The 56,752-nt window shown below is 66.2% G+C and carries 47 protein-coding genes, 1 pseudogene and 1 riboswitch (1 of these 49 only partly in view); of the genes and pseudogenes, 26 read left to right on the forward strand and 22 right to left on the reverse strand.

The window, feature by feature from the left end:
* On the forward strand, positions 1–792 hold the 3' portion of the coding sequence (locus FCE95_RS11900; RefSeq protein WP_137267225.1) for a sensor histidine kinase. Its footprint begins 555 nt before the window's first position; 792 of the gene's 1,347 nt are visible here — the last part of the coding sequence; its start codon lies off the left edge, out of view; the stop codon is at positions 790–792.
* Positions 793–936: 144 nt separating this feature from the next.
* On the opposite strand, the gene FCE95_RS11905 is transcribed toward FCE95_RS11900, so the two are convergent.
* The 4 genes from FCE95_RS11905 to ahcY form a co-directional block, all read right to left on the reverse strand.
* Positions 937–1,851 carry a branched-chain amino acid transaminase gene (locus FCE95_RS11905; protein ID WP_137267226.1) on the reverse strand — a complete coding sequence of 305 codons (915 nt, stop codon included), beginning with the start codon at positions 1,849–1,851 and terminating at the stop codon, positions 937–939.
* A 75-nt stretch (positions 1,852–1,926) separates the two neighbouring features.
* Complete coding sequence (locus FCE95_RS11910; RefSeq protein WP_137267227.1) at positions 1,927–2,592, reverse strand: hypothetical protein; 666 nt, start codon at positions 2,590–2,592, stop codon at positions 1,927–1,929.
* Positions 2,593–2,801: 209 nt separating this feature from the next.
* On the reverse strand, positions 2,802–3,629 hold the full coding sequence (gene metF / locus FCE95_RS11915; RefSeq protein WP_137267228.1) for a methylenetetrahydrofolate reductase [NAD(P)H]: 828 nt from the start codon (positions 3,627–3,629) through the stop codon (positions 2,802–2,804).
* 171 nt (positions 3,630–3,800) lie between these two features.
* A complete protein-coding gene (ahcY, locus tag FCE95_RS11920; protein WP_137267229.1) occupies positions 3,801–5,231 on the reverse strand; it encodes an adenosylhomocysteinase in 1,431 nt (476 codons plus the stop codon).
* Positions 5,232–5,269: 38 nt separating this feature from the next.
* A riboswitch (S-adenosyl-L-homocysteine riboswitch) is annotated at positions 5,270–5,393 on the reverse strand.
* Positions 5,394–5,571: 178 nt separating this feature from the next.
* Here ahcY and FCE95_RS11925 point away from each other — a divergent pair.
* Both FCE95_RS11925 and FCE95_RS11930 read left to right on the forward strand, forming a co-directional pair.
* A complete protein-coding gene (locus FCE95_RS11925) occupies positions 5,572–7,581 on the forward strand; it encodes a hypothetical protein (protein ID WP_137267230.1) in 2,010 nt (669 codons plus the stop codon).
* Positions 7,582–7,907: 326 nt separating this feature from the next.
* Entirely contained in the window at positions 7,908–9,695 is a 1,788-nt protein-coding gene (locus FCE95_RS11930; protein ID WP_137267231.1) for a LysM peptidoglycan-binding domain-containing protein, read from the forward strand.
* A 245-nt stretch (positions 9,696–9,940) separates the two neighbouring features.
* Here the strand turns inward: FCE95_RS11930 and metK are convergent, their stop codons facing one another.
* The gene (metK, locus tag FCE95_RS11935; protein ID WP_137267232.1) at positions 9,941–11,152 is read right to left on the reverse strand and encodes a methionine adenosyltransferase; all 1,212 of its coding nucleotides are present in this window, start codon (positions 11,150–11,152) and stop codon (positions 9,941–9,943) included.
* A 217-nt stretch (positions 11,153–11,369) separates the two neighbouring features.
* Between metK and olsF the strand changes: the two genes are divergently transcribed.
* The 3 genes and pseudogenes from olsF (at position 11,370) to FCE95_RS11950 (ending at position 15,064) form a co-directional block, all read left to right on the forward strand.
* A complete protein-coding gene (gene olsF, locus FCE95_RS11940) occupies positions 11,370–13,067 on the forward strand; it encodes a bifunctional ornithine lipid synthase OlsF (RefSeq protein WP_137267233.1) in 1,698 nt (565 codons plus the stop codon).
* Positions 13,064–13,894: a UDP-2,3-diacylglucosamine diphosphatase gene (locus FCE95_RS11945; RefSeq protein WP_137267234.1), complete on the forward strand. Its 831-nt coding sequence runs from the start codon at positions 13,064–13,066 to the stop codon at positions 13,892–13,894. The genes olsF and FCE95_RS11945 overlap by 4 nt, the downstream gene beginning before the upstream one ends.
* A gap of 134 nt (positions 13,895–14,028) precedes the next feature.
* A pseudogene (locus tag FCE95_RS11950) lies at positions 14,029–15,064 on the forward strand (metal-dependent hydrolase).
* A 116-nt stretch (positions 15,065–15,180) separates the two neighbouring features.
* On the opposite strand, the gene FCE95_RS11955 reads toward FCE95_RS11950, so the two are convergent.
* The 9 genes from FCE95_RS11955 to FCE95_RS11995 all read right to left on the reverse strand — a co-directional run bounded on the left by FCE95_RS11955 (position 15,181) and on the right by FCE95_RS11995 (position 25,802).
* Positions 15,181–16,089, reverse strand: coding sequence for a phosphatidate cytidylyltransferase (locus FCE95_RS11955; RefSeq protein WP_137267589.1), 909 nt, complete (start codon positions 16,087–16,089; stop codon positions 15,181–15,183).
* Between the two features lie 26 nt (positions 16,090–16,115).
* A complete protein-coding gene (locus FCE95_RS11960; protein ID WP_137267235.1) occupies positions 16,116–16,721 on the reverse strand; it encodes a lysophospholipid acyltransferase family protein in 606 nt (201 codons plus the stop codon).
* Positions 16,718–17,371 (reverse strand): CDP-alcohol phosphatidyltransferase family protein, encoded by a 654-nt coding sequence (locus FCE95_RS11965; protein WP_137267236.1) that lies wholly within the window; start codon positions 17,369–17,371, stop codon positions 16,718–16,720. The genes FCE95_RS11960 and FCE95_RS11965 overlap by 4 nt, the downstream gene beginning before the upstream one ends.
* Before the next feature lie 167 nt (positions 17,372–17,538).
* On the reverse strand, positions 17,539–18,531 hold the full coding sequence (gene dusB, locus FCE95_RS11970; RefSeq protein ID WP_137267237.1) for a tRNA dihydrouridine synthase DusB: 993 nt from the start codon (positions 18,529–18,531) through the stop codon (positions 17,539–17,541).
* 164 nt (positions 18,532–18,695) lie between these two features.
* Positions 18,696–21,548 carry a LysM peptidoglycan-binding domain-containing protein gene (locus FCE95_RS11975; RefSeq protein WP_137267238.1) on the reverse strand — a complete coding sequence of 951 codons (2,853 nt, stop codon included), beginning with the start codon at positions 21,546–21,548 and terminating at the stop codon, positions 18,696–18,698.
* A 163-nt stretch (positions 21,549–21,711) separates the two neighbouring features.
* On the reverse strand, positions 21,712–22,680 hold the full coding sequence (locus FCE95_RS11980) for a ribokinase (RefSeq protein ID WP_137267239.1): 969 nt from the start codon (positions 22,678–22,680) through the stop codon (positions 21,712–21,714).
* Position 22,681: 1 nt separating this feature from the next.
* Positions 22,682–23,980, reverse strand: a complete 1,299-nt coding sequence (locus tag FCE95_RS11985) for a NupC/NupG family nucleoside CNT transporter (protein WP_137267240.1) — start codon at positions 23,978–23,980, stop codon at positions 22,682–22,684.
* 67 nt (positions 23,981–24,047) lie between these two features.
* Entirely contained in the window at positions 24,048–25,184 is a 1,137-nt protein-coding gene (locus FCE95_RS11990; RefSeq protein ID WP_137267241.1) for a GGDEF domain-containing protein, read from the reverse strand.
* 51 nt (positions 25,185–25,235) lie between these two features.
* Positions 25,236–25,802, reverse strand: a complete 567-nt coding sequence (locus tag FCE95_RS11995; RefSeq protein ID WP_137267242.1) for a TMEM165/GDT1 family protein — start codon at positions 25,800–25,802, stop codon at positions 25,236–25,238.
* Between the two features lie 412 nt (positions 25,803–26,214).
* On the opposite strand from FCE95_RS11995, the gene FCE95_RS12000 reads away from it, so the two are divergent.
* From FCE95_RS12000 to FCE95_RS12020, 5 genes are all read left to right on the forward strand, one after another.
* Positions 26,215–27,186 carry a potassium channel beta subunit family protein gene (locus tag FCE95_RS12000; RefSeq protein WP_137267243.1) on the forward strand — a complete coding sequence of 324 codons (972 nt, stop codon included), beginning with the start codon at positions 26,215–26,217 and terminating at the stop codon, positions 27,184–27,186.
* Between the two features lie 69 nt (positions 27,187–27,255).
* Complete coding sequence (locus tag FCE95_RS12005) at positions 27,256–27,471, forward strand: hemin uptake protein HemP (protein WP_137267244.1); 216 nt, start codon at positions 27,256–27,258, stop codon at positions 27,469–27,471.
* Between the two features lie 117 nt (positions 27,472–27,588).
* Entirely contained in the window at positions 27,589–29,823 is a 2,235-nt protein-coding gene (locus FCE95_RS12010; protein ID WP_137267245.1) for a TonB-dependent hemoglobin/transferrin/lactoferrin family receptor, read from the forward strand.
* Between the two features lie 165 nt (positions 29,824–29,988).
* The gene (locus FCE95_RS12015; RefSeq protein ID WP_137267246.1) at positions 29,989–30,966 is read left to right on the forward strand and encodes a DUF6607 family protein; all 978 of its coding nucleotides are present in this window, start codon (positions 29,989–29,991) and stop codon (positions 30,964–30,966) included.
* A gap of 23 nt (positions 30,967–30,989) precedes the next feature.
* The gene (locus FCE95_RS12020) at positions 30,990–31,250 is read left to right on the forward strand and encodes a hypothetical protein (protein ID WP_137267247.1); all 261 of its coding nucleotides are present in this window, start codon (positions 30,990–30,992) and stop codon (positions 31,248–31,250) included.
* Positions 31,251–31,466: 216 nt separating this feature from the next.
* Here FCE95_RS12020 and FCE95_RS17390 read toward each other — a convergent pair whose 3' ends face one another.
* From FCE95_RS17390 to FCE95_RS12035, 3 genes are read right to left on the reverse strand one after another with little or no spacing between them, the layout of a single operon-like run.
* Entirely contained in the window at positions 31,467–32,858 is a 1,392-nt protein-coding gene (locus FCE95_RS17390; RefSeq protein WP_189644736.1) for a PDZ domain-containing protein, read from the reverse strand.
* A gap of 26 nt (positions 32,859–32,884) precedes the next feature.
* Complete coding sequence (locus FCE95_RS12030; protein WP_137267249.1) at positions 32,885–33,463, reverse strand: hypothetical protein; 579 nt, start codon at positions 33,461–33,463, stop codon at positions 32,885–32,887.
* Complete coding sequence (locus FCE95_RS12035; RefSeq protein ID WP_137267250.1) at positions 33,456–34,049, reverse strand: RNA polymerase sigma factor; 594 nt, start codon at positions 34,047–34,049, stop codon at positions 33,456–33,458. Before FCE95_RS12035 ends, FCE95_RS12030 begins: the two co-directional genes overlap by 8 nt.
* A 99-nt stretch (positions 34,050–34,148) precedes the next feature.
* Between FCE95_RS12035 and FCE95_RS12040 the strand changes: the two genes are divergently transcribed.
* The 6 genes from FCE95_RS12040 to FCE95_RS12065 all read left to right on the forward strand — a co-directional run bounded on the left by FCE95_RS12040 (position 34,149) and on the right by FCE95_RS12065 (position 39,194).
* Positions 34,149–35,105 carry an SPFH domain-containing protein gene (locus tag FCE95_RS12040; RefSeq protein ID WP_137267251.1) on the forward strand — a complete coding sequence of 319 codons (957 nt, stop codon included), beginning with the start codon at positions 34,149–34,151 and terminating at the stop codon, positions 35,103–35,105.
* A 3-nt stretch (positions 35,106–35,108) separates the two neighbouring features.
* A complete protein-coding gene (locus tag FCE95_RS12045) occupies positions 35,109–35,540 on the forward strand; it encodes an NfeD family protein (RefSeq protein ID WP_137267252.1) in 432 nt (143 codons plus the stop codon).
* A 163-nt stretch (positions 35,541–35,703) separates the two neighbouring features.
* Positions 35,704–36,804, forward strand: coding sequence for a glycine cleavage system aminomethyltransferase GcvT (gene gcvT / locus FCE95_RS12050; protein WP_137267253.1), 1,101 nt, complete (start codon positions 35,704–35,706; stop codon positions 36,802–36,804).
* A 19-nt stretch (positions 36,805–36,823) separates the two neighbouring features.
* Positions 36,824–37,453 carry a 2-hydroxychromene-2-carboxylate isomerase gene (locus FCE95_RS12055; RefSeq protein ID WP_137267254.1) on the forward strand — a complete coding sequence of 210 codons (630 nt, stop codon included), beginning with the start codon at positions 36,824–36,826 and terminating at the stop codon, positions 37,451–37,453.
* 59 nt (positions 37,454–37,512) lie between these two features.
* Positions 37,513–37,908: a glycine cleavage system protein GcvH gene (gene gcvH, locus FCE95_RS12060; protein WP_137267255.1), complete on the forward strand. Its 396-nt coding sequence runs from the start codon at positions 37,513–37,515 to the stop codon at positions 37,906–37,908.
* A gap of 914 nt (positions 37,909–38,822) precedes the next feature.
* Positions 38,823–39,194, forward strand: a complete 372-nt coding sequence (locus FCE95_RS12065) for a hypothetical protein (RefSeq protein WP_137267256.1) — start codon at positions 38,823–38,825, stop codon at positions 39,192–39,194.
* Between the two features lie 152 nt (positions 39,195–39,346).
* On the opposite strand, the gene FCE95_RS12070 is transcribed toward FCE95_RS12065, so the two are convergent.
* The gene (locus FCE95_RS12070) at positions 39,347–40,741 is read right to left on the reverse strand and encodes a serine hydrolase domain-containing protein (RefSeq protein WP_137267257.1); all 1,395 of its coding nucleotides are present in this window, start codon (positions 40,739–40,741) and stop codon (positions 39,347–39,349) included.
* Positions 40,742–40,835: 94 nt separating this feature from the next.
* On the opposite strand from FCE95_RS12070, the gene FCE95_RS12075 reads away from it, so the two are divergent.
* Both FCE95_RS12075 and FCE95_RS12080 read left to right on the forward strand, forming a co-directional pair.
* Entirely contained in the window at positions 40,836–41,432 is a 597-nt protein-coding gene (locus tag FCE95_RS12075; RefSeq protein ID WP_137267258.1) for a LemA family protein, read from the forward strand.
* A gap of 157 nt (positions 41,433–41,589) precedes the next feature.
* Positions 41,590–43,500 (forward strand): M48 family metallopeptidase, encoded by a 1,911-nt coding sequence (locus FCE95_RS12080; RefSeq protein WP_137267259.1) that lies wholly within the window; start codon positions 41,590–41,592, stop codon positions 43,498–43,500.
* 120 nt (positions 43,501–43,620) lie between these two features.
* Here FCE95_RS12080 and FCE95_RS12085 read toward each other — a convergent pair whose 3' ends face one another.
* Positions 43,621–44,487 carry a LysR family transcriptional regulator gene (locus FCE95_RS12085; RefSeq protein WP_137267260.1) on the reverse strand — a complete coding sequence of 289 codons (867 nt, stop codon included), beginning with the start codon at positions 44,485–44,487 and terminating at the stop codon, positions 43,621–43,623.
* Between the two features lie 100 nt (positions 44,488–44,587).
* Between FCE95_RS12085 and FCE95_RS12090 the strand changes: the two genes are divergently transcribed.
* Positions 44,588–45,331 (forward strand): hypothetical protein, encoded by a 744-nt coding sequence (locus tag FCE95_RS12090; protein WP_137267261.1) that lies wholly within the window; start codon positions 44,588–44,590, stop codon positions 45,329–45,331.
* A gap of 172 nt (positions 45,332–45,503) precedes the next feature.
* On the opposite strand, the gene FCE95_RS12095 is transcribed toward FCE95_RS12090, so the two are convergent.
* Positions 45,504–47,111: a GMC family oxidoreductase gene (locus tag FCE95_RS12095; RefSeq protein WP_137267262.1), complete on the reverse strand. Its 1,608-nt coding sequence runs from the start codon at positions 47,109–47,111 to the stop codon at positions 45,504–45,506.
* A 120-nt stretch (positions 47,112–47,231) separates the two neighbouring features.
* Between FCE95_RS12095 and FCE95_RS12100 the strand changes: the two genes are divergently transcribed.
* The 4 genes from FCE95_RS12100 to FCE95_RS12115 all read left to right on the forward strand — a co-directional run bounded on the left by FCE95_RS12100 (position 47,232) and on the right by FCE95_RS12115 (position 50,492).
* Positions 47,232–48,581, forward strand: a complete 1,350-nt coding sequence (locus FCE95_RS12100; RefSeq protein ID WP_189644737.1) for an NTP/NDP exchange transporter — start codon at positions 47,232–47,234, stop codon at positions 48,579–48,581.
* Between the two features lie 61 nt (positions 48,582–48,642).
* Positions 48,643–49,524 carry a metallophosphoesterase gene (locus tag FCE95_RS12105; protein WP_137267263.1) on the forward strand — a complete coding sequence of 294 codons (882 nt, stop codon included), beginning with the start codon at positions 48,643–48,645 and terminating at the stop codon, positions 49,522–49,524.
* Positions 49,521–50,096, forward strand: coding sequence for a DUF922 domain-containing protein (locus tag FCE95_RS12110; protein ID WP_137267264.1), 576 nt, complete (start codon positions 49,521–49,523; stop codon positions 50,094–50,096). Before FCE95_RS12105 ends, FCE95_RS12110 begins: the two co-directional genes overlap by 4 nt.
* 42 nt (positions 50,097–50,138) lie before the next feature.
* Entirely contained in the window at positions 50,139–50,492 is a 354-nt protein-coding gene (locus FCE95_RS12115) for a DUF1304 domain-containing protein (RefSeq protein ID WP_137267265.1), read from the forward strand.
* Positions 50,493–50,602: 110 nt separating this feature from the next.
* On the opposite strand, the gene FCE95_RS12120 is transcribed toward FCE95_RS12115, so the two are convergent.
* Both FCE95_RS12120 and FCE95_RS12125 read right to left on the reverse strand, forming a co-directional pair.
* Complete coding sequence (locus tag FCE95_RS12120; RefSeq protein WP_137267266.1) at positions 50,603–51,070, reverse strand: hotdog fold domain-containing protein; 468 nt, start codon at positions 51,068–51,070, stop codon at positions 50,603–50,605.
* 112 nt (positions 51,071–51,182) lie between these two features.
* Positions 51,183–53,657 (reverse strand): acyl-CoA dehydrogenase, encoded by a 2,475-nt coding sequence (locus tag FCE95_RS12125; RefSeq protein ID WP_137267267.1) that lies wholly within the window; start codon positions 53,655–53,657, stop codon positions 51,183–51,185.
* A gap of 198 nt (positions 53,658–53,855) precedes the next feature.
* On the opposite strand from FCE95_RS12125, the gene FCE95_RS12130 reads away from it, so the two are divergent.
* Positions 53,856–54,443, forward strand: a complete 588-nt coding sequence (locus tag FCE95_RS12130; RefSeq protein ID WP_137267268.1) for a TetR/AcrR family transcriptional regulator — start codon at positions 53,856–53,858, stop codon at positions 54,441–54,443.
* Positions 54,444–54,545: 102 nt separating this feature from the next.
* Positions 54,546–56,345, forward strand: coding sequence for a phosphoenolpyruvate carboxykinase (GTP) (locus FCE95_RS12135; protein WP_137267269.1), 1,800 nt, complete (start codon positions 54,546–54,548; stop codon positions 56,343–56,345).
* The last annotated feature ends 407 nt before the right edge of the window (positions 56,346–56,752 follow it).

The raw sequence follows: 56,752 nt of genomic DNA on the forward strand, positions 1-56,752 counted from the left end.
GAACTGGCGCGGCGCTTGCAGGCCTCCGGCAGCGAAGCGCAGCCCGAGGCGCTGGCCGCGCATTTCCCGGACGACGAAGTGGGCCAGTTGGCCGAGGCCTTGGACGATTACGCCACGCGCCTGACCGAAGTCGTGCAACGCGACCGCGAGTTCAACGCCGACGTCAGCCACGAACTGCGCACGCCGCTGGCGGTGATCAAAGGCGCGGTCGAATTGCTGTTGTCCAAGCCGGAACTGGACGAGAAGACCCGCGCCCGCCTGCAGCGCATCCAGCGCGCCGAGCAGCAATGCACCGACCTGATCAGCGCCTTGCTGCTGCTGTCGCGGAACGAACGCGGCCACGGCGCCACCGACGTCGCCAAACTATCGGAACAACTGCTCGACGCGCACCGCAGCCAGCTCGGCGGCAAGCCGCTGGAACTGCGCGTGGAAGGCGAACGCGGCTTGGTGGTCGACGCGCCGGAATCGGCGGTGAACGTGGCGCTGGGTAATCTGATCGGCAACGCGGTCAAGTACACGACTTCGGGCGAGGTGATCGTACGCCTGCATCCGGAGGACAAGTCGGTGGAAGTGGTCGATTCCGGCCCCGGCCTCAGCGCCGAAGACGCGGCGCGGCTGTTCGAACGCGGCTACCGCGGCACCCACGCCGAACATTCGCAGGGCGGCGGCATCGGTTTGTCGATCGTGCGCCGCTTGTGCGCATTGTACGGATGGCAGGTGCGCGTGGTGCCGGGCGAAGAGCGCGGGGTGGTGGCGACACTGACTTTCGCGGCGGCGCGATCGGTCGCGTAGGGTGGGCTTTAGCCCACCATTGCCATCATGCCGCTCGCCGCAATCCCCGGCGAAGCGTGCCGATGAATTTTGTTTTCGCCGATTGTTCGTCGCGACCTGTCGAATGGCAATGGTGGGCTAAAGCCCACCCTACGCGCCGTGCGATCAGGCCGGCTCGAGCCAGCCGTATTTGTCCGGCGTCTTGCCGTCGAACAGGCCGAAGAACAGTTCCTGCATCTTCTTCGTGATCGGACCGGGCTTGCCGCTGCCGACCTGGCGTCCGTCGACCGAGCGGATCGGGGTGATTTCCGCGGCGGTGCCGCACATGAACAATTCGTCGCATAGGTACAGGTATTCGCGCGGCAGATCGCGCTCGACCACGGCGATGCCGGCTTCGCGCGCCAGCGTGATCAGCGTGTTGCGGGTGATGCCGTTGAGCAGCGCGGCGCTGACCGGCGTGGTGTGCAGCGCGCCGTCGAAGACCAAGAACAGATTCTCGCCCGCGCCTTCGCTGAGCAAACCGGTGGAAGCCAGCGCGATGCCTTCGCCGAAACCGAGCCGGCGCGCTTCGCGCGCGACCAACTGGCCGGACAGATAATTGCCGCCGGCCTTCGCGCCGGCCGGGATCGTGTTCGGCGCGAAACGCTGCCAGCTGGAGACGCAAGCGTCGATGCCCTCTTCGAGCACGCTCGCGCCCAAGTATTGGCCCATCTTCCAAGTCGCCACCGCGACATCGGTGGGCGTGTCCGCCGACAGGCCGAAACCGCCCAGGCCCCGATAGGCGACCGGACGCAGATAGTCGGTGGTGTTGTCGTTGGCTTTGATGACTTCGCGGCACGCCTGATTGATCTGTTCGAGCGTGTACGGCACGGCCATGTCGTAGATCTTGGCCGAAGCGAACAAGCGGGCGTTGTGATCCGTCAGGCGGAAGATGGCCGGGCCGTTATGGGTCTGGTAGCAGCGGATGCCTTCGAACACCGACGAGCCGTAGTGCACGACATGCGACATCACATGGGTGGTCGCTTCCGCCCAAGGCTTGATCTTGCCGTTGTGCCAGATCCATTCGGGGTAAGCGGCCATGCCAGGCTCCGAAAAAAGCGCGATTGCGAGCCCGATATTGTGCCCGAAGCGGCCGGGCTACGCCGCTCCCACAAATCAGAGGCGGATCCACCAGCAGCCCATATGCCGCTGCAGGCCGAACACGCTGCGCGACGGCGTGGCGCCATCGCCTGAGGTCTGTTCGATGCGCAGGGCGACCGGCGGGCCGCGACGCACCGCTTGCTGCGGGTAGTAGTCGGGATCGGGCGGCGGCGCGGGCGCTTCGTCGCCCGCAACGTCCTGGCCATGGCCTTCGAGGCTGAAAGGCACGGAGACGCCGCCTGCGGCCGCGTCGGGGGCGAGCGTAGGTTCGGGTTCGTAGACCCGCGCATAGACCGGGACGATATCGATCAGCGGCCGTTTCGCCAGCGCATCCAGCCGTCCCATCAATCCGTAGGCGGTGCGCGTGGACATGCCCGCCCAGTGCACCACGCCGGCCAGGCGATTGGCGTCGCGGGCGTCGAAGGCTGAGGTCATTTCGTACACCAGGTCGCGGATGTTGCGCGCGCAGCCGCCGTAGCGGCGCGAGTTCATGGCCTGTCCGGCCTGCGCATGCGGCACGCGTTCGACCGCGCCGATATATTCGCAAGGCCGGTCGGTATAGACGGCATTGCCGTCCGGACCGGTACAGCGCCGCACCTGCGCCGCCGCGTGCGTAGGCCACCAGGCCGCCGCTGCGGGTAGCAGCGCCAGGATCAGGCAGCGGGAGAAGAGGGCGGGCATCGCGGCAGACTAGCGTTCGCTCCGCTCGGCGGGAAGTGCGGCCGTCAGGCTTTGCCTTCGGTTTTGTGTAGAGGCGTAGCCCGGGTAAGCGAAGCGCACCCGGGACGCCATGTCGGAGTTTGCGACGAAAGCCCGGGTTGCGCTTCGCTTACCCGGGCTACGCCGCTGCGAAAAGCTCGCGGCTGAAGCCGCTCCCACAAGAGCGAGGTTCAGCCGAGGCGGGACAGGACGCTCAGGGTGGGCTTGGAAAGGTTCAGCGTGTAGAAGTGCAATGCGGGCGCGCCGCCATCGACCAGGCGCCGGCACAAGTCCGCGACGAAGTCCGCGGCGAAGTCGCGGATCGCCTCCACGTCGTCGCCGTAGGCCAGCATGCGCTTGCCGATCCAGCGCGGGATCTCCGCGCCGCAGGTTTCCGAGAAGCGGCGCAGCTGGGAAAAATTGGAGATCGGCATGATCCCCGGCACGATCGGCACCGTCACGCCGAGCTTGCGCGCGTCGTCCACGAAGCGGAAATAGGCGTCGGCGTTGTAGAAGTACTGGGTGATCGCGCCGTCCGCGCCGGCATCGATCTTGGCCTTGAAGTGTTTCAGGTCGGCCATCGCGTGTTCGGATTGCGGGTGCGTCTCCGGATAGCAGCCCACTTCGATATGGAAGAAACCGTCGTGCTCGCGGCGGATGAATTCGACCAGGTCGGTGGCGTAGCGGAAGTCGCCGGTATGGCCCATGCCCGAAGGCAGGTCGCCGCGCAACGCGACGATGCGGCGGCAACCCATGTCCTTGTAGCGCTGCAGCAGCGCGCCCAGCTCGGCGCGGGTGCCGCCGACGCAGGAGATGTGCGGCGCGGCGTCCAGGCCGTGGGTGTGGTGCAGGCGCTGCACCGTTTCGGGCGTGTAGTCGAGCGTGGATCCGCCGGCGCCGAAGGTGCACGAAACGTATTCCGGGGAAAGCTTCTTCAGGCGCAACGCGACTTTATCGAGCTGCTCGCGCTGCTCGTCGGTTTTCGGCGGGAAGAACTCGAAGCTGATCGGGGTCTGCATCGCTTGCTCCGGAGCGACCCGGCCGTAGCCGGGTCTTTTTTGCTTAGCTGTCATCCCCGCGAAGGCGGGGATCCAGTGACTTTTGCTTCACCAGCCGGTGACGACGCGACTATGCGAGTCCGCGCGCCCTCACCCAATCCTCTCCCGCATGCGGGAGAGGGCTTGAGCGGATCAGTAGCGGTAGTGGTCCGGCTTGTACGGGCCTTCCACCGCCACGCCGAGATAGTCGGCCTGTTCCTTGGTGAGCTTGGTCAGCTTCACGCCGATCTTTTCCAGGTGCAGGCGCGCGACTTCCTCGTCGAGCTCCTTCGGCAGGCGGTACACGGTCTTCTCGTACTTGTCCTTGTTCGCCCACAGGTCGATCTGGGCGAGGGTCTGGTTCGAGAACGAGTTGGACATGACGAAGCTCGGATGGCCGGTGGCGCAGCCCAGGTTCACCAGGCGGCCTTCGGCCAGCAGGAAGATCTCCTGGCCCGGCTTGATCACGTACTTGTCCACCTGCGGCTTGATGTTGATCTTCTTGGCGCCCGAAGCGTTCAGCGCGTCGACCTGGATCTCGTTGTCGAAGTGGCCGATGTTGCAGACGATGGCTTGGTTCTTCATCGACTGCATGTGCTTGAGCGTCAGCACGTCCTTGTTGCCGGTGGTGGTGACGTAGATGTCGGCGGTGCCGAGGGTGTCCTCGACGGTGGCGACCTCGTAGCCTTCCATCGCAGCCTGCAGCGCGCAGATCGGGTCGATCTCGGTGACGATCACGCGCGCGCCGTAAGCGCGCAGCGAATGCGCCGAACCTTTGCCGACGTCGCCGTAGCCGCACACGACCGCGACCTTGCCGGCCAGCATCACGTCCATCGCGCGCTTCAAGCCGTCGGCCAGCGATTCGCGGCAGCCGTACAGATTGTCGAACTTGGACTTGGTGACCGAGTCGTTGACGTTGATCGCCGGCACCAGCAGCTTGCCCTGTTCGGCGATCTGGTAGAGGCGGTGCACGCCGGTGGTGGTCTCTTCCGACACGCCCTTCCAGTCCTTGACCACATTGGTCCAGAAACCGGGGCGCTCCTTGGCGACGCGCTTGAGCAGGTTCTTGATGACGCCTTCCTCATGCGAGGAAGCCGGTTCGTCGACCCACTTCGAACCTTGTTCCAACTCGTAGCCCTTGTGGATCAGAAGGGTCACGTCGCCGCCGTCGTCGACGACCAGTTCCGGACCCTTGCCGCCCGGGAAAGTCACCGCATCGAGCGTGCAGTCCCAATACTCTTCCAGCGACTCGCCCTTCCACGCGAACACCGGCGTGCCGGACGCGGCGATCGCGGCCGCGGCGTGGTCCTGGGTGGAGAAGATGTTGCACGAGGCCCAGCGCACGTCGGCGCCGATGTCCTTCAGCGTCTCGATCAGCACCGCGGTCTGGATGGTCATGTGCAACGAACCGGTCACGCGCACCCCCTTCAGCGGCTTGGCGGCGGCGTGCTTCTTGCGGATCGACATCAGGCCCGGCATCTCGTGCTCGGCGATATCGATTTCCTTGCGGCCCCAATCGGCCAGAGAGATGTCGGCGACTTTGTAATCGCCTTCGGTCGAGAAGGTTTTGACGACAGCGTTCATGTGTAGCTCCGTTGTTGGGAATCCGGGTGGCGGATTCGCATTAACGGGCGCCGTTGTTGCAGAAACCCACGCCGAGCCTGGCCGTACTTTTGAATCCCTGCACAAGGGTGTGCAGGCTCTTGCGGAAGGATCCGCGTACAGGTCGCAGCGCCCCTCGGCGGGGCAGGTCGCCATTTTATCGCTTCCTCGCGATGAAAGGATATGTCCACCCATCCGGCCGGGTGGTCTGTTTCGCCTATTCAGCCTTCTGCAACAATGGCTTACGAGGGTTTGCCCTAGCTAATCGCGGCGCAAGGGCGGACCTACCATCGGGCCATCCTCCCGGTCGAGGCCCGCTGCCATGCCCGAACTGAACCCCAATATCGACGTCTTCCAGCGCAATTTCGACGTGTTCGATACCGCCGCCAAGGGGGGCAGCAAGGACGGCAACGTCAGCCGCGACGACGTGCAAGCGGTCGCCGACGGTTCGCAATACACCGCCGAACAGCGCGCCGCCGCGCAGTACCTGCTCGACCATCCCGACCAGTACGCGCTGCTCGACACCGGCAAGAACGGCGGCGGCCTGTACGCGGCCGACGGCGACATCACCCGCGGCGATGTGGATGCGGTGATCGCGAACGAACCGCTGTTCTCCGATACCGGCACCTTCGTCAGCGATGCGCCGGCGATCCCGGAGAACATCTCGGGCGATTTCGAGGATCCGGCCTCGGCCGCGGCCCAGACCGAGCGTCAGGCCGAAACCAGCATGGGCGACCGGGAAGCGGTGGCCACCAGCTATTTCATGAATATGGTGCGCGAGCACCAGAACGATCCGCAGTGGCTGCAGCGCTATTTCGCCGCGTTGGGCGCCGACAAGACCGCGCAATACCTCAATAACGTCGCCGATCCGAACCGCTACAGCAACACGTCGGCCGAATACGCCAACGGCGAGATCGCTACGGTGCGCACCGCCTTGCAAGGCATGTACGAAAGCGGCGCGCTGAAGGACGCCGACATCGCGCGCCTGGTCGAACATTGGGCGATGGAAGGCGGCGACTTCAACGCCGGCGTGGCGCAACTGTTCGGCGGCATGGAAGGCCGCCGCGCGCAGGACATGCAGAACGCGTTCTTCCGCGCGACCAGCGAATTGGCGCTGGCCGGGCAGGACGTGGCCAATCGCCAATTCCATTTCTCCGACGGCGCCATCGGCCGGCTCAGCGACGGCGACCGCGAAAGCCTGGCGGCCGCGGGCGCTTACGTGCTCAGCCAAACCGGCACCGAGAACCAAGTCGGCCGCCTGATCGACCTGCAAGCCGACGGCGGCGCGGAAGGCGGCACGATCGATCGCTTCATCACCTTGGCGATGGCCAACCCGACCCAGGTCGCCGCGTTCGATTCCTACACCTACGACGCGCAGGACGCGCGCATGCGCGATCCGGATTCGCGCGGGCCGGTGGGCGGCGAAGTCGCGTACGACGGCGTGGCGCGCCTGGTCAACACGCTCAGCGTGGACAGCACCTACCGCGGCGGCCCGGATCGTTTGCTGCCGCCGGCGCCGTACAGCTATTCGGCGCTGCAATCGGTGCGCGACGACGTGTTCTACGCCGCGTCCAACGGCCTGGACGCCAACCGCGACCAGTGGCAGGACAACACCACGCTCAAGGACGGCCTGTCGCGGATCCTGATGTCGGACTTCGACCGCATGGTGAGCGATGCGACCGCCGCCAACGGCGCCGGTTTCGACGACGAGCATCCGTTCCCGAAAGCGCTGGAGAATTTCGCCCAGAACGTGCTGTTCACCGATCCCACCGGGGGTTCGCGCGACGCGACCAGCCAATTCCTGGTGGACAAGCTCAGCACGATGATCAACGACGTCAACACGCTCAACGACGCCGACTTCGCCGCCAAATACGACGGCAGCAACCAGGCGCAGATCACGCATTTGGCCGGCGCGATCCTCGGCCACATCGACAACGGCCTGGAGCAGGCGACGCAGGTATCCAGCGACAAGTACGAATCGGAGAAGAAAGGCCTGGAATTCGGCCTGGATCTGGCCTGGGCGCTGGGCCAGGACGGCTTGAAATTGCTGCCGGGCGGCAACGTGATCTCGACCATCCTGCCCGATTCGGTCACCGGCTCGGAAACCTTCGGCGCGATCAAGGGCGAGCTGATCTCGAAGATGCGCGAAGGCTTGGGCGATCAGGCGGCCGAGTTGCTGCTGGAGAAATTCCCCGATCTGCACGCCGACGGCGCGCTGTCCGGATTGACCCAGGAATTGTCGGAAGTGGTGTCGGTCGGCAACGAGCGCGACTTCCTGTCTTCGCTGCTGAGCAGCTACGAATACGTCGACAGCAATCCCGCCGCGCAATAAGCGCCGGCGGGATGCCCGCGCGCCGGGTGGAGGCCCGGCGCGTTTTTTTCATGCGTCCGGCTTTTTGTGGGAGCGGCTTCAGCCGCGAGCTTTTTGCTGGCCGGGAACCCGCGGGAAAGCTCGCGGCTGAAGCCGCTCCCACAAAGGCATGCAGAGCCATTGCCCGGGAGTGGATGGGGCCAATCGCCTTAACCCGCTCGTTTCGTCACTTCCCGCGGTGCGTCGGTCGCCGACCTGGGGTTTTCCCTAGCCTCATTCAGGCGCGCTGCGACGTTAGGCTATCGGCCGACATGAGGCTGTAACTTTTAAGAAGGAAGGATCCCTCCATGGCTAATATGGCTTACGTCGACGGCGGCGGTAGCGGCCCGATCGGTTCGCCGCAAGACCAACCGCAGACGCATACCGTCGCGACCGGCGAAACCTTGCGCGAGATCGCGGACCGATACGGCGTGCAGCCGCAGGCGATCCGCGACGCCAATCCGCAGATCTTCAAGAGCGGCGACGCCGACCGGCGCCACAACGCCATGGAGACCGGCGAAACGATCTGGTCGGGCGACCAGCTCAACATCCCGGCGGCGCCGCAGAGCGTCACCAACGAGCAGCCGCTGAGCAGCGATTTCAATCCGGCCTATCCTTCGCCCAACAGCGAATACACGGTCAACGGCCAGGGCCAGAACAACGGCGGCGCGATCACCTGGAACCCGGGCGACGGCACGGTGAAAGTCACCGCCTCGCACCAGCAGAGCGCCGAGTACGACACCACGCCGGCGCCGTTCGGCATTCCCGATGCGCGCCAACCGGGCGTCACCCTGGAAGCCAAGGTGCGCGGCGAACACGCCGAGACCGCCGGCTTCACCAACAAGGACGGCAACACCGAAGTGACGCTGGAGTGGGACACCTCCATCGTCGCCAGCGTGTCGGCCGAAGCGCAGGGCAAAGGCGTCAACCAGGCGGCGATCGAAGCCAGCGCCGGCGGCGGTTTCCGCGCGCGCTACAAGGTCGTGCTGCCGGGCGAGAACCGCAATCCGCTGGATGCGGCCAAGATCAATCCTTTCGATCCGACCACGATCCCGGTCGGCGTGACGGTGACGATGGATTCGCAGACCTACACGCAGACCGGTTTGGCGGGCTCGTTCCGCCACATCGGCACCGAGACCAACATCAAGGACGCCTCCGGCACCAGCTATTCGGTGACCCGCGTCGACGACAAGAACATCCGCGTGATCATGGGCCCGAACCAGGTGGTCGAGGCCTACAACGGCGTCGGCGTGAAGACCGACATCGCCACGGCGATGCTCGGCCGCCAGGACAATCTGGGCCAGTCGACGGTGCGCACCGCGACCTTCGACCTGTCGAACAAGGACGGGCAGGCGGCGTACTCGCATTTCGTCGCCACCGGCGAAGTCGCGCACCAGACGCCGGGCGTGAAGGACGTGGCCACCATCGAACGCATCGACTATTCCTCGCAGACCCGCGTCAAGCTGGGCCTGGGGCCGGAGTCCTTGAACGTGCAGGCGGATTTGGCCGGCGCGCAGAACACCGGCGCGTTCGTGAAGACGACCTATCCGGACGGCTCGTACGCGTACACGACCAATCTGCAGTACTCGGGCAACGTACCGTTGCAGGTCGTGCAGCGTTTCGACACGCAGGGCAACGAGATCCTGTCCGAGCGCACGTACCAGTTCACCATCAACGGCGACCGTCCGAGCTACAACTGGTTCGAACGTTTCATGGGTTCGAACGAAGGCGCGGAAGAGCGCAACATCGCGCAGAACCTCAACATCGCCCTGACCGGCAATCCCGACGGCAACGGCCCCGCGCAAGCCGGCAAGAAGACCACCATCACCTTCACCGAAAGCCAGCTGCAAGGTTTGATGTCGCAAACCCGCAGCGCCGGCCAGGCCAGCCATCCCAGCAGCCCGCTGAACCTGCTGGTGGGCGGCAACAACGGCCAGCCGGTGGCGACCAGCATGGACTTCGCGGTGGCGATGGCGCGCAACCTGGGCGGCGACCCTTACGGCTTCGCAGAACGCCTGTTGCAGGTGTCGCAGATGGCCGATGGCGACGTGCGCAACGGTTGGAACCGCATCGACGCGGACGTCAAGAGCAGCTGACCGCAACGCTTTAGCCCTCTCCCGCTCGCGGGAGAGGGTTGGCTGAGGGCGCGGAAATGCGAGATCGCGTCAACCAATTGTTTCCCGAGATGGGATTAACCTTCATCCGCGCCTTTCGATGCGTCGGGCTACTCCGCGCGCCCTCACCCTAGCTCTCTCCCGCAAGCGGGAGAGGGGGCCAAGCCAAGCAACAAAAAAAGCCGCGCATTGCGCGGCTTTTTTTGTTCATGCAACCTAAGCAGGCTTTACTTCAACCCAGCCGCCTTGCGCAGTTCCTCGGCCTTGTCCGTCTTCTCCCACGAGAACGACGTCGCCGTGTGCTTCTTGCCGGCCGAATCGACGTAGCTGATTTCCTTCGGCTTGCGGCCGAAGTGGCCGTAGGCGGCGGTGTCCTGGTACATCGGATGGATCAGGTCCAGCATCTTGATGATGCCGTACGGACGCAGGTCGAAATGCTTGCGGATCAGCTTCTCGATCTTGTCGTCGCCGATCTTGCCGGTGCCGAAGGTGGTGACGGAGATCGAAGTCGGCTCGGCCACGCCGATCGCGTAGCTGACCTGCACTTCGCAGCGGTCGGCCAGGCCGGCGGCCACGACGTTCTTGGCGACGTAGCGCGCGGCGTAGGCGGCCGAACGGTCGACCTTGGACGGATCCTTGCCGGAGAACGCGCCGCCGCCGTGGCGGGCCCAGCCGCCGTAGGTGTCGACGATGATCTTGCGGCCGGTCAGGCCGCAGTCGCCCACCGGGCCGCCGATCACGAACTTGCCGGTCGGATTGATGTGGAACTTGGTGCCCTTGTGCAGCCACTTGGCCGGCAGCACGGGCTTGAGGATCTCTTCGCGCACGGCTTCGATCAGATCCTTCTGCTTGACGTCCGGATCGTGCTGGGTCGACAGCACCACGGCGTCGATCGCCGAAGCCTTGCCGTCTTCGTAACGCAGCGTGACCTGGCTCTTCGCGTCCGGGCGCAGCCACGGCAGCGGCGACTTCTTCGCCTTGCGCACCTTGGCCTGCTGTTCGACCAGGCGGTGCGACAGGTGGATAGCGGCCGGCATGTAGCTGTCGGTCTCGTTGGTGGCGTAGCCGAACATCAGGCCCTGGTCGCCGGCGCCTTGCTCTTCGGGCTTCTTGCGGTCCACGCCCTGGTTGATGTCGGGCGATTGCTTGCCGATCAGGTTCAGCACGCCGCAGGTGGCGCCGTCGAAGCCGACGTCGCTGCTGTTGTAACCGATGTCCAGGATCACCTTGCGGGTCAGCGCCTCCAGGTCGATCCATGCGCTGGTGGTGATCTCGCCGGCGACGATCGCCACGCCGGTCTTGACCATGGTTTCGCAAGCCACGCGGGCGCGCTTGTCCTGGGCCAGGATCGCATCGAGCACGGCATCGGAAATCTGGTCGGCGACCTTGTCCGGATGGCCTTCGGAGACCGATTCGGAGGTGAAGAGGTAGCTGGACATCGTTACAGGCTCCTGGAAGGGATTTATCCCTTTATTCGGATGAAAAGATGGGCGCGCATGATACACGGCCGCGGCGGGCCGTGCATTGTGCCGCGAACCGGCTTGGCTTGCCGTTAAGCCGCGGCCGCCCGGCTTGTCATACCGCTGCCGCAAATCCGCCATTTCGCTGTCGCCGGACGCGCGCAGGCTGCCGGCGAAACCGGCCGTCCACACCCCTATGCTCGAGCTAGAACAGCGACTGCAGCAGCGATTCCCCACCTGGTTCCGCGGGCGCCGGGCCGGCATCGCGCGGCCGCTGCTGCGCACCCTCGGCCGCTGGTCGCGGTTCGACACCATCGAAGGCTTCCTGGCCGAAAGCGGCCATCTGCGCGACTTCGAATTCGTCGACGCCGCGATCGATCACGTGCAGGCGCGCTACACGGTGGAGGCTCCCGGGGGCGGCATCCCGGCGAAAGGGCGCCTGCTGATCGTGGCCAACCACCCGTCCGGCGCGCTGGATGCGCTGGCGCTGCTGCAACTCGTCGGCAGCGTGCGCCGGGACGTGCGGATCATCGCCAACGATCTGCTGTCCGCCATCCAGCCGCTGGGCGGGTTGTTGCTGCCGATCCGCATCCTGGGCGGACGCCCCGGCGCGGACAGCTTGCGCGCGGTGCGCCAGGCCTTGGAACAGGAACAGTGCGTGATCGTATTCCCGGCCGGCGAAGTGTCGCGCTTGGGATTGCGCGGCGTGCGCGACGGACGCTGGCAGCGCGGCTTCGTCGGCTTCGCCCGCAAGACCGGCGCGCCGGTGCTGCCGGTGCGGATCCAGGCGCGCAATTCGGCGCTGTTCTACGGCGCCTCGGCGCTGTTCAAGCCGGCGGGCACCGCGCTGCTCGCGCGCGAAATGTACGCGCGCGGCAACAAGCCGCTGAGCCTGCGTATCGGCCAGCCGCTGACGATCGCGCCGGAGACCGATTCGACGACCGCCCTGCGCACGGTGCGCAAGGCCTTGTACGCGCTTGGCAAGCGCAAGCCGCTCCCGATCGGCCCGGAACCGCTGGCGGCCCCCGAATCCGCCGAGGCCGTGCGCCTGGCATTGCAAACGACCGAGCTGCTGGGCGAAACGCTGGACGGCAAGCAGATCCGCTGTGCGACGCTGTCCGCCGATTCGCCATTGCTGTGCGAATTGGGCCGCTTGCGCGAACTCACTTTCCGCGAAGTCGGCGAAGGCACCGGCCGCAGCCGCGACCTGGACGCCTACGACGCGCACTACGAACAGATCGTGCTGTGGGACGCGCAGGCGCAACGCATCGCCGGCGGCTACCGGGTGATGCGCGGCGCGCGCGCGCTGGCCGAGCGCGGCCTGGGCGGGCTATATACCGCTTCGCTATTCCGTTATGCCGAACAGGCCGTGCCGCATCTGGCCGAAGGCATGGAACTAGGCCGCAGCTTCGTCGTGCCGGAGTATTGGGGCAGCCGCAGCCTGGACTATCTGTGGCAGGGCATCGGCGCGTATCTGCGTTGCCATCCGCAAGTGCGCTACCTGTTCGGCCCGGTCTCGATCAGCGCCGCGCTGCCGCTGCCCGCACGCGAGCAGCTGGTGGCCTATTACCAGCGCTATTACGGCGCGCAGGAAGGCTTGGCCGCTTCGAACCGCCCGTTCCAGTATTTCGCCGCGCCGCCGTCGTTCGGCGAAATGGACGCGGACACCGCCTTCAACGTGCTGAAGGGCAATCTGGCCGCGCACGGCGCGTCCGTGCCGACGCTGTACAAGCAGTACACCGACCTGTGCGAACCGGGCGGCGCGCGTTTCCTGGCGTTCGGCGTGGATCCGTCGTTCAGCGATTCGATCGACGGCCTGATCGAAGTCGACATGCACCTGCTGCGGCCGAAGAAGCGCAAACGCTATCTGCAAACGGACGGGGTGGCGGCATGAGCCCCGCGATCGCCTCCGGCGGGCGTCGGCGGGCGGTCTTCCTTTCCGACGTCCACCTCGGCTCCAAGCATTGCCATGCGGACGATCTGGCGAGTTTCCTGTCGACGCTGGAATGCGCGCGGCTGTATCTGGTCGGCGACATCGTCGATCTGTGGTGGATGGCGCAGCGGCGCGCGTCCTGGGGCCATTCGCACAACCGCGTGGTCGAGATGCTGCACAAGCTGCGCCGCGCCGGGACCGAAATCGTCTACATCCCGGGCAACCACGACCGCCCGATCCGCCGCTTCTGCGGTTTGGCGCTGCCGGCGATGCAGGTGCGCCGCCGCACCATCCACGTCACCGCCGACGGCCGGCGCCTGCTGGTGACGCACGGCGACGATTACGACAGCGTCACCCACTTCGGCGGATTGCAGGAAAAGTTCGGCGACTGGCTGTACTACCGCATCCTGACCGGCAACCAGATGCTCAACCGGATCCGGCGCCGCCTCGGCCGCCGTTACTGGTCGCTGTCCGAATACCTGAAGCGCCAGAGCGGCACCGCCGAACGCTTCATCGCGCGCTTCGTGCAAGCCGGTTTGGACGATGCGCGCCGGCGCGGGCTGGACGGCATCGTTTGCGGCCACATCCATCGCGCCGGCCTGATCCAGCGCGACGGCTTGATCTACGCCAACGACGGCGATTGGGTCGAGAGCCTGACCGCGTTGGCCGAAGACATGGACGGCACTTTGCGTCTGCTGTCGCATACCGGCGAGACGCTGGCCATGCTGCCGCCGCGGCTGCGGTTGGTGTGCGAAAACGAAGAGAAAATGCTTCCACGCGCCGCTTGAGCTTTTGCCTTTCGTAGGAGCGGCTTTAGCCGCGAGCTCTTCTCTTCAAATCGCGACATAGTAGCGATTTGAGGGAAAAAGCTCGCGGCTAAAGCCGCTCCTACGAAAAGCGGCCGCTATCGTAGTATCCGTGGATGGACTCCATCACCCATCTGTTCTACGGCGCCGCCATCGCCGCCGCGATCGCCCCGGCGAAGCATCGCCGCGCGGCCTTGCTGGCCGGCGCGGCGCTGAACACGCTGCCGGACCTGGACGTGATTCCGCTGCGCTTCGCCGATCCGGTCGCGGAAATGACCTGCCATCGCGGCCTGACCCATTCCTGGTTCGTATTGCCGTTCGTGGCCTGGGCCATTTGGGCTTTCTTCCGCCGACGCGGCGGGCGCGTCGCGCAGGAACCGAAGCGCTGGTTCTGGGCGATCTTCGTCTGCTTGATGGCGCATCCGCTGATCGACGCGTACACCGTCTACGGCACGCAATTGCTATGGCCGCTGCCGATGCGGCCTTTGATGTGGTCGAGTTTGTTCATCATCGACCCCTTGTTCACGCTGCCCTGGTTCGCCGCCTGCGCCGTGGCCTGGTTCGCGCTGGAACGGCCGCTCGCCGGCAAGGCCTTGTACGCCGGCGCCGCGCTCGGCGTGGCTTATGTCGGCTGGTCGCTGGTCGCTGGTCGCCAAGACGCTCGTGGATCGCCGGGCCGAACGCGATTTGGCGGCGATGGGTTTGGATCAAGCGCCGCGCTTTTCGGTGCCGATGCCGTTCAATACGCTGCTATGGCGGGTGGTGGCGATGACGCCGGAGGGTTATGTCGAAGGTTTCCGTTCGCTGGCCGCCGATCGCGGGCCGATGGTCTTCAAGGCTTATCCGTCGAACGTGCAGGCGCTGCGCGAAGCCGAAGGCATCGAGGCCGTCGACCGGTTGACCTGGTTCAACCACGGCTTCATGCAGGCGCGCGAAGCGGACGGCCGCTTGGTGCTAGCCGATCTGCGGATGGGCGCCGAACCGGATTATTTCTTCCGTTTCGCGGTCGCCGAGCGCGCGCGAGGCGAGTGGCGGGCCATCGAACCCGAACAGATCGCGATGCGGCGCGACATACGCATGGCTTTGTCCGTCACCTGGCGGCGGATCTGGCATTCGGACGATGGCGGCCTATCGACGGGCGCGGGACCGTGAATCTGCAGAAGATTTTTGTAGGAGCGGCTTCAGCCGCGAGCTTTTTCCTCCAGATCACGGCATTGCAGCGATTGATGGGAAGAGCTCGCGGCTAAAGCCGCTCCTACAAAAGCCGGTCAGGAAAAGTAATAGCGGGTCAGGTGGAAGAAGATCGGTGCGGCGAAGCTCACCGAATCCATCCGGTCCAGCATGCCGCCGTGGCCCTGGATCATGCTGCCCCAATCCTTGGCGCCCAGGCTGCGCTTCACCGCCGACAGCACCAAGCCGCCGACAGCGCCGGCGATCACGATCGCGGTCGACATCAGCGCCGACTGCAGCGGCGTGAACGGCGTGATCCACCATAGCGCCGTGCCGATGCCGATCGCGGCCAAGCCGCCGCCGATCAGGCCTTCGACGGTCTTCGACGGACTCACCTTCGGCGCGAGCTTATGTTTGCCGAACAGCTTGCCGAATACGTACTGCATCACGTCGCTGATCTGCACCACCAGCATCAGATAAAGCAACAGCAGCGCGCCCTGGCCCGAGAAATCGCGCAGATTCAAGATCATCAGCGCGGGCGCGTGGCTGATGCAGTACACCGTGATCATCACGCCCCATTGGATCTTGGTGGTGCGCTCCAGGAAATCGTCGGTGTCGCCGCCCAGCACGGCCAAGGCCGGCAGCGCCAGGAAGGCATAGACCGGAATGAAGATCGCGAACAGCCCGTACCAGGCGTCGCCGATCAGCCAGTACTGCACCGGGATCAGTACGTAGAACGCCACCGCCAGCGGCTTGTGGTCGCCCGCGCGGGTCGGGGTGAGGGTGATGAACTCGCGCAGCGCGAAGAACGAGATGAAAGCGAAGATCACCAGCGTGGCGATCGGGCCGAGCAGGAAGCTCGCGGTCAGCACCGCGACCATGCTCCACCAAGCGCGGGTGCGGGCGTTGAGATTGCGTACCGTGTCTCCGCCGCCGTCCGGGCCGCGCCGCGACAGCCACCATCCGATCAGCGAAGCGACCACGAGCAGGGCGACGATGCCGCCCATCACCGCCAGCAATTTCTGCTGCGCCGTCACGACAGCGCCACCACGGCGCCGCGGGCGCGGTCCAGGAAATCTTCGCGCGGTTCGCCGGCTTTGCGTTCCAACGCCGCGCCGAAGCGCACCGTGCAATACAGCGGCAAGGGGATGTGGCTGCCCTTGGGCATGCTGCGGTGGAGCGTATCGAGATAGGCCGGAACGAGGTTCAGATCCGGAAACGTTTCCGCCAGCCTGAACAGGCCGCCGCGGAACGGCTGCGGCAATCTCTCCGCGGTGCGGGTGCCTTCGGGAAACAGGATCAGCGAATCGCCGCCAGTCAGCGCTTCGAAGACCGGTGCCAGCGGATCCGCATCGCGTTGCTCGCGGCGGCGGTCGATCAGCACCGCGCGCAACACGTTCTTGGCCAGATAGCCGCGCACGTCGGGCTTCTCCCAGTAGTCGCGCGCCGCCACCGGCCGCGTGCGCATGCGCAGCGACGGCGTCAGCGCGGTCCAGATCGCGAGCGTGTCGAGGTGGCTGGTGTGGTTGGCGAAATACAGCGTTTGCCCCGGCGAGGGCTGCGCCCGCCAGTCGGCGCGCGCGCCGACCAGCAGGCGGGTGAAACCGGTCAGCGCGGCGGCCGCGGCGCGTTCGATCATGCCGGCTTCAATCGTTGCGCGATCGCGCGCAACCGGGTCCAGCAGGTCAGCGCCGAACCCGCGGCGACGAAGATCGCCGCGACCAACAGCGCATAGCGGGTGCCGGACCAGGCGAGCTCGATCGGCGCGAGCACGCAGGCGACGGTCATCGTCGCCATCCGCTGCTGCTTGGCCATCGGTCCGCGGAAATCCTGCGCCTGGCCGAGCGCGCCGCCGAGCGTGCGGATGTAGGCCGTCGCCGCCGCGAGCAGGGCCGCCAACCAGCCCAGCCAGCCGTGGCCGGCGGCGTAACCGAGCGCGATAAGGAAAACGCTGTCGGCGATGCGGTCGGGCACTTCGTTGTAGAGCGCGCCGGCCGGCGTGCCTTTGCCGCCTTCCACCGCGACCATGCCGTCGAACAAGTTGCACAGCAGCCGCGCCTGGATGCCGACCGCGCAGAGCAGCGGGCCCCATGGCGAAGGCATCCACGATAACGCGGCCGCGCCGGCGAGGGCGAAGACGATGCTGAGCAGGGAGATCGCATTCGGCGATATTCCGCTGTTCGCCAGCCAGGCCGCGGCATGCCGGGCGAAAGCGCTGCTGCGCGCGGCGATAGGACGCCGGCTGTCGAGGGCATTGCCGCCCGGATCGCGTTGGTGCGATTCGCTCATTCCCGCTCCTGCTCCCCGAGGCGATTAGATAGCCGGCCCGCCCAGCCGCGTCAAGCGAGGCGAATTTCTTTTGTGGGAGCGGCTTCAGCCGCGAGCTCTTCCTGTCAGATCGCATCGACCCTGCTCGAAGAGCTCGCGGCTGAAGCCGCTCCCACAAAAAAGCGAATTCAGGCCGCCATCGACAAAGGCTCGCCGGCGATCAACGCATCGAAATACTCGGCCGTCAACGCGATCTGCGCCGCAGCGCTTTCGGCGCGATTGACCACGGCGCGGAACGCCGTGTTTTCCGGCCGATCCTTCGCGTACCAGCCCAGATGCTTGCGCGCGATGCGCACGCCGGCCGGTTCGCCGTAGAACTCGTGCAAATGCCGCAAGTGGCCGAGCAGCACGTCGCGGACTTCCTGCAGCGACGGTTCCGGCAGCGATTCGCCGGTGGCCAGGAAATGCGCGCTCTCGCGGAAGATCCAAGGCCGGCCTTGGGCGGCGCGGCCGATCATCACCGCGTCGCAACCGGTCTGCGCGAGCACTTCGGCGGCCTTGCGCGGCGAATCGATGTCGCCGTTGACGATCACCGGGATCGACAAGTCGGCCTTGATCGCGGCGATCGTGCCGTACTCGGCCTGTCCGGTGTATTGCTGGTCGCGCGTGCGACCGTGCACGGCCAGCGCGGCGACGCCCGCGTCCTGCGCGATGCGTGCGATGACCGGCGCGTTCTTGTGGCACGCGTCCCAACCGGTGCGGATCTTCAAGGTGACCGGCACGTCTACTGCTCGGACGACGGCGGCAAGGATGCGCGCCACCAAGGCTTCGTCGCGCATCAGCGCCGAGCCGGCCCAAGCGTTGCAGACTTTCTTCGCCGGGCAGCCCATGTTGATGTCGACGATCTGCGCGCCGTGATCGACGTTGTAGCGCGCCGCGTCGGCCAGCAGTTCCGGCACGGTGCCGGCGATCTGCACGCTGATCGGGTCCGGTTCGCCGAGGTGGTCCATGCGCCGCAGCGATTTCTCGGTCTTCCAGAAGCGCGGATCGGAAATCGTCATCTCGGACACGGCCAAGCCCGCGCCCAGCCGCTTGCACAGCTGGCGGAACGGCTTGTCGGTGACGCCCGCCATCGGAGCGAGGATCACCGGCGGGTCGATGCGATGGCGGCCGATCTGCATGGCCGCATTGTATCGCGCGGCCGGCGGGCGCCGGCCCTAACGTAGGTTTTTTGCGGGACGTTACGAATTGTGAGAGGGGCTTCAGCCCCGACAAAGATCGCTGCGATCTCTGTCGGGGCTGAAGCCCCTCCCACAAGACCTGGCTTCGGTATTGTTCGGCCCGATCAGGCCGTCGGCAACGGCGTAGCGCCGTATTTGGCGATCAACGCGTCGATCTGGCCGACGGTGCGGGGCATGTCCATCACTGTCACCGGGCCGGTCGTGGTGTTCACGGTGCCGGTGGATTCGACCACGCGAGTGTCCGTGCCCAGCTTGGTCACGTCGCCGTCGAACTCGTCGAGCGTGTGGTGCGCCCAATCGCGCACATGCTCCAATTGGTCCAGCGGCATATCGTTCAGCCACTTCGCGAATTGCGCCTGCTGGGCCGGATTGGACAGATCGTAGCCTTTGTTCTGCGCGTACTGCGCCAGCAGCGTGACCGGGCTCCAGCCTTCGCCGCTCTGATCGACCAGCGCTTTTGCGGTATCGGGATCGAGATTCGCGTTCTGCAGGAACTTCGCCGACGTGTCGTTCATGTGCAGGTTCGAATGATCGACGCGATCCTTGACCGTCAGCCCCAGCGTCGCGACGGCGACCAGGCCGATGCCGACCGGGCCCGCCCACGCGCCGATGCCGAGCGATGCGGCGAAACTCGTTCCCGACAACGCCGCCAGCGTGCCGCCGGCCGCACTGGTGGCGTACAGGCCGCCCTTGATCGGATCCGCCGCCGCGCCGTTCGCGCCGCGGAAACTGTCGACCGCGGCCCAAGCATCGAAGCCGGCGGAGAGCAATCCGAACACGCGGTCGGCGCGGGTCAGGCGGCCCTGATCCAACGCGGAACCGTCGTAGGCGCGGTTGCCCGCACCGAAATGGCCGAGCGTGGAATTCTCCGCGACGAGCCCCATGCCCAAGGCCAGTTCCGCGCCTTTCTGGCCCAGGCCGGCGGCGCTGACGATGGCGTTGAGATCGTTGCGGTCGGTAACGCTGAACTGGCCGTCGTTCGCTTTGCCGAGCGTGTTGAGGAAGCCGACGGTGGCGAAGCCCAATCCGACCGTGCGCAAGATCTGTCCGGCAGGTTGATTCTTGTCGAAGGCGGGTTTTGCGCCTTCGTGGGTCAGCCTGTCGTTCAAATTGTTCATCGCGTCGGCGTGAAGCTTCAGCTTCTGCACGATGTCCTGGGTGGTGTCGCCCGCCGCCGGCAGCGTTTTCTTCAGGTTGTCGACCAGGTCGGTGTAGGTCTTGAACTTGCCGCCTTCCAGGTCGATGCCGATCAATCTGGCGAAGGTGGGATCCTTCAAGCGCTCGATCGCCGCCTCGGCCTTGGCGATGCTGGCCGGATTGCGCACGTCGTAGCCTTGCGCCGCGCTCAGCACGTTGTTGCGGACGTAGGCGTTGGCGAATTCCTTGCCCAGCTTGAGGAATTGCTCGCCGCCCTTGGCCCCGTAGGCCAAGTTCTGCATCAGCCGCTTGCCGGCTTGGGTGTCGACGTATTCGGGATGCTTGTTCAGCGCCAGGCTCACCGCGTAACGGCTGGACTGGTCGCCGAGAATCTTGTCGATGGTGCCGTTGGCGGCATCCATGCGTCCGGAAAGGCGCAGCGTGTCGAACTGATCGAGCAGCTTCAGGCCGTCCGCGGCGATCTTGTCTTCCATGCCCTGGACTTTCTTCTCCCAGTCCGGGCCCTTGTCGGCGATGTATTGCTTGATCGCCTGGTCGAGCTGCTGCGGCGTCATCGAAGCGCCGGCGTTGTTGATCAGCCAATTCAGCTCTTCGGTTTCCTTGGCCAGCTTGTCGACGTCGCCCTTCAGGCCATTGGCGTACATCCGCACGCCTTCCAGCGTGGATTGCAGGACGCGGTTCTGGCTGTCGGGACCGCCGATGCGCGCGGCGATCGCCAGCGGCAGGTCGGGCGAAGCGCCTTGCGCGACGGCCATGTGGATCTGGGTGGTGTCCAGCTTCAGTTCGGCCATGCGGTCGATCAGCAGGCTGCCGCGTTCGCTACTGCTGTCCAGCGAGCCGGCCAGGCGCACCAGCGCATTGGTGCCTTCGATGCCGATGTGGCCTTGGCCGTAGCCGTCGTCCTTGTAGCCGGCTTTTTCCAGCGCGGCGATTTCGCGTTCGGCCAAGGCTTGAGTGATGCGCGGGTCGGCGCCGGCCGATATTTTTTCCAAGCGGGTGAGGCTGTCCAAAGCTTCGGCGGCGCCGTTGTAACTGCTTTCCGGCACGCCGTCCTTGATCGGCGCGATGAACTCCGGCGCCACGCGCGTATCGATCAAGTTGGCGAATTCCGCGCTGTCCAACAGCTTGGTCTGCGCTTCCGGGGACAGCTTGGACAAGGAGCCGTTAAGCGATTCGATCACGCCGCGCGCGTCGGGCTTGGCGCTCGCATCGGCCAGCGCGGTTTTCACTTCCTGGTCGGTCTGGGTTTCGGCGACGGCCGCCTTCACCGCGGCTTGCGCGGCGGGATCGTTGGCGTAGCGCTGCGCCAGCGCATCGCCGTATTGTTGGATGTTGGCCGCATCGATCGGCTTTCCGTCGGCCTGCAAGCCGGCGCGGATGGCGTCGCCGACGGCGGTTTCCACTTTGTCGCCCGTACTGGCGACCAATTGCTGCTGCGCCGCGATCTGGTCGGCGGGCCAGGACGCGTTGCCGTTCTGGCCGGAAGTCGCCTGCATCGCCGCCAAGTTGTCCTGCGCCAGCAGGTGGTCTTTCAGCGCCGTGTCGACTTTCGCCTGTTCCGGCGTCGCCGGCACGGTTGGCTCGGGATGCTGTTTGATCGTCGGCAGGATCAGCGTGTCGCCGGGACTGATCTGGTCCGGCTTGTCGAGTTTGTTGCGTTCGGCGATTTGCCGCGCGTCCAGGCCGTAGGGCTGGCCGATCTCGGTCAGCGTCTCGTTCGCTTCGACTTCGTGGACGGTTTCCTGCGGCTGCGGCGGCGGAACGTTGACGGGCGGCTTAACGCCATCGGGATAGGACATGGCGTGATCCTCGAAGGAAAGCGCAAGTACAACAGCGCGCTAGAGGAGCGGCCAGATGGGGGACGCCCCAGTGCGTTTTGTCATCGCCTTGAAACGTCGGCATGCGTCCGGCACTGCGTCGCAAAAAAGCGCGATGCGCGATCGGAGGAATGCCGATCCGGGATCAGGCCGCGCCGAAACGCTCGGCCAGATCGCTGCGCCGCGGCATCGCCGCGGCCGCGCCGTGGCGTTCGGTGGACAGCGCGGCGTAACGCGTCGCGAAGCGGACGCGGGTCGCGAAAGGAGCGTCGCCGCCTTCGGCCAGCGAAGCGGCCAAGGCGCCGTTGAAGGCGTCTCCGGCGCCGGTGGTGTCGACCGCGCGCACTTGCTCGGCGGGGATGCGGTAGTACGCGCTTTCGTCGCCGCGCAGCGCGCCGGCCGGATGCGAGACGAAACAGCCGCTCGCGCCCAGCGTCACGACGACGCTGGCCTCGGGCGCCAGTTCGCGGCAGAAAGCGTGCAGGCGCGCCTGGTCCAGCGCGGCGATCGCATCGCCGTCGACGCGCTCGCCGACGTGGCGCGCGAGCAGCGCGGCGAATTCGGTTTCGTTCGGCGTGAGGATGTCGACCGCGGCCTTCAATTCGGCAGTCACCGTCGCATTGGCCGGCGCCGGATTCAGCAGCGCGACCGCGCCGCCGGCGCGCGCGGCGCGCATCGCCGCGAGCACGGCGTCGGGGGGCGATTCCAACTGCGCCAGCACCACCGCCGCGGTCGCGAGCGTATCGCGCTGGGCTTGGATGAAATCCTCGGACAACTCGGCGTTGGCGCCGGCGCCGATCACGATGCTGTTGCGGCCTTCGCCGTCGACGTAGATGCCGGCGGTGCCGGTCGGCCGCACGCTGCGCTGGTCGCGCAAGTCGATGCCGTCGGCCGCGGCCAGCGAACGCGCGAGCTGGCCGCCGAGGTCGTCGCCGAGCGCGCAGACGAAAGCCGTGTCCGCACCGGCGCGCCGCGCGGCGACGGCCTGGTTGAAGCCTTTGCCGCCCGGGCCGGTGGCGTATTCGCCGCTCAGCGTTTCGCCGGCGCGGGGCAGGGCCGGCGTGGTCCAGACGTGATCGACGTTGAACGAACCTACGACTACGACTTTCCCCATATCAGGTGCCGACCCACGTCAGCACGCCGGCGATGGTCGCGGTCATGAAGGTCGCGATCGAACCGCCCAGCACCGCACGCAAGCCGAACTTGGCCAGGTCGTGCCGGCGTTCGGGCGCCAGTCCGCCGATGCCGCCGATCTGGATCGCGATCGAACTGAAATTGGCGAAGCCGCACAGCGCGTACGTGGCGATCAAGCGGCCTTGATCGCTCAGCGCGACGCCCGGCACCTGCCCGGCGATGATCTTGCTCAGCTCGCTGTAGGCGATGAATTCGTTGAGCACGATCTTCTGGCCGATCAGGCCGCCGACGGTGACCGAGTCCTGCCACGGCACGCCGATCACCCAAGCGATCGGGGCCATGATCCACCCCAGGATCACGCCCAAATCGAGTGGACGGCCGATCGCGCCGGCGATGCCGGTGGCGTCGCCGATCGCCTGGATCGGCCAGTTCAACAGCGCGATCAGCGCGGTGAAGGCCAGCAGCATCGCGCCGACGTTCAAGGCCAGCTTGAGGCCGTCGCCGGCGCCGGCCGCGGCCGCGTCGATCACGTTGGTGGTGGTCTTTTCGACCTCCATTTTCACCGTGCCGCGGGTCAGCGGCTCGCCGACTTCCGGTACCAGGATCTTGGAGATCACCAGCGTCGCCGGCGCAGCCATGATCGAGGCGGTCAACAGATGCTTGGCGAAGAACGCCTGTTGCACGGGATCGCCGCCGCCCAGCATCAATACGTAGGCGCCGAGCACGCCGCCGGCGATGTGCGCCATGCCGCCGACCATCACCGTCAGCAGTTCGGATTGGGTCATCTTCGGCAGATACGGCCGGATGGTCAGCGGCGCCTCGGTCTGGCCGATGAAGATGCTGGCGCAGACGCTGGTGGTTTCCGCGCCGGAGACGCGCATCACCTTGGTGATCGCCCAGGCCATGCCGCGCACGAACATCTGCATCACGCCCAAGTGGTAGAGCACGCCCATCAGCGCGGCGAAGAAAATGATGGTCGGCAACACCTGGAACGCGAACACGAAGCCGAACTTGGCCGGATCCGACAGGCCGCCGAAAATCAGGCCGGTGCCGGCGGCGGTGAAGCTGAGGATTTTGACGAAGCCTTGCGAGAGGCCGTCGAAGATCGCCGCGCCCCACGGCGTGAGCAGCACGAAAGCGGCGAACAGGATCTGCAGGATCACGCCGGTGCCGACCAGGCGCCAATCCACGCGCTTCTTGTTGTCCGAGAACAGCCATGCGATGCCGATGAGCACCGCGAGTCCGAACAGGCCGAAACCGACCCGCGCCAATCCTTCCATTCAGAATTCCCCACCTGCGTGCGTCGGCGCAGCGTAGAGCACGGCTCCGAGCCCGGCAACCGCCGGTTCAGTCGTCGCGCGCCACTACCCGGTTGCGGCCTTCGCGCTTGGCTTGCTGCAGGCGGCGGTCGGCGCGCTTGAGCAGGCCGGAGATGTCGCTGCCGTCGGCCGGAAAGCCGGCCAGTCCGGCGCTGAAGGTGATCCGCTGCGGCTCGGCGCCGCGCTCGGCCAGGAACCGCGATTCGGCCACCGCGCGGCGCAGGCTGTCGACCCGTTCCCAGGCGTTGCCGATCGGCTTGCGCAGCACCAGCACGAATTCCTCGCCGCCCAGCCGGATCAGCCATTCGTCCGATCCGGTCATGTCGGCGATGACGCCGACCACATGGCGCAGCGCGCGATCGCCCGCCAAGTGGCCGATCTCGTCGTTGATCCGCTTGAAATAGTCGATGTCGATCAACGCCAGGGTGAGCGTGGCGCCGTCGTGGCGGGCAGCGTCGAACAAGCGCGGCATCCGGTGCAGCAGCCAGGTGCGGTTCGGCAGCTGAGTCAGGCCGTCGGTGCCGGACATCTCCACCAGCCGCTGCATCCGGTAGACCACAGTGGAGACGATGATCGTCATCAGCGCCAGCAGCATCAGCCGCTGGATCTGGTTGGCCATCGTCACCGCGCCGTATTCGACCGAAAGCAAGTGTTCGGGGCTTTGCGCGGCGGCCAGCACGGCCCAGATCAGCGATCCGTATTGCACGATCGACAGCAAGCCCACGTACAGCACCAGGCGGCCGTCGTTGCGCAGCGCGGTCATGACGATGCCGATCGGGTAGAAGCCCCACACCACCATGCTGTTCAAGCCGGCCGGCAATTCGCCCATCGACAACAGCGCCAATACCAGCGTGGTGCTGGTGATGTCGTAAGTGCCGGTGGCGTAGGGCAGCCACGGATAGCGCTTGCGGCTGCGCGCCAGCGCCAACCAGACCTGCGAGACGATGATGACGAACACCGCCGCGCCGAAACCGATCAGGGTTTCGTCGAGCGGGCTGCCGACCAGCATGCCGGCCAGCGGCATGATCAGGATCAGCAGCGACAGCACGGCGCGCAGCCGCGCGACCAGCAACTCGCCGCCGGCGCCGACCTCGAGCATGATCTCGTCCGGCCGCGCCAGCAGCGTCTTCATGAATTCGGCCAGTTTCGGGCCCAGTTCGCGCATCCCATTCCCCTGCGGCCGGAGACCGCCGGCGCAGGATAGCCGCAACCGGCCTCAGCTGCCGATGCCGCGCCAGGCGACCCAGCCGGCCAGGGCCAGGAACAGCAGCGCCGCCGCGATCCGCGCCGCGCGCAGCGGGAGCCGGTCGGCGAAACGGCTGCCCAGCGCCACCACCGGCACGTTGGCTAACAGCATGCCGATCGTGGTGCCGGAGATGACTTCCCACAGCGGCGAATATTTCGCCGCCAGCAGCACCGTCGCGACCTGGGTCTTGTCGCCGATCTCGGCCACGAAGAAGGCGACGCACGTCGCCAGGAACGCGCCGTGCGCAGGCAAGCGCTGTTCGTCCTCTTCCAGCTTGTCCGGCTTCAGCGTCCACAGCGCGACCGCGAGGAAGCTGGCCACCACGATCCAGCGCAGCGCTTGCGGCGACAGCCATTGCGACACGGCCGCGCCGAACCAAGCCGCGAAGGCGTGGTTGAGCAAGGTGGCGGCGAGGATGCCGAGCACGATCGGCACCGGCTTGCGGTAGCGCGCGGACAGCAGCAGGGCGAGCAATTGCGTTTTGTCGCCGATTTCGGCGAGCGCGACCGTCAAGGTCGAAACCAACAGCGAATCCATCGAAGCTCCGGGCCGGGCGATTCGCGGCGAACGCGAAGGCCGACGCGACGCGGCCCGGCCTGGGTGCGCGTGCGCCTGCCTTCGGTCTTGCCCGTGCGCGGCCGTGCCGTCGCATCGCGCGCCATGGCCTGCCGGCCAAGTGTGTTGACGCGCGTCCCCCGCATCGATGCCGCGGGTGGGCTACTCCCCGGAGGAGGAAGTGATCGCATTCTAGCGGGGCTCGGTATGCGGTGGCGCAATGAGAACCATTCCTGCACCGCAGTCCTTTTGTGGGAGCGGCTTTAGCCGCGAGCTTTTCCTTCAAATCGCCGAGACTGTTGAAAAGCTCGCGGCTAAAGCCGCTCCCACATAAAAGCGGTGGCGCGGGCCGAGGGGTAAGATGCGGAAATCCTCCGTTTATGGTTCGAAAGCCATGCAATACCGCCGCCTAGGATCTTCGGGACTGCAGATATCGGCGCTCTCGTTCGGCGCCTGGGTCACCTTCGGCACCCAGGTCGGTCGCGGCGAGGCGCGCGAGCTGATCGCCGCGGCTTGGGACCACGGCGTCAATTTCTTCGACAACGCGGAGACCTACGCCCAAGGCGAAGCCGAACGGGTGATGGGCGACGTCATCGCCGACTTGCGCCTGCCGCGCGACGGCTACGCGGTGTCCAGCAAAGTCTTCTTCGGCTCGGCCGCCGATCCGCGGCCGATGCAGAAAGGCCTGTCGCGCAAGCACGTGCACGACGCTTGCCACGCCGCGCTCAAGCGCTTGCGCGTCGATTTCCTCGACTTGTACTACTGCCATCGCCCCGATCCGGACACGCCCATCGCCGAAACCGTGGCCGCGATGGACGCGCTGATCCGGCAAGGCAAGGTGCTGTACTGGGGCACGTCGGAATGGCCCGCGGCGGCGATCCGCGAAGCGCACAAGATCGCCCGCGCGCAGCACATGCACGCGCCGACGATGGAACAGCCGCAATACAACCTGCTGCACCGCGAACGGGTGGAATTGGAGTACGCCGCGCTGTACGCGGAATTCGGATTGGGCACGACGATTTGGTCGCCGCTGGCTTCGGGCTTGCTCACCGGCAAGTACAACGACGGCGTGCCTGCCGATTCGCGCTTGGCGCAGCCCGGATACACCTGGCTGCAGCGCGGCGCGTTCGGCGACGCCGCATCGCGGCGGGTGGAGCGGGCCCGCGCATTCACCCAGATGGCGGCCGAACTCGGCGCGGCGCCGGCGCCGCTGGCGATCGCTTGGTGCCTGCGCAATCCGCACGTGTCCTCGGTGATCTTGGGCGCAAGCCGAGTCGAGCAATTGCTGCAGAACCTGGAAGCGTTGGCGCTGGCCGAGCGCTACGACGAAGCGGTGTGGGCGCGGATCGAGGCCGCCACGGCGTAGCTGGGATTAGGTATTGACAGGCAAATGAGAATCATTACTATTTGCCTGGACGCCGCCAGGGAAACTCCCATGCCCACGCTCAGTCCCGCTCCGTTGCAAGCCGTGCCGTTGCAAGCCGTGTCCAAGCCGCAGAACGGCCTCGCCGCCGCCGCGCAAAGCGTGTCTTCGCAGGAAGTCGACAGCGACCGCCTGCTGCAGGGCCGCCGCGAAGTGCTGATCCGTCACGGCAACGAGTGCTATCGCTTGCGCCACACGCGCAACGACAAGCTGATCCTCACCAAATAACCCCACGTGTGCGCAGCACCGGTCCATCGCGGCCGGTGCTCGCGCATGCGTTCTTTCAGCCAGCCGACGGCACGCTGCCGGACGCCAGCCCGCCACATTCCTCTATCGCGAGCCGACATGCGTCCCTCCTTGCTCTCGTTCGCCCTGTGGTTGGCCCTGCCGGGCCTGGCCGCAGCCCAAACCGCGCCTTCCGGTCCCGCCGACGGCGGCGATAAAGCCATCGATCTCGATCCGGTCGTGGTGACGGCGACCCGCACCGCGCGTCCGTTGTCGAACGTGCCCAACACCGTCGACGTGATCGGCCGCGAACGCATGGACGACACCTTGGTCCGCGATCTGCGCGACCTGGTCCGCTACGAACCCGGCGTGTCGGTCACATCCGGCATCGGCCGCTTCGGCCTGGGCGACATCCGCATCCGCGGCTTGGGCGGCAATCGCGTGCGCATCCAGACCGACGGCATCGCCGTGTCCGACGCGTTCGCGATCGGCAGCTTCTCCAACGCCAATCGCAATTTCGTCGACATGGATACGCTCAAGCGCGTGGAGATCGTGCGCGGGCCGACCAGCTCGCTGTACGGCTCGGATGCGTTGGGCGGCGTGGTTTCGTTCGTAACCAAGGACCCGTCCGATTATCTGGACGGCGGCAAGGATGCCTATTTCGGTTTCAAGCTCAGCGCGGAAGGCGACTGGAGCGGCCTGTCTGCCGGCGCCACGGCGGCGTTCGGCAGCGATCGTTGGTCCGGCTTGGTGACGGTCAATCACCGTCAGGGCCAGGAAACCAAGAACATGGGCGAAAGAGGCGTGGACGGCGCGGCGCGCACCACGCCCAATCCGCAGGAACGCAATGGCCGCAGCGTGCTGAGCAAATTGGTGTATGCGCTCAGCCCGAGCCAGCGGTTCAAGCTCACCGTGGAAGGCGACGAAGACGCCGCCGAAACCGACATGCGCTCGTCGCTCGGCTTCCAGCCGCTGACCCGCGCCACCAATTCGGCGGTCGGCGGCGACGACCGTCAAACCCGGGCGCGGGTGTCGCTCGCGCACGAAATGGACGATGTCGGCACGGGGTTCGCCGATCGCTTCGACTGGCAGGTCTACCGCCAGGACAGCGAAACCAACCAGGACACTTTCGAAGTGCGGCGCACCGCCGCCGGCGTCGACGAACGCCGCGACCGTAGCTTCGATTTCGATCAGCGCCAGTACGGCGTGCAGGCCAACTTCTTCAAGTCGTTCGATACCGGCGCGGTGAAGCACGACCTGGCCTACGGCCTGGATGTTGCGCGCACCGAAACCAAGCAGAAGCGCGACGGCTTGGTCACCAATCTCGTCACCGGCCGCACCAGCAAGACGATGCTGCCGGACGTATTCCCGGCGCGCGATTTCCCCAACAGCCGCACCACGAATGCCGCGCTCTACCTGCAGGACGAAATGAGCTTCGCCGGCGGCGATTTCCGTCTCGTGCCGGGCGTGCGCGTGGACCGCTACGAATTGCGGCCGGACGTGGACAACATCTTCGCCGAAGACAATCCGGGCGTCGCCGTCACCGACCTGAGCAAGACCAACGTCTCGCCCAAGCTCGGCGCGGTTTGGCACTTCGCGCCGCAGTGGTCGCTGTTCGGCGGCTATTCGCGCGGCTTCCGCGCGCCGCCTTACCACGACGTCAACATCGGATTCACCAATCTAATGTTCGGCTACACCGCGATCGCCAATCCGGATTTGAAGCCGGAAACCAGCGACGGCTTCGAAGCCGGCGTGCGCTTCGTCGGCGATGCGGCCTACGCCAGCTTGTCGGGTTACCACAACCGCTACCGCGACTTCATCGAATCGTTCCGCTTCGTCGGCGTCAACGCCGGTGGCCTGCAGGTGTTCCAGTCGCAAAACATCGCCGACGCCAAGATCTACGGCGCCGAGCTGAAGGCGGGCGTCGATCTCGGCCGCTTGTCCGCGCGCATGGGCGGGTGGTCGTTGCGCGGCGCCGCGGCCTGGTCGCGCGGCCGCGACGAGACCCACGATACGCCGCTGCAATCGGTGGATCCGCTGACCGCGTCGCTGGGCGTGGCCTACGACCGCGACAGTTGGGGCGCCGAACTCGCCGGCCGTTTCGCGCAGCGCAAGAAGGACCTGGACGAACTCGGCCTGTACGCCACTCCCGGCTACGGTGTGCTCGATCTGCTCGCGCATTGGAATTTCGCACCGGGCGCCAAACTCAACGTCGGCGTGTTCAATCTGGCCGACCGCAAGTACTGGGAAGGCGGCGATCTGCCGGACGGCATCGCCTTGGCCAGCCTGGGCGCGCTCGATCGCTACACCAGTCCCGGCCGCAGCTTGTCGGTCAGTGTGGCGGTGAACTGGTGATGACCACCGGCGGGCTTTTGTGGGAGCGGCTTCAGCCGCGAGCTCTTCCCATCAATCGCCGGCACATGAAAAAGCTCGCGGCTGAAGCCGCTCCCACAAAGAGCAGCGAGGCTTGAGTTCTAAGAAACCCATTCGCGGCCGTGGCCGCCAGCCAGGAGCTAACCCATGAAATCGCACTCCCAGCCGGAGAAATTCGCCCTGAAAAACTTATGGGCTCTGGCGCCGTTGGCATTGCTGTCGCTGCCCGCAATCGCTCAGGACACCGCGCAGGACCGCAAATCGATCCTGGCGATGCAGGGCGAATACGTCGTCGATTTCGCTTTCGACGAAACCGTGTTGCTGCAGCCCGGCTACGAACGCGCGCCCGCGCAGCGCAGCGGCGGTAACGAGACCGTGATCGTGGTGGAAGACACGCCGACCAAGATCGTGCTGCAGCACATCCTGGTCGACGAGAAGAGCGGCCACGTCACCAAGCACTGGCGCCAGGACTGGGTCTATCAAGCGCCGAGCCGCTTCGAATTCAGCGCCGACCAGACTTGGCAGGTGCGCGCGATCCCGGCCGAAACCACGCGCGGCGCCTGGACGCAATGCGTGTTCGAAGTCAGCGATGCGCCGCGCTACTGCGGCACCGGCAAGTGGGCCTACGACAACGGCGTCGCCACCTGGACCAGCGACCTGACCTGGCGCCCGCTGCCGCGGCGCGAGTACACCAAGCGCAGCGACTACAACGCCGTCGCCGCGATCAACCGGCACACGCTCACCCCGGGCGGCTGGACCCATGAACAGTTCAATACCAAAGTCCTGCGCAAGCCCGACGGCAGCCAGACCGAACTGGCACGCGAATTCGGCTTCAACGATTACCAGAAGACGAAAGACGTCGACTTCAAGCCGGCCTATAAGTACTGGCGTGCCACCAAGGATTACTGGGCCCGCGTGCGTACGCGCTGGGATGATTTCCTGTCCAAGCCGCCGGGCGTGCATCTGAAGACCAAGATCGACGGCATGGCGATGATCATTCCGCTGTTCGAGCAGGCGGAGTCGTTGGAGCACGGCAAGCAAGTGGCTGACAAGCAGATCGACGAGGTGTTTGCGAAGTGGGTGGAACCTGCGAAGCCAAAAGCGATGGCTGAGCGCAGACGCTAACACGCCTGGTTAGTCCGGAGACGATGCGGGCCGCGATCTGCGCCGTGTCGTTAGGAGCCGGAAGACTTGCTGGGCCATTTATCCACGACGAGATCGCAGGTGGTCATCTGCTGCTCTTCGTCCTCGCGACAGTTCTTGAGCGCATCGCACCAAAAACTGCCGTACGCCCACTTGCAGACTCGCGGATGCGTATCCCGCTGTCGTTTTTCTTCGGCGCCGTGCCCGCCGCTTTCCGTGCCTTCGCGCGGCGTTTCGGTGATGGCGCTGCCGATGCCTGCGGCTAATGCAAACCCGCCACGAGCCCCGATAGCCGATACGTCTTCATGGCATCTCCTAGCTAGAACGAAGGGACGCTTGGCGATACGGCCAAGTCCATGACAGACGCAGGCCAGGGATGAAACGGATCATGGCCGGAAAATGTTTATAAAGAAGCTCTCTTAGATCCGGACACAAAAAAAGCCCGGGCAGGGCCCGGGCGATGGGGGATTAGGAGCTGAATCTCAACGTGTGATGGCTTGGACCTCTTTCACAACGCGTGGTTCCGCATCGCCGCTCGACCAAGTCGTCATGGTTCCGTCTTCGTTCACGTAAACGAAATTCACGCTGCGGCCGTTGACGGCATACACAGGCGGTGCGGGTGGTGCCGGCGGCATCGGCGGAAGGATCTTCGCGGCCGGCGGCGGCGTAGGCGGTTTCGGCGGAGCGAGCGGCGCAGGCGGTGCGGGCGCTCTCATCGCGGCCGGAGGTTTGGGCGGCTTGGGCGGGGCGGGCGGCGCTGGGGGCGCCGGCGGAGCCGGGAACGCGCGCAACCTGGGCACTTTGATCTGCGCAGTGGCCGATTTGCGATCGCGCAAATAAGCGACGGTGGCGCTGGCCTCGACGGGCTTGTCGCGCAGCACGTCCATCGCCTCGCGCGGCGTGTTGACGGTCTTGCCGTCGATCTTCTGGATTACGTCGCCGCTTTGCAGACCGCTCAACTCCCCGTTCGACAGCACCAGCACGCCTTTGTCGGTGCCGAAGTAGCGGCCCAGCTGCGGATCGACCTCGGCCAGGTTCAGTCCGTTCCAGCGGAACGCCGACAGCAGCACCGGCGCTTTGCAATCCTTGCCCTTGCCCTTGCACGACGCGAGCGGGTGCAGTTCCGCGAGCTGGCGCAGTTCCTTGCGGATCTCGGGCGAGATGCCGGGCGGCGGGTCGAAATCCATGCCCTCGAAGTCGAAATCGTAGTTGTAGTCGTAGTTGTAATTGTAGTCGTAGGCGATGTCGGGGATTTCGGCTTTGACGTCGCGGGCGATGCGCCGGATCCGATCGGCGTCGACCGCGATGCGCTTCATCGTGCCGTCCTTGTCGTCGTCGAACACGAAGGCATAGGCGCGGTCGACGCGCGGGGTGACGCTCACCACCGCGTTGCGCCCGCCGCGCACGTAGCCGATCTTGGCGGCGTTCTTGTCGTCCAGTTGGCCGAACAGCTTGCGCGCGTTGCGCACGCGCAGATCGCTGGTGTCGCCCAAGACCTGCACGCCGTTGACGCTGACGATGCGGTCGCCCGCAGCCAATCCGGCTTTGGCGGCGGCGCTGTCGGGCGTGACGCCCGCGATGCGCACGCCGCTGTCCCGGTCCGGTGCGAGGATCACGCCGACCACCGGCCTGCGCATCCGCATGCTGTCGATCTGCGCACGCCGCATCTGCCCTTCGGCGGTTTTCTGCGACAGCTCGGCGACGCGCTGGGCGGCGCGGGCGAGTTCGGCGCGCGCTTGGGCGAGTTCCTTCGCTGAGGCGGCGTCGGATTTCGAGGCGGCGTCGGATCGGGCCGGCGTCTGCGCGCCGGCGCCGGCCGCGGCCAAGGTCAGCGCGGCGGCCAGGAGGGAAAGGGAAAAACGGGAAGCTTTCATGGGGAACCCCTGTGCGTGGTGCATGTTCAATCGACGCGGGCGACCGCGCCGTCGTATCGCTCGCCATTGGCGGCCAGCCAGCGGCGGGTGCTTTCGAAGCCGGCTTGCGAACGCAATGCGTCTACGCGGCTGCGCCATAGCCAGAGCTGTTGTTCCGGCGACAGGCCGGGCCGCATCAGCGCGCGGTCGATGGTGGCGATGCGCGCATCCATTTCGCTGGAGAGCGCGGCGGCGCTGGCGCTGGAGACGCGGTCGTCGCGCGCGTACTGCAGCAGCGCCTCGAGCCGTGCGGATTCGGCGTAAAGCTGTTCGAGCTTAGGCTCGCCTTGCGCGGCTTCAGCTTGTTCGGGCACCGTCGCAGTCGCCACCGTCGCCGCGGCTTGTTCGGTGGAAGCCAGACGGTCTCGCAGGCTCCACGGCAAAGCGACCGCGGCGGTCACCGCCGCGGCGATGGCGAAACGCTGGACCCAACGCGGCTTGCGCCGCGCGTCCAAGCGCGCCGACAACCGCGCCCAGCCGTCGCCCGGCGGGGTTTCCGCGGGCAGCGCGGCGAAGGCCTCGTCCCAACCGGGCGACGGTTCGCGTTGCGAGTAGACATCAGGCATGGGCGCTTTCCTCGATCGTGTCTTCGGCTTGCAACAGCGCGCGCAGGCGGCGGGTGCCGCGGGCGAGCTGGGATTTGGAGAAGCTGGGCGTGCGCTGCATCAGCCCGGCGATCTCTTCATGGGTATAGCCCTCGGCGTGGTACAGCCACAGCACGCTGCGCGTCGCTGCGGGCAGCGCGGCCAAGGCGCGCTGCAGCTGCGCGGTGTCGGCGGCGGCGGGCGGCGGCGGGCTCGGGTCTTCCGCGAAATCGTTGATCGTCTCGTCGGAAATCTCATGTGCCAGCTTGCGGCCGCGGCGCAGCCGCATCAGCGCCTCGTTGACCGCGATCTGCCGCAGCCAACCCCAGAACGGGCTGCTGCCGCGGAAATCGGAAATCCGGTCGATCACTTTCAACATCGTCTCCTGAAGCACCTCGGCGGCCTCGTCGCGGTCGCCGCCGATCCGCATGGCCAGGGTGAACACCGGCCGCTCGAACCAGCGGTACAGCTGCTCGAAAGCCGCCCGCTCGCCGGCCCGCGCCCGGCGCAACAGGGCGTCCGGCACGTCGATCGCGAAACTGGACGGGCGTACAGGTTCGGGCGGCATTCGTACTCCTAGATGCCGGAGGCCGGGAAAGCGTCGCAGCCCCGGGGCGGACGCGGCCTGGCCCTATACTGGCCTCATCCGTGAGGGGAGGGAATCGACATGTCCGTAGGCTTCTTGCTGTCCGTGGTGCTGGTGTTCGTCGCCATCGTCTTCCTGGCGAAGATGCTGCGGATGGTGCCCCAGGGTTACGAATGGACCGTCGAGCGGTTCGGCAAGTACACCCACACCCTCGACCCGGGCCTGCACATCCTGATGCCGATCTACCAGCGCGTCGGGCGCAAGATCAACATGATGGAGCAGGTGCTGGAGGTCCCCAGCCAGGACGTGATCACCAAGGACAACGCGGTGGTCAAGGTCGACGGCATCGTCTTCTTCCAGGTACTCGATGCGGCCAAGGCCGCCTACGAAGTCGCGCAGCTGGAAGTGGCCATCCTGAACCTGGTGATGACCAACATCCGCACCGCGATCGGTTCGATGGACCTGGACGAATCGCTGTCCAAGCGCGACGAGATCAACGCCAAGGTGCTGATGGCGGTGGACCAGGCCACCCATCCCTGGGGCCTAAAGGTCAATCGCATCGAATTGAAGGACATCCAGCCGCCGCGCGACCTGGTCGAATCGATGGCCCGGCAGATGAAGGCCGAGCGCGAGAAGCGCGCCAACATCCTGGAAGCCGAAGGCCACCGCGCCTCCGAAATCCTGCGCGCCGAGGGCGACAAGCAGGCCGCGATCCTGGAAGCCGAAGGCAAGCGCGAAGCCGCCTACCGCGAAGCCGAAGCGCGCGAGCGTTTGGCCGAAGCGGAAGCCAAGGCGACGCAGATGGTGTCCGACGCCATCGCCGGCGGCAACGTCAACGCTATCAACTATTTCGTCGCACAGAAATACATCGAAGCGTTCAAGGCCCTGGCCGAAGCGCCGAACCAGAAGTTCGTGATGATGCCGATGGAGTCGGCCGGCATCATCGGCTCGCTCGGCGGCATCGCCGAACTGGCCAAGGAAGCGATGAACCGGCAGACGTCGGCGACGGTGCAGACGCCGCCGCGTTCGGGAGGCTGATCCATGCGTTGGGAGGTCTACGCCTGGGCGATCCTGGCGTTGGTGCTGATCGCGGCCGAGACGGTCGCGCCCGGCGCCTTCCTGATGTGGCTGGGTTTCGCCGCCGGCGCCATGTTCCTGCTGGTGCTGGCGTTCCCGGACATGCCGCTGCTGATGCAGGCGGTGCTGTTCACCGTGCTGGCCTTCGCGTTCGTGTACGCCTATCGCCGCTGGTTCCGCGACCGCGACCGGCGCAGCGACCAGCCGGCGTTGAACCGCCGCACTTCGGCCTTGATCGGCCGAGTGGTGAAGCTGGAGAGCGCCATCGTCCGCGGCCGCGGACGGGTGCAGATCGCCGATGCGTATTGGGATGTGGTCGGTCCGGACATGGCCGCGGGCGAAGAGGTGCGCATCGTCGGCGCGGAAGGCATGACCCTGCGCGTCGAGGCTTTGTAGGCGGCGCTGCTTTCGCTCTTGTAGGAGCGGCTTTAGCCGCGAGCTCTACCGGCAGATCGCTGCGACCCGACGGAGCTCGCGGCTGAAGCCGCTCCCACAAAAGCCGGCGGGCAACAGGTGGCCGGGTCTGGGATAATGGCGCTCTTTGCCTCAGGACGCCGCGATGACCCAGAAGACCATCCTCAACGACGCCCACCGCGCGCTCGGCGCCAAGATGGTCGACTTCGGCGGCTGGGACATGCCGCTGCATTACGGCTCTCAAGTCGACGAGCATCACCAGGTGCGGCGCGACGCCGGCATGTTCGACGTCAGCCACATGACCGTCGTCGACCTGCGCGGTGCGCGCACCCGCGAGTTCCTGCGCAAGCTGGTCGCCAATTCGGTCGACAAGCTGCAGAAGCCGGGCAAGGCGCTGTACACCTGCATGCTGAACGAGCAGGGCGGGGTGATCGACGATCTGATCGTGTATTTCCTGGGCGAGGATTTCTTCCGCCTGGTGGTGAACGCCGCCACCCGCGACAAAGACTTGGCGTGGATCAATGCGCAGGCCGCACCGTTCGCCGTCGAAGTGACCGAGCGCCCGGAGCTGGCGATGATCGCCGTGCAGGGCCCGACCGCGCGCGAACGCGTGCTCGGCCTGCTGTCGGCCGACACCGCCGCCGCGGCCGGCAAGATCGGCAAGTTCGTCGCCACCGAAGCAGTCATGGCCGACGGTACGCCGCTGTTCGTCGCCCGCACCGGCTACACCGGCGAGGACGGCTTCGAAATCGTCGTCCACCAGGACCACGCCGTCGCGCTGTGGAACGCGCTGCTCGCCGCCGGGGTGAAGCCGGCAGGCCTGGGCGCGCGCGACACGCTGCGTTTGGAAGCGGGCATGGCGCTGTACGGCCAGGACATGGACGACACCGTATCGCCCTACGAAGCCGCCTTGGCGTGGACGGTCGCATTGGACGAAGGCCGCAGCTTCACCGGCCGCGGTTTGCTGGAAAAACAAAAGGCCGGCGGCGCGCCGCGACAGATGATCGGCCTGGTGATGGACGAAAAGGGCGTGCTGCGCCACGGCCAGAAAGTGCTGACCGCGCAGGGCGAGGGCGAAATCCTGTCCGGCACGTTCTCGCCGACGCTGGGCAAGGCGATCGCGTTCGCGCGCGTGCCCGCCGGCGAGCCGGGCCAGGTGCGCGTGGACATCCGCGGCCGCGAGGTGCCGGTGCGGGTGGTGAAGTTCCCGTTCGTCCGCGACGGCAAGCCGCAGGAAGGCATCTGACCGCATCGGAACGCGCGCCGTGGAAACGCTCGACTATTACTTCAGCCTGCTCTCGCCTTACGCCTACCTGGGCCACGCCGAGCTGCTGAAGATGGCGGACGAAACCGGCGTGCGCTTGGTCTACCGCCCGGTGCGCATCTTCGATCTATTCGCCGCCAACGGCGGACTGCCGCTGGGACAGCGCGCGCCGGCGCGGCAGCGCTACCGTCTGCTGGAGCTGCAGCGCTGGCGCGAGCGCCGCGGCTTGCCGCTGAACTTGCGGCCGCGCTTCTTCCCGGTCGATCCGACGCTGGCCGACGGCGCGGCGATCGTACTGGCCGATGCGGGCGCCGATCCGTCGGCCTACGTCGCCGCGGGATTCCGCGCGGTCTGGGCGGAGGACCGCGACATCGCCGATCGCGCCACCGTCGCCGCGCTGCTGCGCGACGCCGGCCACGACCCCGAACCGGTGTTGGCCGCCGCCGCGACCCCGGCCGTCGCCGCGCGCTATCGGGCCAATACCGACGCGGCCATCGCCGCCGATCTCCCCGGCTTGCCGGGTTACGTGCGCGGCGGCGAAGCGTTCTGGGGGCAGGATCGGATCGGCCTGTTGCGCGAAGCGATCGCCGCCGGTCGCGCGCCGTACCGCGCGGACGGATTCCTTCGCTAAACTAAGCGCTCGAACCCTTCCCCGACCGCAACCTTCCGGTTGAGCACCACGGAGCAGATATGAGCGAGATCCCCGGCGATCTGAAATTCCTGAAGTCCCACGAATGGGCCCGCGTCGAAGGCGACGGCAAGATCACGGTCGGCATTTCCGATCATGCCCAGGGGCTGCTCGGCGATCTGGTCTACGTGGAATTGCCGAACGTCGGCGACCGCGTCGAAGTCGGCACCGCCTGCGCGGTGGTCGAGTCGGTGAAGGCCGCCTCCGACGTGTACACGCCGGTGACCGGCAAGGTGGTGGAAGTCAACAGCGCGCTGGCCGACAAGCCCGAAACGATCAACGAAGACGCCTACGGCGACGGCTGGATCTTCGTGGTCGAAGCCGAAGAACCGGACCAGCTCAACGAGCTGCTCGGTCCGGACGACTACGCCGAACTGCTGGAAGACGAAGATCACTGAGCCTCGCCGCTGGCGAGCGCGAACGGAACCCGCAACGGCGACGCTGCGGGTTTTTTATGGCCCGATTGCAGCGAAGCGAACGCCGTAAAACCGCCGCCGACGTCGCGATGCCGATCGCCGCGCGAACCGGTTGATCGGATCGAACGACGCGCCGATCTTCACCTCCGCTGCACGCTTCGCGGTTCGTTCGCGGGTCGCGACGACTGCTTTCGGCCGGTCCGAAGTTCGCGCAAATTCGCGCAAATGGACTTGTGCGGGGCAAAAAATCGGCCGGCCGTAAAAAATTTTTTAGGGGGCCGGAAACGGGTCGCGCCGCTGCCGCAGCGCATGCGCGTGCGTTGCGATCGAACGTCGCGGCAAGCTTGCGCCGACGCGCCGCGCGCGAAAAAGAATACTTAAAACATAGTGTTTTTTTCGCGAGCGACGGACGCGGCGCGCGTCGCCGCGCATCGCGATGCGAATCGCGATCGGCGTATCGGCGGCGTGCGGAGGCGATCCGCCCCCGCCCCACTGTCCCAAAAAAACGCCTCGGGGGTGTTGACAGTGGAAAAAACCGTGATTAGGTTTCGCCCCAAGCAGACATTGCCTGCGGAAGCGAGTGAGTCGAATCAAATCGAAAACGCGAAGCAAAACTGAGCGATCCGCCCGGACTTTCTATACGGTGGACTCGGGCTTCGTCTCCCCCGCGAAAACGCAAAGCACCCCATTCCGACACCCGCGCCGCCACCGCGTCGCGGGTGTTTTTGCTTCGTGCGGGCGGTTCCGCACGGGTCCGCGCGCGGTAGGCGCGGCGGGCCTTAACGAATCCGTTCCGCTGCGCCTGGCGCAGCGGCGGTTGGTCGCGGGTCCGACTCCCGCGATGGTTCAAGACCTGGGCAGTTGTATCCGATAGTCCACTGACGAGGAGCCATCCCATGGCTATGAAGAAAGCCGCTAAGAAACGTCCGGCCAAGAAGGCCGCGAAGAAAGCTGCGAAGAAGACCGGCGCCCGCAAGGCCGCCAAGAAGACCGTCCGCAAGGCTGCTAAGAAGACCGCCAAGAAGACGACCAAGAAGGCTGCGAAGCGTCGTCCGGCCAAGAAGGCCGCGAAGAAGACCGCACGCCGTCCGGCCGCTAAGAAGGCGACGAAGAAGGCCACCAAGAAGCGCGCCAAGAAGGCCGCTAAGAAGCGTCCGGCTAAGAAGGCTGCGAAGAAGGCCGCCAAGAAGGCCAAGAAGCGTCCTGCTCGCCGTTCCAAGAAGGCTGCTCCGGCCACCATGCCGGCTATGCCTGCTCCGATGATCTGAAAAAAAGAAAAACCCGATTAGCCGTAACACCAGACTCCTCTCCGCGCCCAGGCGGAGGGGAGTTTTTTATTGGGCCGAGCTCCCACAAAAGCGATCCTAAAAAAGCGAATTCCCGCTTTCGCGGGGATCGGTTGGGGAGCGGAAGGCGCCGATCAATCCGGCGCGGCTTCCGAAGTCGAGGAATCGACGCCCGCCGCATCTTCGGCCGGCGCGCGGGCCATCATCGTGCCCGGCGTCTTGTTGCCGGTGTCGACCCAAGCCACCGCCGGCAATCCGACCGCCGCATCCAGGATGGTCGGCAGCAGGCCGGAAGGCAGCGAGCTTTCGCTGTTCCAGAGAATGGCGATGCCCAGGTCGCGTTCCGGCAGCAGCGCCATCATCCCGCGATAGCCCTGCACGGCGCCGGCATGGAACACGACGGGGTGGCCCGAGTAGTCGTACACGCGCCAGCCCAAGGCATAGCTGGCCGAGAACACGCGCTCGCGGCGCCAAGGCGAGCCGCGCAGTTCGGCGGGGGTGTCGATCAGCGGTGCGTGCAGCGTCGCCAGCAACGGCGCCGGCAGCACGTCGGGACGATGTCCGCTCTGTGCGATCAGCCATTGCGCCAGATCGCTGATGCTGGCGTTGACGCCGGCGGCGGGCGCGACCCGGTAATAGGTGGGCTTGGGCATCAGCGACACCCAGCCGCCGCGCGCGCGCACGTGCGGCCGCGCCCAGCGCGGGCTGGCTTCGATGCCTTCCAAGCCGTAGCTGGCGTCGTTCATGCCCAGCGGCTTGAAGATGCGGCGCGAGACGGTCTCGCTGTAGAACTGGCCGGTCGCGGCGAAAACGACATCGCCGATCGTACTGAAGGCCACGTTCTGGTACGCGTAGCACTCGCCCGGCGCGCATTTCATCGGCGCGTAGGCCAATTTCTGCAGCAGGTCGCGGTAGTCGCCGCCGCGTTCGATGTCGCGGTCGTAAGCGTTGTGGGTCAGGCCGACGCGATGGCTGAGGATGTCGGCCACGGTCAGCCGCTGCGCGGCGTTCGGATCGGCCAGCCGGAAATCCGGCATGTAGTCGGTGAGCTTGCTGTCCCAGCGCAGCGCGCCTTCGGAGACCAGCATGCCGGTGATGGTGCCGGCGAAGGATTTCGAGAGCGAGGCCAAACGGAATACGGTGTGCGCGTCGATCGGTTCGGCTGCGGAAACGTCGGTGACGCCGTAGCCGCGCGCCGACAGCACTCTTCCGTTCTGCACGATCGCAAGCGCCAAGCCGGGAATGCGCTGGTCGGCCACCAATTCTTGGGCGATGGTTTCGAACTGGCGCACGTCGAAGCCGGGCGCGAGCGGCAATGCGTTCTGCTGCAGCGCCGGCGCGAAAGCCGGCGCGGTGGCATTGGAAGCGGCGGTGTTGGCGGCGACGGCCGCCTGGGTCTGCGCGGCTTGCGAAGGGCCGTCCCAGCGCAGCGGCGTCTGCGCGGCCGAACTCAGCGCCAGCGGAGCGAGCAGGCCGACCAGGCCCGCGCGCCAGGAGTACCGATGGGGTCGAAAACGGCTGCCTTTCATCGGAAGTCTCCCCTGCGTATGCTGCGGCTCCGGGCCGTCTTTACCGGATACTAATCGGTATTAAACGGACTTTGCATGAACAAGGGGAACTTTGATGCTTACTCTGTTGATCCTGCTGGTAATTGTGGTGGTGGTCGCATTCTGGGCAGTGGGCATCTACAACGGCCTGGTCACCGCCCGGAACGCCTTCAAGAACGCCTTCGCCCAGATCGACGTGCAGCTGCAGCGCCGCTTCGACCTGATCCCCAATCTGGTGGAGACGGCCAAGGGCTATCTGAGCCATGAGCGCGAGACGCTGGAGGCGGTGATCGCCGCCCGCGGCGCCGCCGTGTCCGGCTTGGCCGCGGCCAAGGCCAGCCCGGGCGATCCGGCCGCCATGGCCGAACTGGCCAATACGCAGGGCATGCTCAACAACGCGCTGGGCCGGCTGTTGGCGGTGTCCGAGGCCTATCCGGACCTGAAGGCCAACCAGAACATGATGCAGCTCACCGAAGAGCTGACCAGCACCGAGAACAAGGTGGCCTTCGCCCGCCAGGCCTTCAACGATTCGGTGATGGCCTACAACAACAAGCGCGAGACCTTCCCGTCCAGCGTGGTGGCCGGCATGTTCGCGTTCGCTCCCGCCGCGTTGCTGGAAATCCCGGCGGAGAAGCAGGCCGAAGTGCGCGCTGCGCCGAAGGTGCAGTTCTAAGCTTTCGTCCCCCTCTCCCGCTTGCGGGAGAGGGTTGGGGTGAGGGCGCGGCGAAGCGACGTCGCCACATGAGCCTTCGCAGTTCCTCCGAACCCTCATCCGCCCTTCAGGCACCTTCTCCCGATGGGAAAAGGGAAGAGCAGGAGCAGCGCATCGCATGAACTTCTTCGAACGCCAAGCCGCGGCCAGGCGCACCTCCACGCGCCTGATCGTGCTGTTCGCGCTGGCCGTGCTGGGCATCGTCGCCGCGGTGGACTTGGCCGTGCTGATCGCCTTCGGCGGCGGTGGCGGCGGTTTGATCGCCACGTCGGTGATCACCGCCGCGATCATCGGCTTCGGCTCGCTCTACCGCATGGCCTCGCTGCGCGGCGGCGGCGAATCGGTCGCGCTGCAATTCGGCGGCACGCTGGTGGCCGAAGGCACCACCGAAACTTCGCTGCGGCGCCTGCGCAACGTGGTCGAGGAGATCGCGATCGCTTCCGGCGTGCCGGTGCCGAAGATCTACGTGCTCGAGCACGAAGCCGCGATCAACGCGTTCGCCGCCGGCTATTCGCCTTCCGATGCCGCCATCGCGGTGACCCGCGGCGCGCTGGACCAGCTCAACCGCGACGAATTGCAGGGCGTGATCGCGCACGAATTCAGCCATGTGCTGAACGGCGACATGCGCTTGAACATCCGCCTGATCGGCGTGCTGTTCGGGATCCTGATGCTGGGCCTGATCGGCCGCAAGATCCTGCAGCACGGCACCGGCGGCCGCGGCCGCGGCGCGGGCGCGGTGCTGATCGCGGCCTTGATCGCGCTGCTCGTCGGCTACATCGGCCTGTTCTTCGGGCGCATGATCAAGGCCGGCGTCAGCCGCAGCCGCGAATCCTTGGCCGATGCGTCGGCGGTGCAGTTCACCCGCCAGACCACGGGCCTGGCCGGTGCGTTGAAGAAGATCGCGGCCAGCCAAGGCGGATCGAAACTCAGCCAGCCCGGCGATGCCGAAGAAGTGAGCCACATGCTGTTCGGCGACGGCGTCGGCTTCAGCGGTTTGTTCGCCACCCATCCGCCGCTGCTGCAGCGCATCCAGGCGCTGGAGCCGGGTTTCCGCGAAGAAGAACTCGACGACCTGCGCCGCCGCTGGAGCGTGCGCGGCCCGAGCGCGGAGGACGCCAATCTGCGCAAGGGCAAGGCCGACGATAGCCGCTCGCCGCTGCCCGGCGGCATCCCGCCGATCCTGCCGGCCGCGGCCGCGCAACTGAACGTGACCCCGCCGATGGTCGCCGCGCAGGTCGCCCGGCCCACGCCGGACGATTACGAGCGCGCCGACAGCATCGTCGCTTCGCTGCCCGACGCTTTGCGCGAATTGGCCAAGCAGCGCGACGCGGTGATGCCGCTGTTGCTGGGGCTGTTGCTGGATCTCTCGGCGCCGGTGCGGGAGAAGCAGCGCGCCGAAATCGAGGCGCGGCTGGGCGGAGAAGTCGCCGCGTCGGCGCTGCGCTTGCGCGATCAGCAACTCGCCAGCCTGCATCCGATGCTGCGCCTGCCGCTGGCGGCGCTGGCGTTCCCGGTATTGCGCCTGCGGCCGCGCCCGGAACTGGGCGCGTTCATGGACACCGTGCACGCGGTGGTCAACACCGACGGCCAAGTCTCGTTGTTCGAGTACTGCCTGGGCCGTTTGCTGGAAGTGCAGGTGCGCGAATCGCTGGACCCGTCGCAGTACGCACGCTTCGGCCGGCGCAAGACCGGCAGCGTCAAGCAGGAATTCTCGACGTTGCTGGCGGTGGTCGCGCAATCGGGCCACGACGATGCCGGCGCGGCCCAGCGCGCCTACCTCGCGGGCATGCAACGCGTGCTGCCGCGCGATCACGTGCCTTACGCGCCGCCGGCGAACGGCGTGCTCGCGCTGGACGCGGTTTGGGAACCGCTGGATGCGCTCGATCCACTGGCCAAGCAGGTGATGGTGGAAGCGATCACCGCCGCGATCAGCCACGACGGCCGCGTCGTGGTCGCCGAGGCCGAATTGCTGCGTACGATCTGCGGCGCGCTGCATTGTCCGTTGCCGCCGATGCTGGAGCGAGCGTAGGGTGGGCTTTAGCCCACCATCGCCATTTTTCGCATGCGACGAACAATGATCGTAAGCTTCATGCGCTCCGATCGTTGTTTGTCGTAATAGCAGCACGGCAATGGTGGGCTAAAGCCCACCCTACGCCTTCGCCGCGGCCCGCTTGAGCAAGGCGGCGTCTTCGCTGCGCAACTCCCGCTCGCTGCCGACCAAATGGATTTCGTTCGTGCATATCCGTCCGCGCAGGCGGTGCACCTGCACGCGCGAGCCGTAAGCGCGGCCCAGGGCCGAGTCCAGCGGCACCACCGACCAGCCGCGGCCGGCGGCGACGCTTTCCAGCGCTTCTTCCAATTCCTCGAAATGGTCAACGCGGCGCCACGGCTGCGGCAGCGGTATGCCGTTGGCCTCGAACCAGCGGAAGAAGACGTACTCGAATTCTTCGTAGGTGACGAAGGGCAAGCGCGGGATGTCTTCCGGCGCCGGCGCCGCGCGCCGCGATTTCGGCCCGACCAAGGCGAGTTCTTCCTCGCCCAACAACGCCGAAGCGATGCCGGAGGTCACCAGCGGCCGATAGCTCACGCCCAGCGCCACGCGCCCGGTTTCCAGCAGCGTCAGCACACCGGCCGCGGTGCGGAACAGCACTTCGACCGGCCGCTCGCGCGGCAGCAGCTTCATCAACCGCGGCACCAGCCGGTAACGGCCGAAGCCGGAGACGCAGGCGATGCGCAGCGGCTCCAGGCCTTCGGCCTCGCCGACGCCGTCCCAGGCATGCTGCAAGTCGAGGTAGGCGCGTTCGATCGAAGCGGCCAGGGTGCGTCCCTGCGGCGTCAATGCCAGCCGGCGCCCGGATTTGCGGAACAGCTTCGCGCCGAGTTGGGCCTCCAGCTGCTGCAGATCGTAGGTGACCGCGGAAGGCGATTTGTGCAGCGCGCGCGCCGCGGCGATGACGCCGCCGCTGGCGACCACGGTGCGGAACACGGACAGGCGCTTGAAGTCGGGCGCGGGCATGGGTCCATTCTAGGCGTTCGAACGACGCGGCGACGACTTGAAATAGTCGCGCCCGTTCGGCGCCGCTACGCTTCGCCGATCAATCCTCGGGAGGCGAATCATGCGGCTCCAAGCTCTGTTCCTGCTGGCTCTCGCGCTGTCGGCGCCCGCCGCGGCGCAATCGCCCGCTTCCACCCGCGACAGCGGCGACGCGGCGCATCTGTTCGCCTATTGGCCGAAGAAGGGCATGGAGAAGCGCTTCGACGAAGGCTACCGGACCCATCTGCAATGGCATCGCGGCCAGCGCGATCCGCTGGTCTGGTACGCCTGGTACGTGTACGACGGCGAACGCGCCGGCCTGTTCGTGGACGGCAGCTTCGGCGCGCCGTTCGCCGCTTTCGACCATCGCGTCGATCCGGCCGGCGACGGCGCCGACGGCGATCGCAACGTCACGCCCTATGCCGACACCGCGTTCCGCGCCAGCTACCGCGTGCGGCGCGAACTGAGCACCGGCTTTCCGCTCGAGCAGTGGCGACCGAGCAAGCGCGTGCAGGTGTTCCACTACACGCTGCATGCCGGCACCCGCGCGCGCTTCGAGCGCGCTTTGTCCGCGGCGCACGCGAACCTGTCCAAGCAAACGGACGCGCCCGCCTACACGTGGTACGAGAAGGTGGTCGGCGGCATTGCGCCGGAATACATGCTGATGGTCGCTCGCGACGGCTGGAAGAGCTACGACGCGCATTCCGCGGCTTTGGACGAGCTGGTCGGACCGGATCGCTTGCAAGACTTGGCGGCTGCGGTCGACGAAGTGCGCGTCGAGACCTGGCTCTATCGCGAAGATCTGAGCCTGATTCCCGAAAGCTGACGCTGCAATAGCGGGCTCGCTCTGCTTTTTCGGCTTGTGTAGAGCGGAGCTTGCTCCGCTGCCGTTGTTTTTTGCGTTGAAGACCTCCGCGTCCGAAAACCGAAAAGCAGCGGAGCAAGCTCCGCTCCACACAAGCGGAAGCTTTCCAGCAAAATCAGCGGGGCGAGCGGCCCTACGAAGCGGGCAGGCCGCGGATCAGGTCCGCCGCGCGTTCGGCGATCATGATCGTCGGCGCATTGGTGTTGCCGCCGATCAGATTCGGCATCACCGAGGCGTCGACCACGCGCAAGCCCTCGACGCCGCGCACGCGCAGCTGCGGATCGACCACCGACGCATCGTCGCCGCCCATCCGGCAGGTGCCGATCGGGTGATACACGGTTTCCGCTTTGGCGCGGACGAAGTCGGCCAGTTCGGCATCGCTCAGATCGCTGCGGGCCGGGAAGATCGGCGTGCCGCGATACGGGTCGAAGGCCTTCTGCGCGAAGATTTCCCGCGACAGCTTGGCGCATTCGACCATCATCTTCAGATCGAAGCCTTCGGCGTCGCTCAGGTAATTCGCTTCGATCCGCGCCTTGGTCGCCGGGTCGGCGCCGTTCAAGCGGATCCGGCCGCGACTGCGCGGACGCAGGAAACAAGCGTGCAGGGTGTAGCCGTCGCCGGACAGACGGCGGCGGCCGTGGTCGTCGAGCATCGCCGGAACGAAGTGGAACTGGACGTCGGCGCGTTCGTCCGGCGCGTAGCGCGAACGCACGAAGCCGCCGGCTTCGGCGATATTGCTGCTGCCCGGCCCGCGGCGGCCGCGCAGGTAGTAGTTGAAGGCGATGACCGCATCGCTGACCCGATCGTAGCTGACCGGTTGCGTGCTGTGCTGCAGGGTGCAGATGTCCAGATGGTCCTGCAGGTTGGCGCCCACGCCAGGCGCGTCGACCGCGACGTCGATGCCGTGCTCGCGCAATTCGGCCGCCGGGCCGATGCCGGACAGCATCAGCAACTGCGGCGAATTGATCGCACCGCCGCTGAGCAGCACTTCGCGCTCGGCGCGGACCTCGGTTTCGCGGCCCTCGTGGCCGAAGACGGCGCCGACCGCGCGTCCGTTTTCGATCAGGATGCGCCGCGCCAGCGCGCCGGTGCGGATGTGCAGGTTGGGCCGCGGCTTGGCCGGATCCAAATAAGCGACCGCGGCCGAGCAGCGCGCGCCGTCGCGCTGGGTGACTTGGTAGAAACCCACGCCTTGCTGTTGCGGGCCGTTGAAATCCCCGTTTTGCGCGAAACCGGTTTCGCGGCCGGCGGCGACGAAGACGTGCGAGAGCGGATTGGTGTAGCGCAGATCGGAAACGGTCAGCGGGCCGTCGCCGCCGTGCAGCGCGTCGCCACCGCGGCGGTTGCCTTCGCTGCGCTTGAAGTAGGGCAGCACGTTCGCCCAATCCCAATCGGCGGCGCCCTGCGAGGCCCAGTCGTCGTAGTCGCCCGGCACGCCGCGGATGTAGCACATCGCGTTGATCGAACTGGAGCCGCCGAGCACCTTGCCGCGCGGCCACCACAGCATGCGGTGGTCCAATTGCGGCTCGGGCGCGGTGTCGTAGTTCCAGTTGACGCCTTTCTGGCCGACCAATTTGGCCAGGCCCGCGGGCATGTGGATGAAGGGGTGCCAATCGCGCGGGCCGGCTTCGAGCAGCAGAACCTTGGTCGCCGGATTTTCGGACAGGCGGTTGGCGAGCACGCAGCCGGCCGAACCCGCGCCGATGATGATGTAGTCGTAACGCTGGGCAGGATCGGGCATCGGCGGAAGGTAGGCGGCGCGGTTAGAGCATATGCTCGGCCATCCGCAATGCGTGCGGTGGCGCGCAGACAACGCATCGGCTAACGTGCCGCGGACCCGCCAGGAGCGTCGCGCGCGATCGTGAACAGCCCGTCCCCCGCCAACCGCCTGGACCGCCTCCGCTCCGCTTTCGCCGAATCGCCGCCCCTGTGGTGGGCGATGCTGTATTTCTTCTGCCTGTTGACCGGCTACTACATCCTGCGGCCGGTGCGCGAGGCGATGGGCGCTTCGCGCGATGCGGCGACGGTGTTCCCGCCCTGGATGATCGATTGGTTCGCCTCGCACGGCGTGGCGCTGGACCAGTTCATGCTGCAGGCGCTGTTCACCGGCACCTTCATCGTCATGCTGCTGCTGCAACCGGTGTACGGCGCTCTGGTCAGCCGCTATCCGCGGCGCGTGTTCCTGCCGGTGGTCTACGGTTTCTTCATCGCCTGCCTGGTCGGGTTCTATTTCGCCTTCCGCGTCGAATTGCCGGGGCGCGGCATGGTCTTCTTCATCTGGCTGACCGTCTTCAACCTGTTCGCGGTGGCGGTGTTCTGGAGCTTCATGGCCGACGTGTTCAACAACGTCGAGGCCAAGCGGGTGTACGGCTACATCGGTGCGGGCGGTACGATCGGCGCATTCCTGGGTCCGATCCTGACCCGGAACCTGGTCGAACGGGTCGGCATCGCGAATCTGTTGCTGGTATCGGCGGTGCTGCTGAGCTTGTGCATCGTCTGCATCCTGCGCCTGCGGCTGTGGGCGGTCGCGCGCGAACAAGAGCGCGGGCGCAAAAGCGGCGAAGTGCCGATGGGCGGCCACGTGCTGGCCGGCCTGAAGCTGATCGCGCAGGAGCCGTTGCTGCGCGCCTTGGCGTTGCTGACTTTCTTCGGCGTCGGCGTGGGTACGCTGCTCTACAATGAGCAGGCGGCGATCGTGAAGAAGTTCTACGACACCGCGGAGGCGAGCACGGCGTTCTATTCGGGCATCGATTTGGCGGTGAACGGGCTGACCCTGGTAATCCAGCTGCTGCTGACCCGCTTTCTGTTGTCGCGCTACGGGATCGGTCCGGTGCTGCTGATCCCGGCGCTGGCGATCCTGTTCGGTTTCTGCGCGTTGGCCGCTTCGCCGTTGCCGATGCTGGTCGCGGTGGTGCAAGTGGTCACCCGCGCCAGCGAATTCTCGTTGGCCAAGCCGGCGCGCGAGACGATCTACACCCGGGTCGGCCGCGAATGGCGCTACAAGGCCGCCACGGCGATCGACACGGTGATCTACCGCGGAGGCGACGTGAGCTTCGCCTGGATCCACAAGGCGCTGTCGGCGTTCGGATCCAGCGCGGTATTCCTGGCCGGCGTCGGCGTGGCGCTGGGCATGAGCTTCGGCGCATGGCGTGTGGTCCGGGCGCAACGCGCGCTGCCGGACGAGGTCCAGCCCGAAGGCGCCAAATCGTGACGGCCGCGATTCAGCGGAGAACTGCTTTCCTAGAGTCATGGCTGAAGGCAGACGCTGACGGATGAAGTGGTGGACGCGGACCCAAGGCCGGCGGCGCGCGCTGCAGTGGACGGTGCGCGGCTCGGCGCTGCTGATTCTGGCCGGGCTGCTATGGGGATTCGTTTGGGAGCCCGGCAGGCTGGTCGAACGCGATTACGCGATCGCGTTGCCGCACTGGCCCGTGCAATGCGACGGGCTGCGCTTGGACGTGGTGTCCGACACCCACACCGGCTCGCCGCACAACGGCGTCGACAATCTCGACCGCATCGTCCAGCGCCTGACCGCCAGCGATTCGCAGGCGGTGCTGATGGCCGGCGATTACGTGATCCTTCGTGTGTTCATGGGCACTTATGTGCCTGCCGAGAAATTCGCCTCGCACTTGCGGCCGCTCACCGCGCGCAAGCCGGTGTATGCGGTGCTCGGCAACCACGATTGGTGGAAGGACGGCGCCAAAGTGCGGCGCGCGCTGGAATCGGCCGGGGTGATCGTGCTGGAGAACCAAGCTGCTGAGATTCGCTTGAGCGGATGCACATTCTGGATAGCCGGCCTGGGTGACTTTTGGGAAGGCCATCCGAACATCGGCGCGACCTTCGCAGCCGTCGACGACGCCGCGCCCGTGGTCGCGCTGACCCACAATCCGGATCTGTTTCCGCGGATTCCGGCGCGCGCAGCGCTGACCGTCGCCGGGCATACGCACGGCGGCCAAGTGCGATTGCCGTTCATCGGTACGCCGGTGGTGCCGGCGCGGCAACGTTACGTGAGCGGAACGATCGTCGAAAACGGCAAAACGTTGTTCGTCTCGCCCGGCATAGGCACCAGCATCCTGCCGGTGCGCTTCGGCGTGCCGCCGGAGATTTCGCGGCTGACGTTGCGCAGCGCCCGCGCGGACGATTCGCAGCCATGAACTTCCATCGCTGCGCCGGCGCGATGGCGGGCTGGTTGCTCTTCGCCACGGTGGCCGCGGCGGCGGAGCCGCAGCTGATCGTCGAAGAGTCCACGGTCTACTATCCGGTCTACGGCCGGGACCGCGAGCAGTTGATGGTCTCCTTGCGCGTTCCGGGCGGGGGCGGGAGCGCGCATGGCCTGACCCGTTCGGAATTCCGGCTGGAAACCGAATTCGTGCAGGACAGGAATCGCTGCATCGTGCGACGGCTGGCCATCCGCTTGAACGTGCGCATCGATCTGCCGCGCTGGGACGACGCTTCGCCGATACCCGCCGATCTGCGCGACGACTGGCGCATCATCAGCGAACGCACCGCACGCCACGAGGGCCTGCATCGCCGGAACGCGCTGGATGCGGTCGAAGACCTGCGCGCGGCATTGCGGCGCCGTCCGCCCGATACCGCCTGCGCCGATCTGACCAAGGCCATCCGCCGCGAAACCAACCGCGTCCGCGCGCGCTGGCAATTGCGCGACAGCCTGCTCGACCAGCGCGACGTGCTGCGGCTGCCGGCACGGCCTGCGCGGCGGCGCTGAAGCGCGGTAGGATCGGCGCCACCGAATCGCCGAGGGGACGCCATGCAGACGATCGCGCAAGTCCTGACCGCCGTGGTCGCCCTGCTGCACCTGTATTTCCTGGTGCTGGAGATGTTCCTGTGGACCCGGCCGCTGGGCTTGAAGGTGTTCGGGCAATCGCTGGAGAAAGCGCAGCAATCGAAAGTGCTGGCCGCGAACCAAGGCCTGTACAACGGCTTCCTGGCGGCGGGCCTGGTCTATGGCCTGGCGACCGGATTTCGCGAGTTCTGCCTGTTTTTTCTGGCTTGCGTAGTAGCCGCGGGGCTGTACGGTGCGGCGACGGTTAGCCGCAAGATCCTGTTCGTGCAGGCCTTGCCGGCGGCGTTGGCGATCGCGGCTTGGCTGGCGATTCGCTGATCTTGCTTGTGTAGAGCGGAGCTTGCTCCGCTGCTTATGCTTTTCGTAGGAGCGGCTTTAGCCGCTCCTACGAAAAGCAGAGCCAGTCCCGCTTTACGAAGCGGCGGCCGCTAGGCTCGGGGCGACAGCCACATCGAAATGCGCGCCCGGAATACGACCTGATCGCCGGGATCGGTGACGGTGACGTCGACAGGCCATTCGTAGCCCTGATCGGATTCGACGAGCCGCTGCGCCGGCAGCGCCGTGGCGCACATCTTGCCGACCGCCTTCTTGACGTATTCGACGGTCATGCCTTTCGGGATCCAGCGCATCGAAGCCGGCAGGCTGGCGTCGGTCATCAACCCCGCGGTCAACTCGGCCAGGTTGCACAGCGCGATCGCGTGCACCGTGCCGATGTGGTTGGTGACCTTGCGCCGGTGCCGGATCGTGGCCACGCAGCGGTTCGGTTCCAGCGTTTCGATCCGCGGCGAAATGCTGGCGAAGTAGGGCGCTTTCAGGCAGACGGCGCGCGAGAACAGCCAGTGGCCGGCGGGCCAGCGGGTGATGCGCTGGTACTGGGCAAGCACGGAAGCGGCCATGCCGGGTTCCTCGTCGGGTTCTCGATGATTTGTGGGAGGGCTTCAGCCCCGACGCTTTGACTGAAAAGCGTCGGGGCTGAAGCCTCTCCCACAAGAGCTCAGCCGCTACGGCTCAGGCCGCCGCGCGCGATGCCTGCACGCCGTGCAGCGAACGGTAGCCCGCCGAGCGCAGTTCTTCCGGATCGAAATCGTCGACCATGATCGCGTCGAGGGTGATCTTGCGCAGTTCTTCCAGTTGGATGCGCTCTTCGGCGGTGATCCAGCCTTCCTTCACGCCTTCGTCGAGCTGCGCGTCGAATTCCAGCGCTTCGATGTCGCTGTTCTTCAGCGCCTTGAGGAATTTGCGCTCGACCGGTTCGGCCAGGATCACCTTCGACAGATAGCTGTTGATGCGGCCGGCCGGGTTGTTGGCGCAAGGCGTCAGGAACACGCCGTCGGCCAGGCGGTCGCGCGCATCGCACGGCGTCATCAGCAGCGCGGCGGCGCGGTGGCCCAGGCGGTCGCTCGGCGCCTGCGCGCGGCGACCCCAGGGGAAGATAAGCAACCACAGCAGCCAGCCGACCGGGCGGATCGGGAAGTTGCGCAACGCGCCGGACAACGCGGTTTCGATCTTGTTGATCGAATCGTGGAAGGCCCAGGCCAACAGCGGCTGATCGCCGGCCGGGTTGCCTTCGTCCTGGTAGCGCTTGAGCATCGCGCTGGCGATGTACAGATGGCTCAGCACGTCGCCCAAGCGGCCCGACAGCGATTCCTTGAACTTCAGCTTGCCGCCGAGCAGCAGCATCGACGTGTCGGACATCACCGACAGGCAAGCGGAATAGCGGTTGAGCTTGCGGTAGAAACGGCGCGTGTAGTCGTCGCCGGGCGCCGAGCCGATCTTGGCGCCGGTCAGGCCGAACCACCAGCTGCGCACTGCGTTGGAGATCGCATAGCCGATGTGGCCGAACAGCGCGGTGTCGAATTCGTCGACGCGCTGCTTCGCGTCCGGCAGCTGCGCCGCTTTCATTTCCTTCATCACCCACGGATGGCACAGGATCGCGCCCTGGCCGAAGATCATCAGGCTGCGGGTCATGATGTTGGCGCCTTCCACCGTGATCATGATCGGCGTGGCCTGCCAGCTGCGCCCGGCGTAGTTGCGCGGGCCGAGGATGATGCCCTTGCCGCCGTGGATGTCCATCACGTCGCGCGAGACTTCGCGGCCCATCTCGGTGCAGTGGTATTTGGCGATGGTCGACGGCACGGCCGGATTCTCGCCGCGCGCCACGGCCGCGGCGGTGGCTTGCGACAGCGCGCTGGTCGCGTAGGCCTTGCCGGCGATGCGCGCCAGCGCTTCTTCCACGCCTTCGAAGCGGCCCACCGACAAGCCGAACTGCTTGCGGATGCGCGCGTAGGCGCCCGACACGACCGCGCCGAGCTTGGCGCCGCCGCTGGCGGTGGAGGGCAGGGTGATCGAGCGGCCGATCGACAGGCATTCCATCAGCATCTGCCAGCCGCGGCCGGCATAGTCTTCGCCGCCGATCAGCTGCGACAGCGGCACGAACACGTCCTTGCCGTGGATCGGGCCGTTCTGGAACGGCGTATTGAGCGGGAAATGGCGGCGGCCGATCTCCAGCCCCGGCGTGTCGTGCGGCACCAGCGCCAGCGAGATGCCGATGTCCTTCTTGTCGCCGAGCAGGCCGTCCGGATCGTACATGCGGAACGCGACGCCGATCAGCGTCGCCACCGGCGCGAGGGTGATGTAACGCTTATTGAGCGTCAGCTTGATGCCGAGCACGCGCGCGCCGTTCCATTCGCCCTGGCAGACGATGCCGTAATCGGGAATGGAGGTCGCATCGGAACCGGCGAACGGGCCGGTCAGCGCGAAGCAGGGCACTTCGCGGCCGTCGGCCAGACGCGGCAGGTATTGCTGCTTCTGCTCGTCGGTGCCGTAGTGCATCAGCAGTTCGGCCGGGCCCAGCGAGTTCGGCACGCCGACGGTCGAGCTCACCGTCGAAGAAATCGACGCCAGCTTCTGGATGACCTTGTGGTTCATCAGCGCCGAGAAACCCAGGCCGCCGTATTCCTTCGGGATGTTCAGGCCGAAGAATTTGTTGCGCTTGATGAAATCCCACATTTCCGGCGGCAGGTCGGCGCGGACATGGGTGATGTCCCATTCGTCGACCATCTTGCACAGCTCTTCGCAGGGGCCGTCGAGGAAAGCTTGTTCGTCCGCGCTCAGTTGCGGCTTGGGCAGCGACAGCAGCTTGTCCCAGTCGGGCTTGCCGGAGAACAGTTCGCCTTCGAAGCCGACTGTGCCCGATTCCAGCGCGGTGCGCTCGGTATCCGACAGCGGCGGCAGCAGCTTGGTGTAGAACTTCAGCAGCGGCGCGGTGATGTAGGGCTTGCGGATCTGAGGCAGCAGCAGCGGCACCGAGATCAACGCGACGACGACCGCAGCGACGATGGTGGCGGTGGTGTTGGCGCCCAACAACCAGCAGGCGACTAATAAGGAAGCGGTCAGCGCCGCCCACACCGCCAGCCGCAGCCGGTGGTAGGCGGCGAAGGCGCCCGCGAGCAGAAAGGCGAGGAAGGGAATCGCAACGCTCATGGCAGTGCTCCGGCGAGCCCGCAGGCTCGGCTATAAGGTTAGGGCCGAGCGCGTGAAGTGCCGAGGGTCGGCCGTCACGGCTTTACCATACGGGCAAGTATGGATAGTATGCTGGGCAAACGTCAATACGGGACAGTAGGGAGTCAGCTCCGGTATTCGATACTTTCCGGGACCTTTTCGTATGGATACACTGCGCCTATGAATCTAGCCGCCGCCAAATCCGAACGCAGCGGCCGCCTGAGCGCCGACGACTGGGCGCAGGCCGCCCTGGATTTGATTGCGGAACAAGGCGTTGCGGCGGTGGCGGTGGAGCCGCTGGCGCGCCGTTTGGGCGTCACCAAGGGCAGCTTCTATTGGCATTTCCCCTCGCGCGACGCCTTATTGGTAGCGGCGCTGGAGCGCTGGGAGAAGGTCGAGCAGGAAACCGTGTTCGGCCAGTTGGAGCCGATCCCCGACCCGCGCCAGCGCCTGCGTTCGCTGTTCCATTTGGTGGCGAACGAGGTCAAATCGCACGTCGTCTACTCCGAGCTGCTGAAGGCGCTGGATCACCCGGCCGTGCAGCCGGTGATCGGCCGCATCTCCGAACGCCGGCTCGAATACCTCACCGCTTCGTTCCGCCAGGTCGGCCTGAGCCGAACCGATGCGCGCTACCGCGCGCAATTGCTGTACGCGGCTTACGTCGGTTTCCTGCAGTTGAATCTGCAGCTGCACCAGACCCGGATGCAGCACGACGAATTCGAGGCCTACGTCGAACACATGATGGACACGCTGATTCCCAAAGCCTGAGCGCATCCGCCGGCTTTGTAGAGCGGGGCTTGCTCCGCTCGAACCGAAAAGGCAGCGGGGCAAGCCCCGCTCTACAAAGCAAAGAAACATTCGAGGGATCGTATGAGCGCGACGACAGAACATTTCGGCAAACATCCGGGCGCGGTCCCGACAGGCAGCCAACTGCAGGCGCTGAACCAGTGGGTATTGGAAACGGCGATGCTGACCGAACCGGCCCGCATCCATTGGTGCGACGGCAGCGACAGCGAATTCGAAGACCTGATCGCGCAGATGCAGGCCGACGGCAGCTTGCTGCCGCTGAATCCGGATACCCACCCGAACAGCTGGCTGCACCGTTCCGATCCGGACGACGTGGCGCGCGTCGAGCACCTCACTTTCGTCTGCACCGCCGACCGCGACGTCGCCGGCCCCAACAACCATTGGATGGCGCCCGACGAAGCGCACGTCAAGATGGACGCGCTGTTCGCCGGCTGCATGCGCGGCCGCACGATGTACGTGATTCCGTATTGCATGGGCCCGATCGATTCGCCGCTGGCGCGTTGCGGCGTGGAGATCACCGATTCGCCGTACGTGGTCGCCAACATGCGCATCATGACGCGCATGGGCGCCGCGGCGCTGGCGCGGATCGAGCGCGAGGGCAGCTTCGTGCGCGGCTTGCATTCGACGGGCGAGCTCGACCCCGAGCGCCGCTTCATCATGCATTTCCCCGAAGAGCTGCTGATCCAGAGCTACGGTTCTGGCTACGGCGGCAACGCCTTGCTGGGCAAGAAATGCCACGCGCTGCGCATCGCTTCCTACCAAGCGCGGCAGGAAGGCTGGCTGGCCGAGCACATGCTGATCGTCGGCATCGAGAATCCGCAAGGCGAGACCCACTACATCGCCGCGGCCTTCCCCAGCGCCTGCGGCAAGACCAATCTGGCGATGCTGATTCCGCCGGAAAGCTATCGGAAAGCGGGCTGGAAGGTGTGGACGGTCGGCGACGACATCTGCTGGATGCGGCCGGGCGCCGACGGGCGCTTGTACGCGATCAATCCCGAGGCCGGCTATTTCGGCGTCGCTCCGGGCACGTCCGACAAGTCCAATCCGAACGCGCTGGCTTCGATCCAGCGCGACACCATCTTCACCAACGTTGCCACCACGCACGATCAACAACCGTGGTGGGAAGGCCTGGACGATCGCGTGCCGGCGAAAGATTGGCAGGGCCGCGACTACGCGCCCGGCAACGGCCCGGCGGCGCATCCCAACTCGCGCTTCACCGTCAGCGCCAAGCAGTGCCCCAGCTATTCGCCGGAGGCCGAGAATCCGCAAGGCGTGCCGATCAGCGCCATCGTCTTCGGCGGCCGCCGCGCTTCGCTCGTGCCGCTGGTGTTCGAGGCGCGCGATTGGACCCACGGCGTGCTGATCGGCGCGTCGATGGGTTCGGAGACCACCGCTGCGGCCACTGGCGCGGTCGGCGTGATGCGCCGCGACCCGATGGCGATGAAGCCGTTCTGCGGCTACAACTTCGCCGACTACTTCGCGCATTGGTTGTCGTTCGACAAGCCGGACGCGAAGCTGCCGAAGATCTTCCACGTCAACTGGTTCCGCAAAGGCGACGACGGCAAATTCCTGTGGCCCGGCTTCGGCGACAACATGCGGGTGCTGGAGTGGATGATCGGCCGCGTCGAAGATCGCGCCGATGCGCTCGATACGCCGATCGGCCGCCTGCCGCGTGCGGAAGACCTGAATCTGGAAGGCGCGGCGCTCAGCGCCGAAGCGCGCGAAAAGCTGTTCGCCGTCGATCGCGACGCTTGGCGCGCGGAGAGCGAAAACATCGCGGCGTATTTGCAGGACTATGGCGATCGCGTACCCGCAGCGCTGCATGCGGAACGAGCGCGCTTGGCCGAACGACTGAAAACCTGATTCCCGCAAATCGGGATCGAAAGAGGCCCGCATCCGCGGGCCTTTTTATTGCGTTCGTTTTTGCCGGCAGGGGCTCGGCATAGGCCGAAAGTCATGGTCTACATGGCCATAGATCTATCCATTTGGTCACAGTTTTCGACCGACGAACGCGCATGGGCCACTCAAAAAGGGCTAAATGCTTGCCTAATTTCTTGCTGCGTCGCAGCAATAGATTTGGCCATACCAGACCGAATGGCTCTCGAATCAAGGTCTTAAGCGCTCTTGGACTGAACGAACGTATGACGAATCCTGAATCGGCCGCTTAGCTGGTCAAATTAAGGCTGAGGGGCTTGTTAAGGATTTGTTGGCTGGTCTATAGTCGGCCGGTCATGCCGTCTTTCGGCTCTTGACGTGTATGCATTTCTTTT

This window comes from Luteimonas gilva (assembly GCF_005239095.1).
Classification (GTDB): domain Bacteria; phylum Pseudomonadota; class Gammaproteobacteria; order Xanthomonadales; family Xanthomonadaceae; genus Luteimonas_C; species Luteimonas_C gilva.

What these genes read in the sequence shown, in the direction of transcription:
- FCE95_RS11905 (WP_137267226.1), bottom strand. Translation starts at nt 1,851, where the DNA reads ATGGCCGCTTACCCCGAATGGATCTGGCACAACGGCAAGATCAAGCCT.
- FCE95_RS11910 (WP_137267227.1), bottom strand. Translation starts at nt 2,592, where the DNA reads ATGCCCGCCCTCTTCTCCCGCTGCCTGATCCTGGCGCTGCTACCCGCA.
- metF (WP_137267228.1), bottom strand. Translation starts at nt 3,629, where the DNA reads ATGCAGACCCCGATCAGCTTCGAGTTCTTCCCGCCGAAAACCGACGAG.
- ahcY (WP_137267229.1), bottom strand. Translation starts at nt 5,231, where the DNA reads ATGAACGCTGTCGTCAAAACCTTCTCGACCGAAGGCGATTACAAAGTC.
- FCE95_RS11925 (WP_137267230.1), top strand. Translation starts at nt 5,572, where the DNA reads ATGCCCGAACTGAACCCCAATATCGACGTCTTCCAGCGCAATTTCGAC.
- FCE95_RS11930 (WP_137267231.1), top strand. Translation starts at nt 7,908, where the DNA reads ATGGCTAATATGGCTTACGTCGACGGCGGCGGTAGCGGCCCGATCGGT.
- metK (WP_137267232.1), bottom strand. Translation starts at nt 11,152, where the DNA reads ATGTCCAGCTACCTCTTCACCTCCGAATCGGTCTCCGAAGGCCATCCG.
- olsF (WP_137267233.1), top strand. Translation starts at nt 11,370, where the DNA reads ATGCTCGAGCTAGAACAGCGACTGCAGCAGCGATTCCCCACCTGGTTC.
- FCE95_RS11945 (WP_137267234.1), top strand. Translation starts at nt 13,064, where the DNA reads ATGAGCCCCGCGATCGCCTCCGGCGGGCGTCGGCGGGCGGTCTTCCTT.
- FCE95_RS11955 (WP_137267589.1), bottom strand. Translation starts at nt 16,089, where the DNA reads ATGGGCGGCATCGTCGCCCTGCTCGTGGTCGCTTCGCTGATCGGATGG.
- FCE95_RS11960 (WP_137267235.1), bottom strand. Translation starts at nt 16,721, where the DNA reads ATGATCGAACGCGCCGCGGCCGCCGCGCTGACCGGTTTCACCCGCCTG.
- FCE95_RS11965 (WP_137267236.1), bottom strand. Translation starts at nt 17,371, where the DNA reads ATGAGCGAATCGCACCAACGCGATCCGGGCGGCAATGCCCTCGACAGC.
- dusB (WP_137267237.1), bottom strand. Translation starts at nt 18,531, where the DNA reads ATGCAGATCGGCCGCCATCGCATCGACCCGCCGGTGATCCTCGCTCCG.
- FCE95_RS11975 (WP_137267238.1), bottom strand. Translation starts at nt 21,548, where the DNA reads ATGTCCTATCCCGATGGCGTTAAGCCGCCCGTCAACGTTCCGCCGCCG.
- FCE95_RS11980 (WP_137267239.1), bottom strand. Translation starts at nt 22,680, where the DNA reads ATGGGGAAAGTCGTAGTCGTAGGTTCGTTCAACGTCGATCACGTCTGG.
- FCE95_RS11985 (WP_137267240.1), bottom strand. Translation starts at nt 23,980, where the DNA reads ATGGAAGGATTGGCGCGGGTCGGTTTCGGCCTGTTCGGACTCGCGGTG.
- FCE95_RS11990 (WP_137267241.1), bottom strand. Translation starts at nt 25,184, where the DNA reads ATGCGCGAACTGGGCCCGAAACTGGCCGAATTCATGAAGACGCTGCTG.
- FCE95_RS11995 (WP_137267242.1), bottom strand. Translation starts at nt 25,802, where the DNA reads ATGGATTCGCTGTTGGTTTCGACCTTGACGGTCGCGCTCGCCGAAATC.
- FCE95_RS12000 (WP_137267243.1), top strand. Translation starts at nt 26,215, where the DNA reads ATGCAATACCGCCGCCTAGGATCTTCGGGACTGCAGATATCGGCGCTC.
- FCE95_RS12005 (WP_137267244.1), top strand. Translation starts at nt 27,256, where the DNA reads ATGCCCACGCTCAGTCCCGCTCCGTTGCAAGCCGTGCCGTTGCAAGCC.
- FCE95_RS12010 (WP_137267245.1), top strand. Translation starts at nt 27,589, where the DNA reads ATGCGTCCCTCCTTGCTCTCGTTCGCCCTGTGGTTGGCCCTGCCGGGC.
- FCE95_RS12015 (WP_137267246.1), top strand. Translation starts at nt 29,989, where the DNA reads ATGAAATCGCACTCCCAGCCGGAGAAATTCGCCCTGAAAAACTTATGG.
- FCE95_RS12020 (WP_137267247.1), top strand. Translation starts at nt 30,990, where the DNA reads ATGCGGGCCGCGATCTGCGCCGTGTCGTTAGGAGCCGGAAGACTTGCT.
- FCE95_RS17390 (WP_189644736.1), bottom strand. Translation starts at nt 32,858, where the DNA reads ATGAAAGCTTCCCGTTTTTCCCTTTCCCTCCTGGCCGCCGCGCTGACC.
- FCE95_RS12030 (WP_137267249.1), bottom strand. Translation starts at nt 33,463, where the DNA reads ATGCCTGATGTCTACTCGCAACGCGAACCGTCGCCCGGTTGGGACGAG.
- FCE95_RS12035 (WP_137267250.1), bottom strand. Translation starts at nt 34,049, where the DNA reads ATGCCGCCCGAACCTGTACGCCCGTCCAGTTTCGCGATCGACGTGCCG.
- FCE95_RS12040 (WP_137267251.1), top strand. Translation starts at nt 34,149, where the DNA reads ATGTCCGTAGGCTTCTTGCTGTCCGTGGTGCTGGTGTTCGTCGCCATC.
- FCE95_RS12045 (WP_137267252.1), top strand. Translation starts at nt 35,109, where the DNA reads ATGCGTTGGGAGGTCTACGCCTGGGCGATCCTGGCGTTGGTGCTGATC.
- gcvT (WP_137267253.1), top strand. Translation starts at nt 35,704, where the DNA reads ATGACCCAGAAGACCATCCTCAACGACGCCCACCGCGCGCTCGGCGCC.
- gcvH (WP_137267255.1), top strand. Translation starts at nt 37,513, where the DNA reads ATGAGCGAGATCCCCGGCGATCTGAAATTCCTGAAGTCCCACGAATGG.
- FCE95_RS12065 (WP_137267256.1), top strand. Translation starts at nt 38,823, where the DNA reads ATGGCTATGAAGAAAGCCGCTAAGAAACGTCCGGCCAAGAAGGCCGCG.
- FCE95_RS12070 (WP_137267257.1), bottom strand. Translation starts at nt 40,741, where the DNA reads ATGAAAGGCAGCCGTTTTCGACCCCATCGGTACTCCTGGCGCGCGGGC.
- FCE95_RS12075 (WP_137267258.1), top strand. Translation starts at nt 40,836, where the DNA reads ATGCTTACTCTGTTGATCCTGCTGGTAATTGTGGTGGTGGTCGCATTC.
- FCE95_RS12080 (WP_137267259.1), top strand. Translation starts at nt 41,590, where the DNA reads ATGAACTTCTTCGAACGCCAAGCCGCGGCCAGGCGCACCTCCACGCGC.
- FCE95_RS12085 (WP_137267260.1), bottom strand. Translation starts at nt 44,487, where the DNA reads ATGCCCGCGCCCGACTTCAAGCGCCTGTCCGTGTTCCGCACCGTGGTC.
- FCE95_RS12090 (WP_137267261.1), top strand. Translation starts at nt 44,588, where the DNA reads ATGCGGCTCCAAGCTCTGTTCCTGCTGGCTCTCGCGCTGTCGGCGCCC.
- FCE95_RS12095 (WP_137267262.1), bottom strand. Translation starts at nt 47,111, where the DNA reads ATGCCCGATCCTGCCCAGCGTTACGACTACATCATCATCGGCGCGGGT.
- FCE95_RS12105 (WP_137267263.1), top strand. Translation starts at nt 48,643, where the DNA reads ATGAAGTGGTGGACGCGGACCCAAGGCCGGCGGCGCGCGCTGCAGTGG.
- FCE95_RS12110 (WP_137267264.1), top strand. Translation starts at nt 49,521, where the DNA reads ATGAACTTCCATCGCTGCGCCGGCGCGATGGCGGGCTGGTTGCTCTTC.
- FCE95_RS12115 (WP_137267265.1), top strand. Translation starts at nt 50,139, where the DNA reads ATGCAGACGATCGCGCAAGTCCTGACCGCCGTGGTCGCCCTGCTGCAC.
- FCE95_RS12120 (WP_137267266.1), bottom strand. Translation starts at nt 51,070, where the DNA reads ATGGCCGCTTCCGTGCTTGCCCAGTACCAGCGCATCACCCGCTGGCCC.
- FCE95_RS12125 (WP_137267267.1), bottom strand. Translation starts at nt 53,657, where the DNA reads ATGAGCGTTGCGATTCCCTTCCTCGCCTTTCTGCTCGCGGGCGCCTTC.
- FCE95_RS12130 (WP_137267268.1), top strand. Translation starts at nt 53,856, where the DNA reads ATGAATCTAGCCGCCGCCAAATCCGAACGCAGCGGCCGCCTGAGCGCC.
- FCE95_RS12135 (WP_137267269.1), top strand. Translation starts at nt 54,546, where the DNA reads ATGAGCGCGACGACAGAACATTTCGGCAAACATCCGGGCGCGGTCCCG.